At 70.7% G+C, this 56,134-nt stretch carries 57 protein-coding genes (2 of these 57 only partly in view); 36 read left to right on the top strand and 21 right to left on the bottom strand.

Annotation, left to right across the window (positions count from 1 at the left end):
* The 6 genes from ABD705_RS01830 to mmsB all read left to right on the top strand — a co-directional run.
* On the top strand, positions 1-264 hold the 3' end of the coding sequence (locus ABD705_RS01830; protein ID WP_344779907.1) for a carbohydrate ABC transporter permease. The gene continues 699 nt to the left of window position 1, outside the view; 264 of the gene's 963 nt are visible here — the last part of the coding sequence; its start codon lies beyond the left edge, outside the window; its stop codon occupies positions 262-264.
* The gene (locus tag ABD705_RS01825; protein WP_344779905.1) at positions 261-1,154 is read left to right on the top strand and encodes a carbohydrate ABC transporter permease; all 894 of its coding nucleotides are present in this window, start codon (positions 261-263) and stop codon (positions 1,152-1,154) included. The genes ABD705_RS01830 and ABD705_RS01825 overlap by 4 nt, the downstream gene beginning before the upstream one ends.
* Before the next feature lie 35 nt (positions 1,155-1,189).
* On the top strand, positions 1,190-2,218 hold the full coding sequence (locus ABD705_RS01820; RefSeq protein ID WP_344779903.1) for a LacI family DNA-binding transcriptional regulator: 1,029 nt from the start codon (positions 1,190-1,192) through the stop codon (positions 2,216-2,218).
* A 281-nt stretch (positions 2,219-2,499) separates the two neighbouring features.
* Positions 2,500-3,648, top strand: a complete 1,149-nt coding sequence (gene chvE, locus ABD705_RS01815) for a multiple monosaccharide ABC transporter substrate-binding protein (RefSeq protein WP_344779901.1) — start codon at positions 2,500-2,502, stop codon at positions 3,646-3,648.
* 66 nt (positions 3,649-3,714) lie between these two features.
* Positions 3,715-5,259, top strand: coding sequence for a multiple monosaccharide ABC transporter ATP-binding protein (mmsA, locus tag ABD705_RS01810; protein ID WP_344779899.1), 1,545 nt, complete (start codon positions 3,715-3,717; stop codon positions 5,257-5,259).
* Positions 5,256-6,476: a multiple monosaccharide ABC transporter permease gene (gene mmsB / locus ABD705_RS01805; protein ID WP_425562007.1), complete on the top strand. Its 1,221-nt coding sequence runs from the start codon at positions 5,256-5,258 to the stop codon at positions 6,474-6,476. Before mmsA ends, mmsB begins: the two co-directional genes overlap by 4 nt.
* A gap of 45 nt (positions 6,477-6,521) precedes the next feature.
* On the opposite strand, the gene ABD705_RS01800 is transcribed toward mmsB, so the two are convergent.
* Entirely contained in the window at positions 6,522-7,085 is a 564-nt protein-coding gene (locus ABD705_RS01800; protein ID WP_344779897.1) for an OsmC family protein, read from the bottom strand.
* A 372-nt stretch (positions 7,086-7,457) separates the two neighbouring features.
* Between ABD705_RS01800 and ABD705_RS01795 the strand changes: the two genes are divergently transcribed.
* The 6 genes from ABD705_RS01795 to ABD705_RS01770 are packed head-to-tail and all read left to right on the top strand — an operon-like array spanning position 7,458 to position 13,513.
* Positions 7,458-9,110, top strand: a complete 1,653-nt coding sequence (locus ABD705_RS01795) for a thiamine pyrophosphate-binding protein (protein ID WP_344779895.1) — start codon at positions 7,458-7,460, stop codon at positions 9,108-9,110.
* 26 nt (positions 9,111-9,136) lie between these two features.
* Positions 9,137-10,132 carry an ABC transporter substrate-binding protein gene (locus ABD705_RS01790; protein WP_344779893.1) on the top strand — a complete coding sequence of 332 codons (996 nt, stop codon included), beginning with the start codon at positions 9,137-9,139 and terminating at the stop codon, positions 10,130-10,132.
* Positions 10,133-10,142: 10 nt separating this feature from the next.
* Entirely contained in the window at positions 10,143-10,979 is an 837-nt protein-coding gene (locus tag ABD705_RS01785; protein ID WP_344779891.1) for an ABC transporter permease, read from the top strand.
* On the top strand, positions 10,976-11,749 hold the full coding sequence (locus ABD705_RS01780) for an ABC transporter permease (RefSeq protein WP_344779889.1): 774 nt from the start codon (positions 10,976-10,978) through the stop codon (positions 11,747-11,749). Before ABD705_RS01785 ends, ABD705_RS01780 begins: the two co-directional genes overlap by 4 nt.
* 28 nt (positions 11,750-11,777) lie before the next feature.
* Positions 11,778-12,557: an ABC transporter ATP-binding protein gene (locus tag ABD705_RS01775; protein ID WP_344779887.1), complete on the top strand. Its 780-nt coding sequence runs from the start codon at positions 11,778-11,780 to the stop codon at positions 12,555-12,557.
* A gap of 26 nt (positions 12,558-12,583) precedes the next feature.
* Positions 12,584-13,513 (top strand): LysR family transcriptional regulator, encoded by a 930-nt coding sequence (locus tag ABD705_RS01770; protein WP_344779885.1) that lies wholly within the window; start codon positions 12,584-12,586, stop codon positions 13,511-13,513.
* 95 nt (positions 13,514-13,608) lie between these two features.
* Here the strand turns inward: ABD705_RS01770 and ABD705_RS01765 are convergent, their stop codons facing one another.
* Positions 13,609-14,289 carry an SDR family NAD(P)-dependent oxidoreductase gene (locus ABD705_RS01765; RefSeq protein WP_344779883.1) on the bottom strand — a complete coding sequence of 227 codons (681 nt, stop codon included), beginning with the start codon at positions 14,287-14,289 and terminating at the stop codon, positions 13,609-13,611.
* A 100-nt stretch (positions 14,290-14,389) separates the two neighbouring features.
* On the opposite strand from ABD705_RS01765, the gene ABD705_RS01760 reads away from it, so the two are divergent.
* From ABD705_RS01760 to ABD705_RS01725, 8 genes are all read left to right on the top strand, one after another.
* The gene (locus tag ABD705_RS01760) at positions 14,390-15,052 is read left to right on the top strand and encodes a histidine phosphatase family protein (protein WP_344779881.1); all 663 of its coding nucleotides are present in this window, start codon (positions 14,390-14,392) and stop codon (positions 15,050-15,052) included.
* Between the two features lie 109 nt (positions 15,053-15,161).
* Positions 15,162-16,454 carry a M18 family aminopeptidase gene (locus ABD705_RS01755; protein WP_344779879.1) on the top strand — a complete coding sequence of 431 codons (1,293 nt, stop codon included), beginning with the start codon at positions 15,162-15,164 and terminating at the stop codon, positions 16,452-16,454.
* Positions 16,455-16,516: 62 nt separating this feature from the next.
* The gene (locus ABD705_RS01750) at positions 16,517-17,023 is read left to right on the top strand and encodes a bifunctional nuclease family protein (RefSeq protein ID WP_344779877.1); all 507 of its coding nucleotides are present in this window, start codon (positions 16,517-16,519) and stop codon (positions 17,021-17,023) included.
* A 141-nt stretch (positions 17,024-17,164) separates the two neighbouring features.
* Positions 17,165-18,538 carry an FAD-binding oxidoreductase gene (locus ABD705_RS01745; RefSeq protein ID WP_344779875.1) on the top strand — a complete coding sequence of 458 codons (1,374 nt, stop codon included), beginning with the start codon at positions 17,165-17,167 and terminating at the stop codon, positions 18,536-18,538.
* Positions 18,539-18,579: 41 nt separating this feature from the next.
* Positions 18,580-19,749 (top strand): ROK family transcriptional regulator, encoded by a 1,170-nt coding sequence (locus ABD705_RS01740; RefSeq protein WP_344779873.1) that lies wholly within the window; start codon positions 18,580-18,582, stop codon positions 19,747-19,749.
* A 106-nt stretch (positions 19,750-19,855) separates the two neighbouring features.
* Entirely contained in the window at positions 19,856-20,977 is a 1,122-nt protein-coding gene (locus tag ABD705_RS01735; protein ID WP_344779871.1) for an ABC transporter substrate-binding protein, read from the top strand.
* Positions 20,978-21,051: 74 nt separating this feature from the next.
* Positions 21,052-21,864 carry an ATP-binding cassette domain-containing protein gene (locus ABD705_RS01730; protein WP_344780426.1) on the top strand — a complete coding sequence of 271 codons (813 nt, stop codon included), beginning with the start codon at positions 21,052-21,054 and terminating at the stop codon, positions 21,862-21,864.
* Positions 21,861-23,123: a sugar ABC transporter permease gene (locus ABD705_RS01725; RefSeq protein WP_344779869.1), complete on the top strand. Its 1,263-nt coding sequence runs from the start codon at positions 21,861-21,863 to the stop codon at positions 23,121-23,123. The genes ABD705_RS01730 and ABD705_RS01725 overlap by 4 nt, the downstream gene beginning before the upstream one ends.
* Positions 23,124-23,452: 329 nt before the next feature.
* Here ABD705_RS01725 and ABD705_RS01720 read toward each other — a convergent pair whose 3' ends face one another.
* Positions 23,453-24,622, bottom strand: coding sequence for an ROK family protein (locus ABD705_RS01720; protein ID WP_344779867.1), 1,170 nt, complete (start codon positions 24,620-24,622; stop codon positions 23,453-23,455).
* 110 nt (positions 24,623-24,732) lie between these two features.
* On the opposite strand from ABD705_RS01720, the gene xylA reads away from it, so the two are divergent.
* Together xylA and ABD705_RS01710 are read left to right on the top strand one after the other, a co-directional pair.
* A complete protein-coding gene (gene xylA, locus ABD705_RS01715) occupies positions 24,733-25,920 on the top strand; it encodes a xylose isomerase (RefSeq protein ID WP_344779865.1) in 1,188 nt (395 codons plus the stop codon).
* Between the two features lie 136 nt (positions 25,921-26,056).
* Positions 26,057-27,457, top strand: a complete 1,401-nt coding sequence (locus ABD705_RS01710) for an FGGY family carbohydrate kinase (protein ID WP_344779863.1) — start codon at positions 26,057-26,059, stop codon at positions 27,455-27,457.
* Between the two features lie 274 nt (positions 27,458-27,731).
* On the opposite strand, the gene ABD705_RS01705 is transcribed toward ABD705_RS01710, so the two are convergent.
* A complete protein-coding gene (locus ABD705_RS01705; RefSeq protein ID WP_344779860.1) occupies positions 27,732-29,186 on the bottom strand; it encodes a hypothetical protein in 1,455 nt (484 codons plus the stop codon).
* A 31-nt stretch (positions 29,187-29,217) separates the two neighbouring features.
* On the bottom strand, positions 29,218-29,487 hold the full coding sequence (locus ABD705_RS01700) for a hypothetical protein (protein ID WP_344779858.1): 270 nt from the start codon (positions 29,485-29,487) through the stop codon (positions 29,218-29,220).
* A 114-nt stretch (positions 29,488-29,601) separates the two neighbouring features.
* Here ABD705_RS01700 and ABD705_RS01695 point away from each other — a divergent pair, with 114 nt between their 5' ends.
* Entirely contained in the window at positions 29,602-30,111 is a 510-nt protein-coding gene (locus ABD705_RS01695) for a low molecular weight protein-tyrosine-phosphatase (RefSeq protein WP_344779856.1), read from the top strand.
* Between the two features lie 36 nt (positions 30,112-30,147).
* Complete coding sequence (purB, locus tag ABD705_RS01690; protein WP_344780424.1) at positions 30,148-31,524, top strand: adenylosuccinate lyase; 1,377 nt, start codon at positions 30,148-30,150, stop codon at positions 31,522-31,524.
* A gap of 183 nt (positions 31,525-31,707) precedes the next feature.
* Here purB and ABD705_RS01685 read toward each other — a convergent pair whose 3' ends face one another.
* From ABD705_RS01685 to ABD705_RS01675, 3 genes are all read right to left on the bottom strand, one after another.
* Positions 31,708-32,268: a hypothetical protein gene (locus tag ABD705_RS01685; protein ID WP_344779854.1), complete on the bottom strand. Its 561-nt coding sequence runs from the start codon at positions 32,266-32,268 to the stop codon at positions 31,708-31,710.
* The gene (locus ABD705_RS01680) at positions 32,265-32,966 is read right to left on the bottom strand and encodes an acyl-CoA synthetase (RefSeq protein ID WP_344779852.1); all 702 of its coding nucleotides are present in this window, start codon (positions 32,964-32,966) and stop codon (positions 32,265-32,267) included. Before ABD705_RS01680 ends, ABD705_RS01685 begins: the two co-directional genes overlap by 4 nt.
* A gap of 100 nt (positions 32,967-33,066) precedes the next feature.
* Complete coding sequence (locus tag ABD705_RS01675) at positions 33,067-34,236, bottom strand: trans-sulfuration enzyme family protein (protein WP_344779850.1); 1,170 nt, start codon at positions 34,234-34,236, stop codon at positions 33,067-33,069.
* Between the two features lie 92 nt (positions 34,237-34,328).
* Between ABD705_RS01675 and ABD705_RS01670 the strand changes: the two genes are divergently transcribed.
* Positions 34,329-34,955 (top strand): NAD-dependent epimerase/dehydratase family protein, encoded by a 627-nt coding sequence (locus tag ABD705_RS01670; protein ID WP_344779848.1) that lies wholly within the window; start codon positions 34,329-34,331, stop codon positions 34,953-34,955.
* A gap of 2 nt (positions 34,956-34,957) precedes the next feature.
* Positions 34,958-35,980: a zinc-dependent alcohol dehydrogenase family protein gene (locus tag ABD705_RS01665; RefSeq protein ID WP_344779846.1), complete on the top strand. Its 1,023-nt coding sequence runs from the start codon at positions 34,958-34,960 to the stop codon at positions 35,978-35,980.
* Here the strand turns inward: ABD705_RS01665 and ABD705_RS01660 are convergent.
* Together ABD705_RS01660 and ABD705_RS01655 are read right to left on the bottom strand one after the other, a co-directional pair.
* Positions 35,958-36,923, bottom strand: a complete 966-nt coding sequence (locus ABD705_RS01660) for an SLAC1 family transporter (RefSeq protein ID WP_344779844.1) — start codon at positions 36,921-36,923, stop codon at positions 35,958-35,960. The genes ABD705_RS01665 and ABD705_RS01660 overlap by 23 nt on opposite strands.
* Before the next feature lie 61 nt (positions 36,924-36,984).
* Complete coding sequence (locus tag ABD705_RS01655; protein WP_344779842.1) at positions 36,985-38,235, bottom strand: alpha/beta fold hydrolase; 1,251 nt, start codon at positions 38,233-38,235, stop codon at positions 36,985-36,987.
* Positions 38,236-38,363: 128 nt separating this feature from the next.
* On the opposite strand from ABD705_RS01655, the gene ABD705_RS01650 reads away from it, so the two are divergent.
* The 4 genes from ABD705_RS01650 (at position 38,364) to ABD705_RS01635 (ending at position 42,953) form a co-directional block, all read left to right on the top strand.
* Entirely contained in the window at positions 38,364-39,893 is a 1,530-nt protein-coding gene (locus ABD705_RS01650; protein ID WP_344779841.1) for a class I adenylate-forming enzyme family protein, read from the top strand.
* Positions 39,890-41,164 carry a beta-ketoacyl-[acyl-carrier-protein] synthase family protein gene (locus ABD705_RS01645; RefSeq protein WP_344779840.1) on the top strand — a complete coding sequence of 425 codons (1,275 nt, stop codon included), beginning with the start codon at positions 39,890-39,892 and terminating at the stop codon, positions 41,162-41,164. The genes ABD705_RS01650 and ABD705_RS01645 overlap by 4 nt, the downstream gene beginning before the upstream one ends.
* Positions 41,165-41,192: 28 nt before the next feature.
* Positions 41,193-42,362: an acyl-CoA dehydrogenase family protein gene (locus ABD705_RS01640; protein ID WP_344779838.1), complete on the top strand. Its 1,170-nt coding sequence runs from the start codon at positions 41,193-41,195 to the stop codon at positions 42,360-42,362.
* A 177-nt stretch (positions 42,363-42,539) separates the two neighbouring features.
* Positions 42,540-42,953, top strand: coding sequence for a cupin domain-containing protein (locus tag ABD705_RS01635; protein WP_344779836.1), 414 nt, complete (start codon positions 42,540-42,542; stop codon positions 42,951-42,953).
* A 62-nt stretch (positions 42,954-43,015) separates the two neighbouring features.
* On the opposite strand, the gene ABD705_RS01630 is transcribed toward ABD705_RS01635, so the two are convergent.
* From ABD705_RS01630 to ABD705_RS01615, 4 genes are read right to left on the bottom strand one after another with little or no spacing between them, the layout of a single operon-like run.
* Complete coding sequence (locus ABD705_RS01630; protein ID WP_344779834.1) at positions 43,016-43,924, bottom strand: GNAT family N-acetyltransferase; 909 nt, start codon at positions 43,922-43,924, stop codon at positions 43,016-43,018.
* Entirely contained in the window at positions 43,911-45,299 is a 1,389-nt protein-coding gene (locus ABD705_RS01625) for a C1 family peptidase (RefSeq protein ID WP_344779832.1), read from the bottom strand. Before ABD705_RS01625 ends, ABD705_RS01630 begins: the two co-directional genes overlap by 14 nt.
* Positions 45,296-45,508, bottom strand: a complete 213-nt coding sequence (locus tag ABD705_RS01620) for a hypothetical protein (RefSeq protein ID WP_344779830.1) — start codon at positions 45,506-45,508, stop codon at positions 45,296-45,298. Before ABD705_RS01620 ends, ABD705_RS01625 begins: the two co-directional genes overlap by 4 nt.
* Positions 45,509-45,568: 60 nt before the next feature.
* Positions 45,569-46,024 (bottom strand): hypothetical protein, encoded by a 456-nt coding sequence (locus ABD705_RS01615; RefSeq protein WP_344779828.1) that lies wholly within the window; start codon positions 46,022-46,024, stop codon positions 45,569-45,571.
* A gap of 163 nt (positions 46,025-46,187) precedes the next feature.
* Here ABD705_RS01615 and ABD705_RS01610 point away from each other — a divergent pair, with 163 nt between their 5' ends.
* A complete protein-coding gene (locus ABD705_RS01610; RefSeq protein ID WP_344779826.1) occupies positions 46,188-46,700 on the top strand; it encodes a gluconokinase in 513 nt (170 codons plus the stop codon).
* Between the two features lie 125 nt (positions 46,701-46,825).
* The gene (locus tag ABD705_RS01605; RefSeq protein WP_344779824.1) at positions 46,826-47,263 is read left to right on the top strand and encodes a hypothetical protein; all 438 of its coding nucleotides are present in this window, start codon (positions 46,826-46,828) and stop codon (positions 47,261-47,263) included.
* Between the two features lie 156 nt (positions 47,264-47,419).
* On the opposite strand, the gene ABD705_RS01600 is transcribed toward ABD705_RS01605, so the two are convergent.
* A complete protein-coding gene (locus ABD705_RS01600; RefSeq protein WP_344779822.1) occupies positions 47,420-48,340 on the bottom strand; it encodes an NADP-dependent oxidoreductase in 921 nt (306 codons plus the stop codon).
* Between the two features lie 111 nt (positions 48,341-48,451).
* On the opposite strand from ABD705_RS01600, the gene ABD705_RS01595 reads away from it, so the two are divergent.
* Positions 48,452-49,024: a PadR family transcriptional regulator gene (locus ABD705_RS01595; RefSeq protein ID WP_344779820.1), complete on the top strand. Its 573-nt coding sequence runs from the start codon at positions 48,452-48,454 to the stop codon at positions 49,022-49,024.
* A 37-nt stretch (positions 49,025-49,061) separates the two neighbouring features.
* Positions 49,062-50,741 (top strand): ABC1 kinase family protein, encoded by a 1,680-nt coding sequence (locus ABD705_RS01590; protein WP_344779818.1) that lies wholly within the window; start codon positions 49,062-49,064, stop codon positions 50,739-50,741.
* A gap of 62 nt (positions 50,742-50,803) precedes the next feature.
* Here ABD705_RS01590 and ABD705_RS01585 read toward each other — a convergent pair whose 3' ends face one another.
* The 4 genes from ABD705_RS01585 to ABD705_RS01570 all read right to left on the bottom strand — a co-directional run bounded on the left by ABD705_RS01585 (position 50,804) and on the right by ABD705_RS01570 (position 53,111).
* Positions 50,804-51,565: an isocitrate lyase/PEP mutase family protein gene (locus ABD705_RS01585; RefSeq protein ID WP_344779816.1), complete on the bottom strand. Its 762-nt coding sequence runs from the start codon at positions 51,563-51,565 to the stop codon at positions 50,804-50,806.
* A 35-nt stretch (positions 51,566-51,600) separates the two neighbouring features.
* Positions 51,601-52,029, bottom strand: a complete 429-nt coding sequence (locus tag ABD705_RS01580; RefSeq protein WP_344779814.1) for a cupin domain-containing protein — start codon at positions 52,027-52,029, stop codon at positions 51,601-51,603.
* 297 nt (positions 52,030-52,326) lie between these two features.
* Positions 52,327-52,767 carry a MerR family transcriptional regulator gene (locus tag ABD705_RS01575; protein ID WP_344779812.1) on the bottom strand — a complete coding sequence of 147 codons (441 nt, stop codon included), beginning with the start codon at positions 52,765-52,767 and terminating at the stop codon, positions 52,327-52,329.
* Positions 52,764-53,111: a hypothetical protein gene (locus tag ABD705_RS01570; RefSeq protein WP_344779810.1), complete on the bottom strand. Its 348-nt coding sequence runs from the start codon at positions 53,109-53,111 to the stop codon at positions 52,764-52,766. The genes ABD705_RS01575 and ABD705_RS01570 overlap by 4 nt, the downstream gene beginning before the upstream one ends.
* A 131-nt stretch (positions 53,112-53,242) precedes the next feature.
* Here ABD705_RS01570 and ABD705_RS01565 point away from each other — a divergent pair, with 131 nt between their 5' ends.
* The gene (locus ABD705_RS01565; protein WP_344780422.1) at positions 53,243-53,671 is read left to right on the top strand and encodes an Hsp20/alpha crystallin family protein; all 429 of its coding nucleotides are present in this window, start codon (positions 53,243-53,245) and stop codon (positions 53,669-53,671) included.
* Positions 53,672-54,274: 603 nt separating this feature from the next.
* On the top strand, positions 54,275-54,601 hold the full coding sequence (locus ABD705_RS01560) for a J domain-containing protein (protein WP_344779807.1): 327 nt from the start codon (positions 54,275-54,277) through the stop codon (positions 54,599-54,601).
* A 95-nt stretch (positions 54,602-54,696) separates the two neighbouring features.
* Here the strand turns inward: ABD705_RS01560 and ABD705_RS01555 are convergent, their stop codons facing one another.
* Together ABD705_RS01555 and ABD705_RS01550 are read right to left on the bottom strand one after the other, a co-directional pair.
* Entirely contained in the window at positions 54,697-55,485 is a 789-nt protein-coding gene (locus tag ABD705_RS01555; RefSeq protein ID WP_344779805.1) for a thioesterase family protein, read from the bottom strand.
* Positions 55,486-55,547: 62 nt separating this feature from the next.
* Positions 55,548-56,134, bottom strand: partial view of a DUF1684 domain-containing protein gene (locus tag ABD705_RS01550; protein WP_344779803.1) — the 3' portion only. It continues 496 nt past the right edge of the window; the window shows 587 of its 1,083 coding nt (coding positions 497-1,083); the start codon falls outside the window, past its right edge; the stop codon is at positions 55,548-55,550.

Here is a 56,134-nt window from a genome sequence, read left to right as displayed (position 1 = left end):
CCGATGCTGCAGCCCGCGTTCGTGACCAGCATCGTGATCAACCTGATCGGCGGTCTGAAGCTGTTCGACGTGATCCGGGTGCTCACCGGGGGCGGACCGGGCTACGCCACGAACTCGGTGTCGACGCTGATCAGCAAGACCTACTTCGGCAACCAGAACGCCGGCTACGCGTCGGCGATGGGCGTGGCGCTGTTCCTGCTGATCGCCGCGTTCACACTGGTGGTCAACACGCTGCTGAACAAGCGCCGACTGGAGCTGTCATGAGCCGGCACGGCAGCAGAAGCAGGCATCCGATCACCGCGGACAGCCGCACCCCGCAAGAGCTGCGCGAGGCGGCCGAACAGCGCATCGCGCGGGTGCTCATCGGCCTGGGGCTGGGTGTGATGATCGTCATCCAGCTGGTCCCCTTCTACATCACACTCACGACGGCCCTCAAGCACAAGACCGACCTCAGTTCGCAATGGGTGCCACCGACGCAGGGCTTCGCCTGGGACAACTTCACCGCGGCCATCGCGCAGGGGCACATTCTGGTCGCGATCGGCAACAGTGCGATCGTGACCGTCGTGGGCACGGTGCTGGTCTGCGTGCTCAGCGCGCTGGCCGCCTACCCGCTGGCACGGCGGCTCTCGAAGGCCAATGCCGCGATCAGCTTCGGCTTCATCGGCCTCATGATGGTGCCGCCGCTGAGCATTCTGGTGCCGCTGTACTCGATGATGGCCTCATTCCATGGCCTGAACACATACTGGGGCATCATTCTGGTCATGGTCGCCGGAAACATTCCGATTTCGGTATTTCTCTACACGGCCTTCATCCGCAGCCTGCCGACCTCGATCGAAGAGGTCGCCACCGTGGACGGCGCGCGGATGTGGCAGGTGCTGCTGCACATCGTGGTGCCGATGCTCAAGCCGGTCACCGCGACCGTCGTGATCCTGACCAGCGTCAACATCTGGAACGAATTCGCGCTGAGCGGATTCTTCCTCACCTCGCCCGACCGCCGCACCATCGCGCCGGCGATCGCCAGCTTCTTCGGCGGCCAATCCGACCTGGGCGCCGCGGCCGCGGCATCCCTGCTCTCGGTGATCCCGGTGCTGCTGGTCTACCTCCTGCTGCAGAAGTACTTCATCAAGGGGATGGTCGCCGGGGCGGTGAAGTAGCCGCTGACCCGGCGCCGGTGCCACATAATCGGAGCATGGCCCCTGCCCGCAGCGCGCACCAACCGCCGAGCATCCGAGATGTCGCGGCGCGGGCCGGCGTCTCGCACATGACCGTCTCGCGGGTGCTGAACAAGCCCGCCGACGTCAGCGCGGCCACGCGCGACCGGGTGCTGAGGGCGATCGCCGAGATGGACTTCCGGCCCAGCCGCACCGCGCGCGCGCTCGCCCGCGGGCACGCCCAGCTGCTGGGCGTGCTCGATGCCGCGGGCGGACTGCTGTACGGGCCCAGCAGCACCATCAACGCGATCGAACTGGCCGGCCGCGCGGTGGGCTACTCCGTGACGATCGCCGGTGTCGACCCCGGCGATGCCGACAGCGTGCGCGAGGCGCTCAGTCACCTGCTGAGCCAGGATGCCGCAGGCCTGATCATCATCGGACCCAGCGCGCAGACCCACGCCGCCGTCGCCGCGGCGCGCCCCGGGATGCCGATCGTGACGATGCACGGGTCGGGTGAGGCCGCCGCGTTCACCGAGCAGTCCGCCGCCGCCGAGACGGCCGCGCAGCACCTGCTCGGCCTCGGCCACACCCGCATCGCCGTCATCGCCGGACCGACGAACTGGCCGGAGGCTGCCGCGCGGACAGCCGGGTTGCGGGCCGCCTTGAGCGCGGCAGGTCTGCACCCGGTCAGCGTGCTGCCCAGCGACTGGAGCGCGCAATCCGGCTATGCCGTGGGCCGGCAGCTGCTGGCACAATCCCAGTTCACCGCGGTGTTCTGCGCCAACGACCAGATCGCGCTGGGATTCATGCACGCCGCGCACGAGCACGGCGCCGACATCCCCCGCGACATCAGCGTCGTGGGCTTCGATGACACGCCCGAGAGCGCGCACTACCTGCCGCCGCTGACCACGCTCCGGCAGGATTTCGCCGAGGGCGGCCGCCGCGCGGTGGCACTCGCGCTGGCACAGATCTCGGGAACCGACATACCCGACGAGCCGCCGCCGCTGGTGCCGCAGCTCGTCGTCCGCGCGTCCACTGCCCCACCCGCCGCTGGCGCCGGCGCCTGACCCGGCCGCCGGCGCCCGGCCGCCGGCGCCCGATCCGCAATCTTCGCAATCGGGGTATTGACATCACCGCTCATGAGTCGTAACGTCGTCCGCGGCCTTTGTTACCGGTAACTTTTTCGCAGCACAACCGATGCTCGGCCCGTGAGTCAGGACGAAGCGGTTCTCGCGACCGGCACCCAGTGCCCGTCGGATGACCCGGCCGACAGGACGTTCCGCCCCTTCATCACGTGATCTGTCGAAGATTCCACCCCTGTCCGAAGTTCATCGAAGGAGGCAGAACCATGTTGTTCCGCACCAAGAAGCTGGCCGCCGTCATCGCCGTCGGCGCAGCCCTCGCCCTCAGCATCAGCGCGTGCAGCGCCGGCCGTGGCGGCACCGCAGACCCGGGCTCCAGCGCCGGCGCAGGTGTCAACAAGGGTGCCTTGGTGGGCATCGCGATGCCCACCAAGGTCGACCAGCGCTGGATCCAAGACGGCGACAACGTCAAGAAGTACCTGCAGGATGCCGGCTACAAGACCGACCTCGAGTACGCCAACAACGACATCCCCACCCAGGGTCAGCAGATCGAGGCGATGATCACCAAGGGCGCCAAGGTGCTCATCATCGCATCGATCGACGGCGGTTCGCTCAGCCAGCAGCTGGACGACGCGAAGGCCGCCGGAATCAAGGTCATCTCGTATGACCGCCTGCTCACCGGAGACGCCAACGTCGACTACTACGCGACGTTCGACAACTTCAAGGTCGGCGTGCTGCAGGCCAACTCGCTGCTGACCGGTCTCGGCTACCTCGACGACAGCGGCGCCAAGACAGGCAAGACCGGCCCGTGGCACATCGAGATCTTCGCCGGCAGCCCCACCGACAACAACGCGACGTTCTTCTACAACGGCGCGATGAGCATCCTGAAGCCGCTGATCGCCGACGGCACGCTCGTGGTCACCAGCGGCCAGACCGCGTTCAACCAGACCGCGATCCAGGGGTGGGACCCGGCGACGGCCAAGAAGCGCATGGACGACCTGCTCGCCAAGAGCTACTCGACCGGCAGCACCAAGCTGGACGGCATCCTCTCGCCGTACGACGGGCTCTCGGACGGCATCATCGCGGCGCTGGAGAGCGGCGGGTACAAGGTCGGCGCCAGCACCTGGCCGGTCATCACGGGTCAGGACGCCGAGGTCGCCAGCGTGAAGCAGATCATCGCGGGCTCGCAGTACTCCACGATCTTCAAGGACACCCGCAACCTCGCCAAGCAGGCGGTCGCCATGACCGAGGCACTGCTGCAGGACAAGAAGCCCGAGGTCAACGACACCAAGAGCTACGACAACGGCAAGAAGATCGTGCCGACCTACCTGCTGCCTCCGCTGGTGGTCACGGTCGCGAACTACCAGAAGGCGCTGATCGACAGCGGCTACTACACCGCAGCCGACCTCAAGTAACACCACCGTCGGGATGCCGCACACGCACCGCTGCGGCATCCCGGCTCTTCATCGCAAGGAGGCGACATGGATCAGGCACCGATCCTCGAGATGCGTTCCATCACCAAGGAATTCCCCGGGGTGAAGGCGCTGTCCGAGGTCACCCTCGCCGTGCAGCGCGGCGAGGTCCACGCGATCTGCGGCGAGAACGGTGCGGGCAAGTCCACCCTGATGAACATCCTCTCGGGTGTCTACCCGCACGGCACCTACTCGGGTGACATCGTCTACGACGGCCGGGTCTGCCAGTTCGGCAGCATCTCCGACTCGGAGAAGGCCGGAATCGTGATCATCCATCAGGAGCTCGCGCTGAGCCCCTACCTGAGCATCGCCGAGAACATCTTCATCGGCAACGAGCGGGCCACGGGCGGGTGGATCGACTGGGGCACCACCGAGAAGCTCGCCCGGGAGTACCTGCAGCGGGTCGGCATGCTCGACAACCCGGCGACGAAGGTCGCCGAACTCGGCGTGGGCAAGCAGCAGCTCGTCGAGATCGCCAAGGCGCTGTCGAAGAAGGTCGAACTGCTCATCCTCGATGAGCCGACCGCGGCCCTCAACGACGGCGACTCGGCCCGGCTGCTGGATCTCATCCTGGAGCTGAAGGCACAGGGGGTCACCAGCATCCTGATCTCGCACAAGCTCAACGAGATCAAGAAGGTCGCCGACACCGTCACGATCATCCGCGACGGGCACACCATCGAGACCCTCGACGCGTCCAGCGCCGAGGTGAACGAGGACCGCATCATCAAGGGGATGGTCGGCCGCGACCTCACGAACCGGTTCCCCGAGCACACCCCGACGATCGGCGAGGAGCTGCTGCGCATCGAGGACTGGACCGTGCACCACCCCTCCGACCGCGGCCGCAAGGTCGTCGACGGGGCGCGGCTGTCGGTGCGCGCCGGCGAGATCGTCGGCATCGCCGGGCTGATGGGCGCCGGCCGCACCGAGCTCGCGATGAGCGTGTTCGGGCACAGCTGGGGCGTGGACATCTCGGGGACGGTCTACAAGCGGGGCAAGCCCGTGAACACGCGCACGGTCCCGGCTGCCATCCGCGCGGGGCTGGCCTATGCCACCGAGGACCGCAAGACGTACGGGCTGAACCTGATCGAGGACATCGCGCGCAACGTGTCGGCGGCCGGGTTGGGCAAGCTGAGCCGGTTCGGCTGGGTCGACCGCAACCACGAGCATGTCGTCGCCGAGCAGTACCGGGACGACATGAACATCAAAGCGCCGTCGGTGGCCACGCTCACCGGCAAGCTGTCCGGCGGCAATCAGCAGAAGGTCGTGCTATCGAAGTGGATGTTCGCCGACCCCGACGTGCTGATCCTCGACGAACCCACCCGCGGCATCGACGTCGGCGCGAAGTACGAGATCTACACGATCATCAACCGCCTCGCCGATCAGAACAAGGGCATCATCGTCATCTCGTCCGAACTGCCCGAGCTGATCGGCCTGTGCGATCGCATCTACACCCTGTCGGAAGGGGTCATCACCGCCGAGATCCCCCGCGCCGACGCCACTCCGGAACGCCTCATGCGCAGCATGACCAAGATCAAAGAAGAGGACCACCTATGAGCATGACCCAGACGGCCGCCCGCCGCACGGGAGGTGGGCTGGTCAGCAGCACCGTCGCCTATATGAGCGGTCAGCTGCGCCAGATCGGACTGTTCATCGCGCTGATCGTGATCGTGCTGTTCTTCCAGATCGTCACGCAGGGCATCACGCTCAGCCCCCGCAACGTGTCGAACCTGATCGTGCAGAACAGCTACATCCTGATCCTGGCGATCGGCATGGTGATGGTCATCATCGCCGGCCACATCGACCTGTCGGTCGGATCGGTCGTGGCCGTCATCGGCGCGCTGGCCGGTGTGCTCAACAACAAGCTGGGCATGTCGTGGTGGATGACGGTGCTGCTGTGCCTGATCGCCGGAGCCGTCATCGGGGCCTGGCAGGGGTTCTGGATCGCGTACTTCCACATCGAATCGTTCATCGTCACGCTCGGCGGCATGCTGCTGTTCCGCGGACTCGCGCAGATCCTGCTGCAGAACACGCAGATCTCGCCCTTCGACGACGGCTTCCGTGCGATCGGCTCGGGGTTCCTGCCGGACCTCGGCGGCGGCACATCGTTCCTGGAACCCTTGACGATGATCATCGGCATCGGCTCGGTGATCGCACTGATCGGCATGAGCCTGCGGTCGCGGCGCGCGCGGGCCACAGAGGGCCTGACCCTCGAACCGCTGGGCTGGTTCGTCCTGAAGACGGCGTTCATGTCGGTGCTGATCCTGGGCATCGCGTGGCTGCTGGCCAGCTATCGCGGCACGCCGGTCGTGCTCATCATCCTCGGCGTGCTGGTGGTCGCCTACTCGGCCGCGATGGCCAACAGCGTATTCGGCCGCCACGTGTATGCGATCGGCGGCAACAAGCGGGCGGCCGGACTCAGCGGCGTGAACACCGACCGGGTCAGCTTCTTGCTGTTCGTGAACATCGGCGTGCTGTCGGCCCTGGCCGGGCTCGTCTTCACGGCCCAGCTGAACCTGGCGGGCCCCAGCGCCGGGAACGGATTCGAACTCGACGCGATCGCCGCCGTCTTCATCGGCGGCCCCGCCGTCAGCGGCGGCATCGGCACGATCGGCGGCGCCATCATCGGCGGCCTGATCATCGGCGTGCTCAACAACGGCATGACGATCATGGGCGTGGGCACCGAGTGGCAGGAGTTCATCAAGGGCCTCGTGCTGCTCGCCGCTGTCGCGTTCGACGTCATCAACAAGCGCCGCGGCTCCCGGGCGCAGTGACGAAGCGGGCGGGCGAGATCGTACTATCTCGCCCGCCCGCCCGGGTCATGCCTTGGTGACAGTCACCTCGACCGGGGTCTGGTTGGTGAACAGGTCGAGCACCGGGCAGTTCGCGTCCACGGCTGCCCGCAGCTGCTGGTAGCGTTCCTGCGTCTCGGGCCCGGTCAGCTCGATCTGCAGCCGGATGGCGCTGAACCCCGCGCGCACGTCGGGGTCGGCACCGAGCAGCCGGGCAGCATCCAGGTCGCCGTCGGCGCGCACGTGGATGTCGTCGACCTGGATGCCGAGCACCTGCCCGTACAGCCGGTAGACGACGACCTGACAGCCGATCAGCGCAGCGAGCGCGTACTCGACGGGGCTCGCGGCGGCGTCGTCGCCGGCGAGCGCGGCCGGCTCGTCGATCGTGAACTCGTGTCGCCCGGCCGTGATGCGCGTGGCGACCGAACCGACCGCGGCGCCCTCGACGCGATAGGTCAGGTGCGCGCTGGTGCGGTCGGCGGCGATGCGCCCGCTCCACGTCGCAGCGGCTGCGTTCAGCCGCTCGGCGCGCTCGTCGTCGGTGACCTCGGGGGCCTCGGGTGTTTCGGAAAAGGTGCTCAGAAGTGTCATGCCCCGAACTGTATGCGCGGCTCCGGGCGGCATGCGAGGCCGCCGACACACGCCGTCAGATTGCGACATCTGGCGTCATCTGCCGGCATCGGGCGTCATCTGCCGGCATCCCGCCGCGACTCGCGGCCGGCACCTAGCCGCCCTCCACGTGCATCAGATCGGGGATCGCCGGCGGCACGCCGACGCCGGATGGCGGGGGACGGCCGGGCGGCCAGGATCCCCGATTCCGCGCGCGGCATCCACCTTCGCTCGGCACACGCGAGGCGAATGTTCATTAGCCCTACTGATGGACGACCTAAGTAATCGTCATTCGACTTATGCGACACGGGTTGCCAAGCTCGACAACAGCGCAACGAAGCGGAGGGCAACAGCATGGTTCGTCAGGTCACGGTCGCCGAAGCGGTGGGCCGCACACTCGCCCACCTCGGTGTGAGCCGCGTTTTCGGAGTCGTCGGCAGCGGCAACTTCCATATGACAAACGCTCTGCTCACCGGGGGGATGCCGTTCGTGGCCGCCCGGCATGAGATGGGCGCGACCTGCATGGCCGATGCCTACACCCGCACCACAGGCGAGGTCGCCGTGGTCAGCCTGCACCAGGGCTGCGGCCTGACCAACGCCATGACCGGCATCACCGAGGCCGCCAAGGCGCGCACGCCCATCATCATCCTGACCGGCGACACCCCCGGCTTCGCGAAGACATCCAACTTCTACATCGACCAAGACGACGCGGTCGCCGCCCTGGGCGCCGCTGCGATGCGCGTGCACCGACCCGAGACCGCCGTGGCCGACACGTACCGCGCTTACTTGCACGCCGTGAAGGACCGCCGCACGGTCGTGCTCTCAGTGCCCATCGACCTGCAGACGGCGATGGTCGACTGGGATGAGGGTGCCGTCCCCACCGTGCCGCCCGTGCAGCGCGCCGGTGCCGGCGGTGCGACGATCGAAGCCCTTGCCGACCTGCTCGCCGGTGCTGAGCGCCCGGTGCTGGTGGCCGGCCGCGGCGGCTGGCACGCCAAAGAGCAGATCGTACGCATCGGCAGCCGGATCGGCGCACTGCTGACCACCTCGGCGGCGGCGCGCGGGCTGTTCCACGACGACCCGTGGCACATCGACGTGATGGGCGGCTTCGCCACCGACGGCGGCGCTGAGCTCATCGCCGCAGCCGACGTCCTGGTGGCGTTCGGCGCCGGCCTGAACCGCTGGACCAGCCGAAACGGCTCGCTCCTGAAGAACAAGACGATCGTCCAGGTCGACGACACTCCCGATGCCCTGGGCAGCCACCACCGCATCGACCTCGGGGTGCTCGGTGACACCGCTGCGGTCGCCGAGGCCGTCGCCGATCTGCTGGCCGCACGCGCGGTCGCGCGCAATGGATACCGCACCGACGATGTGCAGCGCAAGCTCGCCGAGACTCTGCTCTGGCGAGAGCAGCCGTTCGACGATCGCAGCGACGCGGAGCGGATCGATCCGCGCGCGTTCACCAATGCGGTCGACGCGATGATCCCCCTCGCGCGTGTCGTCGTTCCCGACGGCGGCAACTTCAACGGCTACCCCGGCGCATACCTGCAGGTGCCCGACGTGCACGGCTACAGCGTTCCGCTCGCGTTCCAGTCGATCGGACTCGGGCTGGCCAGTGCCATCGGGGCGGGACTCGCCCACCCCGACCGCATGCCGGTCGCCGGCGTCGGCGACGGCGGCTTCATGATGAGCCACGTCGAGCTTGACACCGCCGTCCGGCTGCGGCTGGGCCTGCTCGTGCTCGTCTACAACGACAGCGCCTACGGCGCCGAGGTTCAGCACTTCAAGCACGTCACCGACCAACTCGACACGGTGAGCTTCCCCGAGACCGATATCGCCGCCATCGCCCGAGGGTACGGGTGCGAGGCGATCACGGTGCGCTCGGCGGACGACATCACGCCGCTGCAGGACTGGCTGAACGGCCCGCGCGACCGGCCGTTCGTGATCGACGCCAAAACGGTCGCATTTCCCTCGTGGCTGCTCGGCCACTCCATGGATGAGAACTGATTCCCCCACCCCCTAGGAGAACGACGATGTCCTCACGCACTACCCGCTTGACCACCGCAGCCGCGCTGCTGGCGGCATCCCTGCTCGCCGTCACGGCATGCTCGTCCGGCTCTCCCGGCGGCGGCGGCGACAACCAGACACCCGGCGAGCCGGTGGCCATCACGGTCGCCTCGCTCCCCACAGCCAACCTCGCCTCGGTGCAGCTGGGCGCGCAGCAGGGCTTCTTCACCGACGAGGGGCTGAAGGTCACGATTCAGAACGTGCAGTCCGGCAGCGCGATGATCACCGGGCTGCTCGGCGGCTCGTTCGACTTCATCGCCTCGGGCTACGTGCCCGCCTTCACCGCCCAATCGCAGGGCCTGCCTCTGAAGTTCCTCGCCGGCAACGACACCGGTGCTGACACCCCCGACAAGGACTGGCAGATCGTCGTGGCCGGCAAGGGCAGTTCGGTGAAGACCCCGCAGGACCTGGCCACCGCCACCGTCGCAGTGAACGCGCTGAAGGGCGTCGCCGAGGTGCAGGTACGGGCATCCCTGGAGAAGCAGGGCATCGACGACTCGAAGATGAAGCTCACCGAGATCCCGTTCCCCGAGATGCCGGTGGCCCTGGCCCAGGGACGAGTGGATGCCGCGCTGGTGCCGGAGCCGTTCGTCACGGCCGTACTGCAGGCCGGCGGGCACGTCGTCGACACGCCGTACGTCGTGATGGGCAAGCATTTCCCCAACGGCGCGTGGGAGACATCGCAGCAGATGATCGACCAGCATCCCGCCACCGTGGCCGCCTTCACACGCGCGATCACGAAGGCCGTGGAATACGCACGCGACAACCCGGACGCGGTCCGCGCGATCATTCCCAAGTACACGTCCGTGGCTGCCGAGATGGCCAACGCAATCCGGCTGCCGGTGTTCAGCCCAGACCTGAACGTCGACCTGATGCAGGAGCTGATCGGCTTCACGAAGAAGTACGGCACGCTGGAGAAGGACCTGAACGCGGCGGACCTCGTCTACACGCCGAAGTCGTAGGCCGCACCCGATGATGACGGTCATCGCCAAGCCCGCCTCCCGCGAGTCGATCCGCCCACTGCACCGCGCACCTGACCGTGCGCGCCGGTGGATCGGCTCGCTGGGCGGCGTCGCGCTCGTGCTGGTACTGCTCGAGGTGATCATCCGGCTCGAGGTCCTGCCCAGCCGGTTTCTGCCGCCCCCGACCGTGGTCGTGGCGACCCTGTTCACCGAACTCGGCACCGCGAATGCGTGGTGGGCGATGTTGGACACCTTGCGCGGCTGGGCGATCGGGCTCGGGCTGGCCGCACTGATCGCGGTGCCGCTCGGTCTGCTGCTGGGCTCGAGCGAATTCGCCTACCGGGCGACCCGCCCGATCGTCGAGTTCCTTCGCCCGGTGCCCTCGGTCGCGCTCATCCCGCTGGTGTTCCTGCTGTTCGGGCGCAACCTCGGCGACGGCAAGATCTTCCTGGCCGTGTTCGCCGCGGTCTGGCCGCTGCTTATCCAGACCATCTACGGCGTACGCAACGTGCTGCCCACTCAGCTGGACACGGCCCGATCCTTCCAGATCCGGCGCCGCGACGTCGCGCTGCGCGTCGTGCTGCCCAGCGCCCTGCCGTACCTGGCCACCGGAGTCCGGATCGCGTCGACCGTGTCATTGATCCTCGTGCTCACCGGCGAGATCGTGATCAACGCAGGTGGCATCGGCGAGCAGATCAACCTGGCGCGCGAAGGCGGTGCGGTGGCGGTGATGTATGCGTTCGTCGTGCTCTCGGGCATCCTCGGCCTGCTGCTGAACACGATCTTCGCGCGGCTGGAGCGCCGCGTGCTGCGCTGGCACCCGTCGCAGCGGAAGGCCCAGCCATGAGGCGCCGCGAGGGACTGTACATCACCGCCGAGGTGCTGGTCCCCGTGCTGGTCATCCTCGGCGTGCTGATCTTCACCAACACGGCCGGCGGCTTCTACTTCCCCCCGCTGCAAGAGGTGCTGGTCGCCTTCCAGAAGAACTGGCTGTTCACGCGGATTCCGCTGGACCTGGTGCCGTCACTGGTGCGGCTGCTCAGCGGTTTTCTCATCGCGGTGCTGATCGGAGTGCTGCTGGGCGTGCTGCTGGGCCGGGTCGCCTGGCTGCGCCGGCAGACGTCGCCGATCATCGAGTTCCTGCGCGCCATCCCGCCGCCGGCTCTGCTGCCGTTCACGATCCTGGCGATCGGGGTCGACTCGTCGGCGAAAGTGGCGCTGATCGCGTTCGTGTGCGTCTGGCCCATCCTGCTGAACACGATGGACGGCGTGGCCGGCATCGAGCCGACGATGGCCGAGACGGCGCAGGTCTACCACATCCCCACCGTCGATGCGCTGCTGCACGTGCAGTTGCGGGCTGCATCGCCGCAGATCTTCGCCGGCATGCGCACGGCGCTGCCGCTGGCGATCATCATGATGGTCATCAGCGAGATGGTCGCCTCGACCGACGGGCTCGGCTATTTCGTGCTGCAGGCCCAGCGCACCTTCGCGCTGGCCGACATGTGGTCGGGCATCCTGCTGCTGGGCATTCTCGGCTACCTGCTGAACCTGGTCTTCACCCTCATCGAACGCGGTGTGCTCGCCTGGCACCGCGGTGCCCGCGCTACGGCGCAGTGAAAGGAATCATATGCTGACACTCAACGGCGTGAGCAAACGCTACGGCGATGCCAGCACCGGCACGCCGGCCGTCAAAGACCTCTCATTCACGATCGGCGGCGGTCAGATCGTCACGATCGTGGGCCCGTCCGGGTGCGGCAAGACCACCGTGCTCAAGCTGATGGCGGGGCTGCTGACACCCACCTCCGGAACCGTTGAGGTCGACGGGCGCGCCATCTCGGGGCCCCCCGAGCAGATCGCACTGGTCTTCCAGGACTACGCTAACTCGCTGTATCCGTGGATGACGGTGGCCGACAACGTCGCCTTCCCGCTGCGCCGACTGAAACTGTCGCGCTCGGCCCGACGGGACCGGGTGGCGCGCGCACTGCAATCAGTGGGCTTGGCCGGATTCACCGACAAGTACCCGTGGCAGCTGTCCGGTGGCATGCAGCAGCGCGTCGCGATCGCGCGCGGATTGGCATACCAGCCCGAGATCCTGCTGATGGACGAGCCGTTCGGGGCGCTGGATGCCCAGACCCGTGCCGACCTGGAAGACCTCGTGATGAAGATCCGGGACGACTTCGACGTGACGATCGTATTCGTCACGCACGACATCGACGAGTCGATCTACCTCGCCGACCGAGTTCTGGTGATGGGGCCGCGCCCGACGTTCATCGACGAGGACCTCCCGGTGACGCTGCCCAAGCCGCGTGATCAGCTGCTGACCAAGCAGCATGCCGAATTCGGCGAGCTGCGCGCGCACCTGTACCGCAACATCAAGGCATCCAGCCAGCTGATGGCGCAGACCGGGACAGTTCCCACGACGTGAGGGTGCGGGACGGCCAGTATGGGGTGATGGACCTCAATCTGCTGCGGACCTTCATGGCGGTGTACGAGGCGCGCAGCCTGACCGGAGCCGCATCAGCACTACACGTGACGCAGTCCGCAGTCAGTCAGGCGATGAACCGGCTGCGGCGGGATGTCGCCGATGAGCTGTTCTACCGGTCGGGGCGGGTGATGCTGCCGACCCCGTATGCGCGGGAGCTGTTCCCGGTGGTCCGCGATGCGCTCGGCCGCATCGAGAACGCCGTTTCGGCGCAGACGTTCGATCCAGCCGCCTCGGGCCGCCGGTTTCGGATCGCACTATCGGAGCTCGGCGAGATGCACTGGCTGGCCGGCATCGTTGAGCGGGTCAGTGCGGCGGGCCCCGGACTGAGCGTGGATGTCCTGCAGCTCGATCCGACCAGCATGGCCGACACGCTCGCGCGCGGGGTCGTAGACGTCGCGATCAACTCGGCGAACGTGCCCGGCGGATTCCAGACCTGGACGCTCAAACACGAGCGATATGTCGTCTTGATGGCGGCCGACAACCCCCTGGCGACGGGCGACCTCGACATGGATACGTATCGAGCGGCACCGCACGCGGTCGTGACCGGCGAGTCTGGACACGTGAACATCGAACGCGCGGTAGAGGCGTACGGCGGTGCCGGCGATCCGGTCGCGGTGCTCAACCACTTCGCCGCGCTGCCGGCGATGCTGTCGGCGACGAACCTGATCGCGACGATGCCGCAGAGCCTGTCCGCGCGATGGGTCCGGGAGTGGCCGCTCGTGATGCGCGATCTGCCGTTCGCGCTGGACCCGGTGCAGGTGCGACTGTACATGCGCTCGGCGCATCAAGAGGCCAGTTCGCTGCTCTGGTTCCGCGACATCGTGCTGGCCGCGACCGAGGCCGAGTCGGGCTTCACTCCGGTGCGGTCGGAGCCCGCCGCGCCGGGCCAGCCGTAGCCGGCCCTGCCCCCGAATGCGCCGAGGCGAGATCGTACGATGTCGCTCTGGCATCCACCCGATGCACCGCGCCACCCGCCGCACGGTGCGGCGGACTACAGCCCGCTGAACCCGCGCATCCGGTGGCCGACGGCGATCGCCTCGCCCGAGACGCCCGAGCTGCGCGGCGACGCGAGGAAGGTGATCACATCGGCCACCTCGAACGGCGTGGACTGCCCGCTCTTGCCGATCGCGACCTGCGGGTCGGGCGCAGGGGTGACGATCCCCGGGTTGACGGTGTTGACGGTCACGCCGGAGCCGGCGACCTCGTCGGCGAGGTTCTTCGCGATGATCACGAGCGCCGCGTTGCGCACCGACCCGGTGATGTTGCCGGTCGAGAACGCGTTCTGGCCGCTCACCCCGACGATCCGCCCGAACCCCGCCGCGCGCATGCCCGGCAGCACGGCGCCCGCCACCCGCAGGAACGCGAGCGCCTTGGCGTCGAAGGCATCCCGCACCTGCGCGGGATCCGAATTGCGCTCCGGATCCAGGGTGCGCGCACTCGGCGCTGCGGCGACCACGACCGCGTCCAGCCGGCCGTGCTCGGCGAGCACGCGCGCGACGCCGCCGTGCACCGACGCGTCGTCACGGGCATCCATCACGATCCCCTCACTCACGTGGCGGGATGCCGGCACCACCGTCGCTCCCTCCGCGCGCAGCCGCTCGACCGTCGCCGAGCCGATCAAACCGGTGCCGCCGACGACCAGCACCACGCGTCCATCCAATCCAAGGTCCATGGTCCGAGCGTATCCGCGGTCGCACCGGGTGCCCAGTGATCGCACCGGAGACCGCTTGTAGGGTGAGATGGCGCGTTCCGCATCGAACTCAAGGAGCACAGTGCGTCTCGTCCTCATCAGACACGGCCAGACCCCGTCCAACGTCCGAGGGCTGCTCGACACCCGACTGCCCGGCCCGGGGCTGACCCGGCTCGGCCTGCAGCAAGCCGCTGCCCTGCCGGATGCGCTGGCCGGTGAGGACATCTCGGCGATCTACGTCTCGAACATGGTGCGCACCCAGCTGACCGCCGCATACCTCGCCGCCGACCTGGACCTGGAGACCGTCGAACGCGCCGGCGTGCGCGAGATCACCTCGGGCGACCTCGAGATGCGCAGCGACCGCGCCTCGGTCGAGCGCTACCTGGCCACGGTCTATGACTGGACCCTCGGCGACCTCGACCGCCGGATGCCGGGCGGCGAGAGCGGCGCCGAGTTCTTCGACCGCTATGACGAGGTCATCGCCGAAGCCGCGCAGAGCGGTCACTCCACGGTCGCGATCGTCAGCCACGGCGCCGCGATCCGCGCGTGGTCGTCGCTGCGCGGCAGCAACCTGCCGAGCGACTTCATCATGCACAACCCGCTGCACAACACCGGCATCGTCATCGCCGAGGGCGAGCCCGGCGGCAGCTGGGACATCCTGAGCTTCATGGGCGACGCGATCGGCGGCGAACGCGTCGACTCGGCCGTCGCCGGCCCGGCCGGGCAAGGCATGCCGGGCGCGTGATGCGGGCCGTGTAGACCTGCCCTGGGCCGGCACGGCGCCGTCCGCACCTGAGCGGAGGGCGCCCGCGGCATACGATCGGAGGACCCGCTCTCCACCGGAAGGCCGCACCGTGACCACCCTCACCGCACCGGGCCGCGCCGCCGCCCGCGCCCACGCCGACGACCTGGCCGACTTCGTCGCCGCGTCGCCGTCGAGCTTCCACGCGGCGGCCGAGGTCGCGCGGCGGCTGGCCGGCGCCGGATTCACGGCGCTGGACGAGGCGGCCGGATGGCCCGCCCAGCCGGGCGGTCGCTTCTTCGTCGTCCGCGACGGTGCCGTCATCGCGTGGGTCGTGCCCGAGGCGGCGGGCGCGCAGACCGGGGTGCACGTGTTCGGCGCGCACAGCGACTCCCCCGCGCTGGCGCTCAAACCGCAGCCGACCACCGGGCGGGCCGGCTGGCTGCAGGTCGGCGTGGAGATCTACGGCGGCCCGCTGCTGAACTCGTGGCTGGACCGCGAGCTGCGCCTGGCCGGCCGGCTGGTGCTCGACGACGGCACGACGGTGCTCGCCGACACCGGCCCGCTGCTGCGGCTGCCGCAGCTGGCCATCCACCTCGACCGCGAGGCGAACGACCACCTCGCCCTGCACAAGCAGACCCAGACCCAGCCGGTGTGGGGACTCGGCCGACCCGAGTCCGCCGACATCCTGGCCGAACTGGCGGCATCGGCCGGCACGGCGGCATCCCGCATCCGCGGGTACGACATCGTCACCGCCGACAGCGCGCGCGGGGCGGTGTTCGGCAAGGACGACGCGTTCTTCGCGGCGGGCCGGCTCGATGACCTCGCCTCGGTGCACGCCGGCGTCGTCGCCCTCGCCGCGGTGGAGCCCACCGAGCACATCGCGATGCTGGCGGTGTTCGACCACGAAGAGGTCGGCTCGGCCACCCGCTCCGGCGCCGCCGGGCCGTTCCTGCAGGACGTGCTCGAGCGCATCCGGCTCGCCCTCGGCGCCGACCGCGAGCAGCAGCTGCGCGCACTGAGCTCGTCCTGGTGCATCTCGAGCGACGTCGGCCACTCGGTGCACCCGAACTACACCGACAAGCACGACCCCCTCGTGCAGCCGCTGCTGGGTTCGGGCCCGATCCTGAAGATCAACGCCAATCAGCGCTATGCCACGGATGCCCCGGGGACCGCCGCCTGGAACGCGCTGTGCGCGGCGGCCGGCGTGCACAGCCAGGAGTTCGTCTCGAACAACGCCGTCCCGTGCGGCTCGACGATCGGGCCGATCACCGCCACCCGGCTGGGCATCCGCACGACCGATGTCGGCATCCCGATCCTGTCGATGCATTCCGCCCGCGAACTGGCCGGCGTCAGCGACCTGCACGACCTGAGCCGGGCGGCCGCGACGTTCTTCGGCGGCTGACCGATCACCGGCCCACACACAGCGCATCGTGCGTACCATGGCGAGACGGGCAAGGAGGAATCATGGTCGAGGTTCGGGTGACCGGCATCGCGCTGGATCCCTCCGGCGCCCACGTGATCCTGCTGGAGCCGGTCGAGCCACAGCCGGGCGGCCGCCGCATGCTGCCGATCTGGATCGGGCAGCTCGAGGCGACCTCGATCATGACCGCTATCGAGGGCGCCGAGATGCCGCGCCCGCTCACGCACGACCTGCTGGCCACGATCGTGCACATCCTCGGGGCGAGCGTAGAGATGGTCGAGATCACGCGCATCGACGACGGCACCTTCTATGCCGAGATCACCCTGAACGCGGCCGGCGGCATCCAGCGCATCGATTCCAGACCCTCGGATGCCGTGGCCATCGCCACGCGCTGCTCGGCCCCGATCTTCGTGGCCGACGAGGTGCTCGCCGCGGCCGGCGTCGACAACATCATCACGGCGGGTGAAGGAGGCGAGGCGGATGCCGACGCCGACGTCGAGGAGTTCTCGAAGTTCCTCGACCAGGTCGACCCCGACGACTTCAAAGAGTGACGTAGGTCTATTCCGCAGCCACCGCCCGGCACGGGATAATTCCCACGTCGCACTTTCTGGGGGTGCGATGCCGATCGCCGGTCGGCTCGCCGGCGAGCGCTCGGAGTGTCGGGAAATTTCTGGGGAAATGAGGATTCGACGATGACCACTGTGGTGCCGCTCGCGGAGGCAGCCGCTCGGCTGCGCACCGACCTGGGAGACCACGTGCTGCTGGCCGGCGAGCCCGGCTACGACGATGCCAGCAGACCGTGGAACGTCCTGCACGAGCAGCGCCCGCTGGCCGTCGCCGTCCCCTCATCCGACGACGAGGTGGCGGCCCTCGTGCGCGCGGCGTCTGCCGCCGGCATCCGGGTCGCCGCCCAGTCCACCGGACACGGATCGGGCGCGCTGAGCGGCACCGACCTGTCGGACGTGCTGCTGGTCTCGCTGCGCAACATGCGCGGCGTCACCGTCGACCCCGATGCCCGTGTGGCCACGGTGCGCGGCGGCAGCCTCTGGCACGATGTGCTCGAGGCCGCGGCCCCGCACGGGCTGACCGGACTGCATGGCAGTGCCGGCGGCATCTCGGTGGCCGGCTATGCGCTCTCGGGCGGCATCTCGTTCTACGGCCGCCGCCACGGCATGGGCGTCAACGCCGTGCGCGGTGTGCGCATGGTCACCGCCGACGGCGAGCTGGTCACCGCCACTGCCGACGAGAACCCCGACCTGTTCTGGGCCGTGCGCGGCGGATCGGGCGCCTTCGGCGTCGTCGTCTCGCTCGACATCGACCTGCTGCCCTACCCCGACGTGTTCGCCGGCATGATGCTGTGGGATGCCGCCCGAGCCGCCGAGGTCGGCACCGCCTGGCTGGAGTGGACGGCCACAGTGCCCGAGAGCGTGACCACCGCGCTGCGGGTGATGCACTTCCCACCGATGCCCGAGCTGCCGCCGTTCCTGCGCGGTCGTTCCGTCGTGCTCGTCGACGGCGCGCTGCTGGAGGCGGATGCTGACGCCGACGCGCTGCTGGCTCGGCTGCGCGCGCTGCAGCCCGAGATGGACACCTTCGCGCGCATCCCGGCCGCGCGCATGGTCGACGTGCACATGGACCCGCCCGAACCGTCGCCGGCCGTCTCGGCCACGGCCATGCTGCAGAGCCTGGATGCCGAGGCGATCGCCGCGTTCGTGGCGGCGGCGCAGCGGGCCCGGCCCATGATGAGCGAGATCCGGCATGTCGGTGGCGCGATCGCGCGGCGCCCCGAGCACGCCGGGGCGGTCGGCGCCGTCGCCGGCCGGTACCTGCTCGACAGCATCGCGATCGTGCCGGCGCCGGGGCTTCGGGCGCCGGCGACGGAGGCGGTGCGGGCCGTCGTGGCCGCACTGGCGCCGTGGCACGGCGACGAGATCGCGCTGACGTTCATCGACGACGGCGTGCAGGACCGGCGGCCCGGATTCCGGGCTTCGGCGCGGCGTCTGGCACAGCTGAAGGAGCGCTTCGACCCCGAGAACATGTTCGCCGCGGGGCATCCCGTCGCATAGTCGCAGGTGCAGCACGAAACACACCCATGTAATGTGTGCTCGTGGCAACCCAACGGCGGACTCCGGGCTCGCAGGCTTCACTTCGTGAAGCCAACCGAGCCCGAATCGTCGCCGCCATCAAGAAGCACGGCGGCCTGACGCAGGTCGAGCTCGCCGGTGTGACCGGGCTCTCGCCCGCCTCGGTCTCGAACATCGTGCGCGAGCTGGTCGCGGCCGGCGTGCTGCGCACCACGCCCAGCACCCGCAGCGGCCGGCGCGCCACCCTGGTCAGCTTCGCCCGAACAGTCGGGCTGGTGGCCGGCATCCATGTCTCGACCCGGCATCTGCGGGTCATCGTGGCCGACGTCAACGGCACCGTGGTCACCGACCGGCACATGCCGCTGGCCCGCGATCACCGCGCCGACAACGAGCTCGACCGGGCCAGCCTGCTGCTGGCCGACATGCTCGGCGGGCTCGAGTCCGGCATCGATGAGCTGCTCGGCGTGGGGCTGGCGATCCAGGCGCCGCTGGACCGCAGGACCGGGCGCGTGGCCGCACGCGGCATCCTGCGCGGCTGGACCGGCGTGGACATCGCCGGCGTCATGGCGCGGCGACTGCGGCGCCCCGTGTTCGTCGACAACGGCTCGAACCTGGGCGCCCTCGCCGAATCTCGGCTGGGCGCCGCGCGCGGCAAGCAGAACGTCATCTACATCGACCTCGGCGACGGCATCGGCTCGGGCCTGCTGCTGGGCGGCGAGGTGCTGCGCGGGCACAACGGGACCGCCGGCGAGCTCGGCCACACCATCATCATGGAGGGTGGGCCGCTGTGCCGCTGCGGCAACCGCGGCTGCCTCGAAGCCATCGCCGGCGGGCCCGCCATCCTGGAGCGGCTCGAGCCGGGCGGCACCATGAAGCTGTCCGACATCGTCGTGCGCGCGATGGCGAACGACTCGGCGAGCATGCGCGCGCTGTCCGAGGCCGGCACGCACATCGGGCTGGCCGCCGGCAACCTGTGCAACCTGCTCGACCCCGAGCGGATCGTCGTCGGCGGGGAGCTGGCCCGCGCCGGCGAGCTGCTGCTGGGGCCGATCCGGATGGCGATGGAGAACACCATCCTGGTCGATCGCGCCGACGCCCCGGACCTGGTGCAGGGGCAGCTCGGACTGACCGCCGCCGCAATGGGCGCGGTCGTGCTGGCCATCGACCAGACCAATGTGCGGGCGGCGGTCTGACCAACCGTTGCAGAACTGTTGCGTTCAAGTCTTGACGCCAACCTCCCGCACCTGCGAAACTCAACACGTCGCCATCGTGGACGGCACAGCAACGGAGGTTTTTTCGATGAAGATCACCACTAAGAGGGCGCTCGTCGCGACGACGACGTTGCTCTTGTCGATGGGCATGCTCTCGGCATGTTCGAACGCGGCGCAGAATCCGGGGGCCGCATCCAACGGCCCCGCGAACTCGGCGGCCGCGGCCAACGCCAAGATCGGTCTGCTTCTGCCCGACAACGTGACCGAGCGCTATGCCAGCGCCGACAAGCCCTACTTCGAAGAGAAGGTCAAGGACCTGTGCGCCGACTGCGAGGTGCTGTACGCGAACGCCGACGGCGACGCCGCCAAGCAGCAGCAGCAGGCCGAGTCGATGCTGACCCAGGGGGTGAGCGTGCTGGTGCTCGACCCGTTCGACGGCAAGGCCGCCGCCGCCATCGTCAACCAGGCCAAGGCCAAGAACATCCCGGTCGTCTCCTACGACCGCCTCATCGACAGCGGCGACGTCTCGTACTACGTGTCGTTCGACAACGAGAAGGTCGGCCAGCTGCAGGCACAGGCGCTCGTGGACCGGATGAAGGAGCTCGGCCTGCCCGCTGACGCCGGCATCCTGATGGTCAACGGCTCGCCCACCGACCCGAACGCCGCACAGTTCAAGAAGGGCGCGCACAGCGTGATCGACGGCTCCGGCCTGAAGATCCTCGCCGAGTACGACACACCCGGATGGGAGCCGCCGAAGGCTCAGGACTGGGTCTCCGGCCAGGTGACCAAGTTCGGCAACCAGATCAAGGGCGTGTACGACGCGAACGACGACACCGCCGGTGGCGCGATCGCAGCCCTCAAGGCCGGCGGCATCAAGCCGCTGCCGCCGGTGACCGGCCAGGACGCCGCACTGTCGGGCATCCAGCGCATCCTCACGGGTGACCAGTACATGACCGTCTACAAGGCGTTCAAGCCCGAGGCCTACCAGGCCGCCGAGCTGGCCGTCGCGCTGACCAAGGGCGAGGGCCCGAAGGCGCCCACGACCGCCGACACCGCCAGCGGCGTCGCGATCCCGTCGTTCCTGCTGACGCCGGTGGCCGTCACGGTCAAGAACATCAAGGACACGGTGATCAAGGACGGGCTCTACACGGTGGACCAGATCTGCACGAGCGCTTACAAGGAAGCGTGCGTCAAGAACGGTCTCGAGTAAGATTCCGATCCCGCATGCCGGCCGAGGCGACCCGGCCGGCATGCGCACACCCCAATGAAGGAGACGCCGTGACCATGGCATCCGAACTCGACGAAAGCCCCGCCACCGCCCGCGAACCCGTCCTGTCGATCCGCAACATCTCGAAGGGGTTCGGCGCCGTGCGCGCCCTCACCGACGTCGAGATGGATGTCTATGCGGGTGAGGTCGTCGCCCTCGTCGGCGACAACGGCGCCGGCAAGTCCACCCTCGTCAAGATCCTGGCCGGCGTGCATCCGGCCGATCAGGGCACGATCACGTTCAACGGCGTGCCGGTGTCGATCCCGTCGCCCACCGCGTCGCGCGAACTGGGCATCGCCACCGTCTTCCAGGACCTCGCCCTGTGCGACAACCTCGACGTCGTCGCGAACCTGTTCCTGGGCCGCGAGCGCGGCGGCTTCACCCTCAACGAAGAGGACATGGAGCATCAGGCGTGGGATCTGCTGCGCCAGCTCTCGGCGAAGATCCCCTCGGTGCGCATCGCCGTCGCGTCGCTCTCGGGCGGCCAGCGGCAGACCGTCGCCATCGCCCGCTCGCTGATCGGCGAGCCGCAGGTCGTGATCCTCGACGAGCCGACCGCGGCACTGGGCGTCGCCCAGACCGCCGAGGTGCTCAACCTGATCGAGCGCCTGCGCGAGCGCGGGCACGGCGTCATCCTGATCAGCCACAACATGGCCGATGTGCAGGCCGTGGCCGACCGGGTCGTGGTGCTGCGCCTGGGCCGCAACAACGGCGTCTTCCGCGTCGCCGATGTCAGCTACGAAGACATCGTCGCCGCCATCACCGGGGCCACCGACAACCCCGTCAGCAACCGCAGCGCCGCACACTCGAGTAAGAAGGACGCAGAATGAGCCAGCAGACGAAGGACAATTCCGCGCCCACGACCGTCGCCGCCGACCTGCAGGACGAGCGCGTCATGCGCGGCGAGGGGCTGCGGGGCGTGTTCAGCGCGTTCGGCACCCGGGTGCGCACCGGTGACCTCGGGTCGCTGCCGGTGTTCCTGGGGCTGATCGTGATCTGGATCGTGTTCCAGATCCTCAACCCGCGCTTCCTGTCGGCGACCAACCTCGTGGACCTGACGCTGCAGTGCGCGGCGCTGGGCGTGATCGCGTTGGGCGTCGTGGTGGTGCTGCTGGTCGCCCAGATCGACCTGTCGATCGGTTCGCTCGCCGGCCTGGCCTCGGCGATCCTCGGGGTCACCTTCATCAGCTGGCAGTGGCCGATCTGGCTGTCGATCGTCGCGGCGCTGGTGGTGGGAGCGGCGATCGGGTACCTGTACGGGTTCCTGTTCACGCGGTTCGGGGTGCCCACGTTCGTGGTGACCCTGGCTGGCCTGATGGGTTTCCTGGGCCTGCAGCTGTGGGTGCTCGGCCCGACCGGAACCATCAACCTGCCGTACAACTCCTGGATCGTGCAGTTCGCGACCACGTGGTTCCTGCCGCCGTGGCTGGCCTACACCGTCGCCGGGCTGGTCGTGCTCGGGATCGTCGTGAACGACGTGACCAGGGCCCGCCGGCGCACGAAGGCAGGCCTGTCGATTGGACCGAGCTCGCTCATCGTGATCAAGGCCGTCGTCATCGCCGTGGTCGCGGGCGCAGCGATCACGTGGCTTGCCACCAACCGCGGCGTGGCCGTATCGTTCCTACTGTTCATCGTGCTCGTGGCCGTCATGGCGACGCTGCTGACGCGCACCCGCTGGGGGCGCTGGATCTACGCGGTCGGCGGCAACGAAGAGGCCGCGCGCCGCGCCGGCATCAACGTGAAGGCGATCTATGTCTCGGCGCTGATGGTCGGCACGGTGCTGGCCACGCTCGGCGGCCTGATGCTGGCGGCGCGCCTGACCGCGGCGAGCATCTCGACCGGCGGGGGCACGACGAACCTGGTCGCGATCGCGGCGGCGGTCATCGGCGGCACGAGCCTGTTCGGCGGGCGCGGCTCGGCGTGGTCGGCGCTGCTGGGCATCTTCGTGATCCAGTCGATCTTCAACGGGCTGACGCTGCTGAGCCTGGACTCGGACGTGCAGTTCATGGTCACCGGCGCGGTGCTGCTGCTGGCGGTGATCATCGACTCGCTGTCGCGGCGCTCGCGCGCCAGTCACGGTCAAGCCTGAGGAAGCGTGGATGCCGCGGCCTTCGGGTCGCGGCATCCGGGTCGCGGCATTCGGGTCGCGGCATCCTCGCCCCGGCCGAGGAGGTTGGACGACGCGAGGACGATCCCGACCGAATCGCTCCTCGCTTCGTCCTATCTCCTCGCTTCGTCCTATCTCCTCGCTTCGGCCACGACTCCCCGAAGCCTGGTCACCCCGAGGAAGAATCAGCCCGCGGCCAGCGCCCGGCCAGCGGATCAGGCGGAATCTCAGCGTGAGGCCAGCGGCGGGGCCACAGCGCGAGGCCAGCGGCGGGGCCACAGCGCGGAGCCGGCGCGGGTCTCGGCGCGGTCTCAGCGCGGGATGACGGCGAGCGGGTCGCGCAGCAGCGCGCCGAAGGCGGCCTCGGCGGCGCCTATCAGCAGCCGGTCATCGGCCAGGGTGGCGGGGCGGATCTCCAGCCCCTCCCACGCGCTGGGCACCGACTGGGCGCGTACGTCGGCGACCAGCTCGGGCAGGTTCTGCGCGGCAAGGGTCGCCAGAAAGCCGCCCAGCACGACCACGGTCGGGTTCAGCGCGTTCACCACGTTGGCCAGAGCGGTGGCGAGGATGCGGCGCTGCCGCGCGATCTCCTCAGCCAGGGCGGGCGCGTCGGATGCGGCCATCGCGCTCGCGAGCCCGGCCTCGTCGCCGGAGTGCAGGCCGACCGCTGCCAGCAGCCGGCGGCGGCTGACCTCGTCTTCGAGCGTGGCGCCGGTGCTGAGCCGATCCGCCGGATCCGACACGGCGGGGCGGCTCTGGCCGAATTCGCCCGCGTAGCCGCCGGCGCCGGAGACCAGCATCCCGTCGATGATGATGCCGCCGCCGATGCCGCTCGCGCCGCCGTTGAGATAGATGACGTCGTCGGCGCCGCGCGCCGCGCCGAAGAGGTGCTCGGCGACCGCGCCCATGTTCGCGTCGTTGCCGACGATGGTCGGCAGGCCGGTGGCCTGTTCCACCAGGCGCCCGACGGCCGCGTCCTTCCACTGCAGGTGCGGCGCGATGCGCACCAGCCCGTCGGCGGCGCGCACCGTGCCGGGCACGGCGAGCCCGGCGGCGATGATGCGGATGCCGGTCAGCTCGCCCTCGCGCCACTGCGCGACCTGTGCGGCGACCAGGTCGGCGGTCTCGTCGGGGCTGAGCAGCTCGTCGCGGTCGATCCGCACTCGGGCGCGGATGCGCCGGTCGAAACCGACGGCGGCGACCGTGAGCGCATCGACCTCGGGGTTGGCGGCGACGACGGCCACCGCGGGGTCGGCGGCGACCAGCGGCGAGGGCCGACCGACGCTGCCGCTGGGGTCCGGGTCCTGCTCGAGCACGAGGCCCGCCCCGGCGAGCTCCGCGACCAGGTCGCCGATCGTCGACCGGTTCAGGCCGGTGCGCGCAGTGAGCACGGCCCGCGAGAGCGGCCCCTCCAGATGCACCAGGCGCAGCAGCCGGGCAAGGTTGGCCACCCGGACTCCTGGTTGCTTGGCACGGCTCACGCATCCACTGTACGAGATTTGTTGGAGATCACCACTAAACCCTGGACACGGCATCCGTTTCGAGATACGTTGTCAATAGCAACATTTACGTTTCGCAGAGGAGCGACCCCATGACATCCCCCACCCCGGCCGACAAGTTCACATTCGGGCTGTGGACCATCGGCTACAACGGCACCGACCCCTTCGGCGGACCGACCCGCCCGCCGATGGACATCGTGCACGTGGTCACCAAGCTCGCCGAGCTCGGTGCGTACGGCTTGACCTTCCACGACGACGACCTGTTCGCGTTCGGCTCGACCGCCGCACAGCGGCAGAGCCAGATCGACCGGCTCAAGGGCGCCCTGGGCGACACCGGACTGAAGGTGCCGATGGTCACGACCAACCTGTTCAGCGCGCCGGTGTTCAAGGACGGCGGCTTCACGTCGAACGACCGCGACGTGCGCCGCTACGCGCTGCGCAAGGTGCTGCGCCAGATCGATCTGGGCGCCGAGTTGGGCGCCCACACCCTGGTGATGTGGGGCGGGCGCGAGGGCGCCGAGTACGACGCCGCCAAGGACATCCGCGCCGCGCTGTCCCGCTACCGCGAAGGCGTGAACATGCTGTCGCAGTACGTGATCGACAAGGGCTACGACATCCGGTTCGCGATCGAGCCGAAGCCGAACGAGCCGCGCGGCGACATCCTGCTGCCGACGCTCGGGCACGCCCTCGCGTTCATCGAGACCCTCGAGCACCCCGAGATGGTGGGCCTGAACCCCGAGGTCGGCCACGAGCAGATGGCCGGCCTGAACTTCGCCGCCGGCATCGCCCAGGCGCTGTATCACGGCAAGCTGTTCCACATCGACCTGAACGGCCAGCGCGGCATCAAGTACGACCAGGACCTGGTGTTCGGCCACGGCGACCTGCACAATGCGTTCGCCCTCGTCGATCTGCTCGAGAACGGCGGCCCGGACGGCACGCCGGCCTACGACGGACCCCGGCACTTCGACTACAAGCCCTCGCGCACCGAGGACGAGAGCGGCGTCTGGGACTCCGCTGCGGCGAACATGCGCACCTACCTGCTGCTCAAGGAGCGCGCGGCCGCCTTCCGTGCCGACCCCGAGGTGCAGGAGGCTCTGAAGAACGCGCGCGTCGCCGAGCTGTCGCAGCCCACCCTCGCCGACGGCGAGGGCTACGCCGAGCTGCTGGCCGACCGGTCGGCGTTCGAGGACTTCGACCCGGAGCCCTACTTCGGCGGCCGCGGCTTCGGCTTCGTGCGGCTGCAGCAGCTCGCCCTCGAGCACCTGCTGGGCGCACGCTGACACCCGGGCCGCGCGGCCTGCACGGCCGGCCCGGCCCGCCCGGCCGAACCCACCCGCTGTCCGCCGCTTCGGCGCGGACGACGGGTGGGTTCGCCGCAGGACGGGCGCAACTATCCAATGATTCGCGAGGAGTGACATGGCGCTGGTGATGGGAGTCGACTCGTCGACGCAGTCCTGCAAGGTCGTCGTGATGGATGCCGGCACCGGCGCCATCGTGCGGGAAGGACGCGCATCGCACCCGGCGGGCACCGAGGTCGATCCGCAGGCGTGGTGGCAGGCGCTGCAGGACGCGATCGCCGACGCCGGCGGGATGGCCGATGTCGAGGCGTGGGCGATCGGCGGGCAGCAGCACGGCATGGTGGCGATGGATGCCGCTGGGGAAGTCATCCGGCCCGCCCTGCTGTGGAACGACACCCGCTCGGGCGGGGCGGCGGCCGACCTGATCGCCGAGTTCGGCGCCGCACAGCTGGCCGAGCGCACCGGCCTGGTGCCGGTGGCGTCGTTCACGATCACCAAGCTGCGCTGGCTGCGCGACGCCGAGCCCGACAACGCCGCGCGGGTGGCGGCGGTCGCGCTGCCGCACGACTGGCTGACCTGGCGGCTGCGGGGGTTCGGTCCCGACAACGTCGACTTCGACGAGCTGATCACGGACCGGTCGGATGCCTCGGGCACGGGGTACTGGGGGGCCGGGCCGTCTGGAGCCGGCGCTGCGGGCGCTGCCGCCTCGGGCGACGGCACGGGCACCGGGGGTGTGGCTGCTGCCGCGGGCGGTGCGGCATCCGGCACCGACGCCGACGCCGACGCCGCAGGCTACGACCGCGCGCTGCTGATCGCCGCGCTCGGGCACGACGCCGCGCTGCCGCGCGTGCTCGGGCCGGCCGAATACGTGACGGATGCCGCCGGTCGGCGCGTCGGGCCGGGCGCCGGCGACAACGCGGCGGCAGCACTGGGCCTGCGCGCCGGCGCCGGTGACGCCGTCGTCTCGATCGGCACCAGCGGCACCGTCTTCGCCGTCAGCGCGGAACGGGTCACCGACACCAGCGGCACCGTCGCCGGCTTCGCCGCCGCGGACGGCAACTGGCTGCCCCTCGTGGCGACGATCAACGCGGCCCGTGTGCTCGAGACGTTCGGCCGCGTGCTCGACGTCGACCATGCCGCATTCAGCGCCCTGGCCCTGGCCGCGCCCGCGGGTGCCGGCGGGCTGCGGCTGGAGCCGTACCTGGAGGGCGAGCGCACCCCCAACCTGCCCGACGCCACCGGAACCCTCACCGGCATGACGCCGGCCTCGATGACCCGGCAGAACCTCGCGCGGGTCGCCGTCGAGGGGATGCTGGGCGGCCTGCAGTTCGGGCTGCACACGCTGCAGTCGCTGGGCGTGCCGGTGCAGCGGGTGCTGCTGATCGGCGGCGGCGCGCAGTCCGAAGCCGTGCGGCAGATCGCTCCGGACGTCTTCGGCCTGCCGGTCGAGGTTCCCGAGCCGGCCGAGTATGTCGCCCTCGGTGTCGCCCGTCAGGCCGCGGCGGTGCTCGCCGCCTGAGCCGCCGAGCTCGCCTCGCCGAGCCCACCGTTGAATGCCGTGCCCACGTTGGTGAGCCCACGTTGGTGAGCCCACCCTTGAATGCCCCACCCGCACGCTACCGCGCGTGGGGTCGGTGATGGCGGGTGGGTTCGGCAAGGAACTCCACTGTGGGTCGGCCGGCTCGGATGCCGGTGGGGTCGGGGATCGAGGGGTCGGGCTCGCGGGTCGGGTGCCGGTGTGGTCCGGGCGTCATGACGCTCACCGACACGGCGGTACGGAGCTACGGGCATGGCTATCGCGCCGATGGCCGTCTCGGGAGCGCCCGATAGGGGCTGGCATCCGGATGCGATACCTCCGACCTCGGTGATGGAGCAGGTCCCGGGCTGGGCGACGGCGCAAGCCCGGTCGGCGTAGCGGACGACGGCCCCGGCCCCAGCACCGGGGCAGATCCTGGACTCGGCACCGAGGCAGATCCTGGACTCGGCACCGGGGCCGGTCTCGGCGCCGCGGCGGGTCCCGGGCTGGGCGCCGGAGTCGGCGGCCTCGGGCCCGAGGGGGCGACCCGCGTGCCGTCGTACTGCACCGCAGTGACCGCGGTGGCGGCGGCCAGCTCGCCGAGCACGTCGTGCAGTCTTCCGGCGCGTGGGTCGGCCGAGGCATCCACCTGGCGCGCCGTCTCGACGTAGTCGCTGATCCAGTGGGCTTCGAGGGCGATGTCGCGCAGCCACGGCACCGGATCGGCGGTGCGCTGCACGACCATGCTGCCGGGCGCGCCGACCGGGCCGGCCGACCCGCCGCCGGTCAGGCTCTGCACCAGGTCGTCGGTGTGCCGCAGCTGCACGCTGAGGGTGCCCTCCCCTACGGCCGCCTCGGTCGGCGACCCGGCCGTGACGAGCAGCCTGGTGTCGTAGCCGCCGTCGATCGCGATCCGGCCGGCGATCATGCCGCCTTGGGAGTGGCCGAACAGATACAGCTGGGCGCCGGACGGCACGCCAGCGGCGGCGAGCGCGCGGCGCACCACCTCGTCGGCGGCGGCATGCTCGCCCAGGTACAGCTCGAGGTCGGACTGCATGTCAGCCGGGTCGGGGCCGTCGCCCCGCCAGTGCGTGAAGGCGCGGGTGCCGGCGATGTAGACCGCGTAGCGGTGCGCGCCATCCGGCATCGTGTAAGTCTCGATGCGCACCCGGGCATCATCGTCGGGGACACGGCCCAACCCGTCGGCGAGATCGGACGGCGGTACGGTGCACATCGGTTGGCCCACGCGCAGGTGCACCGGCGGCCGCGGCCCGGTCAGCACCTCGCCCGGCTCGATCACGCCCGTGCCGAGCCGGTGCACACCGACCTGCATCGCGTTCGCGCCCAGGCCCATCGCCACGACCCACGGTGCGGGCAGCAGCCCGGTGTTGGCGAACCCGGCGACCCCTTGGGCGACCCGCCAGCCCTGCACCGCGCGCCACTCGACGTCCTCGTACTCACCCGCGAGCGCGTCCAGGTCGGCCTGGATCGCCCGCGCGTCATCCGCGCACCGCGACACCGCGTGCGCCGTCTGGGTCAGCTCCCACCCCAGCGTGCTCACGTACCCGACCACCGACCCGGACTGCCGCAGACGCTGCGCCTGCGCGAACAGGTCGGCCACGGCATCCCGAATCGCGTTGTGCTGCACGCCGTACCGATCGGCGGCCGCGCGCAGGCTGGCGGTGTCGACGGCCACGACGCCGCCGGCGCGGATGTCGAGATCGTCACTCATCCCCGGCGCTCCCACCCACCCATCGCCCGCCTCATCCGGTGCCCGCCTGGGCGAGCAGGCTCGCCCGCAGCGTGCGCAGCCGCTGCTGGTCGCGCCCGACCTGTGCCGCCGCCTGCCGCAGCCGGGCCTGCCAGTCGGCGACCATGCGGTGGTAGGCGGCGACGGCGGCGGACTGCCACGCCGTGTCGGCGACGATTCGGTCGGCGGCCGCCTGCACGCCCTGAAGTGCGGCCTCGGCATCGGCCAGACGCCGGATGGCGGCATCCAGCACGTCGAGAACCTGGAGCGCATCAGGCGTCATCCCTCCACGGTGCCAGGCCGCGCGACGCCGGATCGGCCGGGTCTCCCGATCCGTGGACAACGAACCCGGCCACCCGCACTGTGCAGAAGTCGCCGTTACCAGCAAAATAGAGCCATGAGCCCTCCCGCCGACGCGCCGTTCCGCGTCGTGTTCGTCTGCACCGGCAACATCTGCCGTTCGCCGATGGCCGAGGTCGTCTTCCGCTGGTTCGCCGAGTCGGTCGGGATGGGCGGCCGGGTGGTCTCCACCAGCGCAGGCACCGGCGACTGGCACGTCGGCGAGCGCGCCGACCGGCGCACGATCGCGGCCCTTCAGCGCCACGACTACGACGGCGGCGCGCACCGCGCCCGCCAGTTCAGCTACCGCGACTTCGACGAGAATGACCTGGTGATCGCGCTGGACACCGGGCATGAGCGGGTGCTGCACGAATGGGCGCGCAACGAGGACGACGAGGGCAAGGTCGCGCTGCTGCTCTCGTTCGACGCCAACGCGAACGGCGCGCGGGATGTCCCGGACCCCTACTACGCTGACCCGGAGATGTTCGATGAAGTGCTCGGTATGATCGAGAGCGCGTGCCGGGCGCTCTTCCGGCAGCTCGAACCCGCGATCCGCGCCGCCGGCTGACCGGCCGCGCGCGGGTCTGTCATGAACGGGAGCCCCGTGACCGCCCTGCCGCCCCAGCCCCTCAGCCCCCTCGACGGGCGCTACCGTGATGCCGTCGCGCCGTTGGGCGAGTTCCTCTCCGAGGCCGGCCTGAACCGTGCCCGCGTCGAGGTCGAGGTGGAGTGGCTGATCGCCCTCACCGACCGTTCGCTGTTCGGCTCATCGCCGCTGCCGGATGCCGACAGGCAGCGTCTGCGCGCACTGTATGCCTACTTCGGCCCGGCCGAGATCGCCTGGCTCGCCGCGAAGGAGGCGGTCACCCGCCACGACGTCAAGGCCGTCGAGTACCTGGTGCGCGACCGGCTGGCCGCGCTCGGCCTGGACCGCATCGCCGAGCTCACCCATTTCGCCTGCACCAGCGAAGACATCAACTCGGCCGCTTACGCCCTGACCGTCCAGCGCGCCGTGCGCGGCGTGTGGCTGCCGAAGCTGCGCGAGGTGATCGCGGTGCTCGAGGGCCTCGCGAACGAGCACGCCGACGCGGCGATGCTCGCACGCACGCATGGGCAGCCGGCGACGCCGACCACGATGGGCAAGGAGCTCGCCGTGTTCGCGTGGCGCCTGTCGCGGGTGGCCCACCAGATCGAGGCATCCGAGTTCCTGGCGAAGTTCTCGGGCGCGACCGGCACGTTCTCGGCGCACATCGCCGCCGACCCCGACGTGGACTGGCCGCAGCTGTCGCGCGAGTTCATCGCGGGCCTGGGCATCGGCCTCAACCCGCTGACCACCCAGATCGAGTCGCACGACTGGCAGGTCGAGCTCTACGATCGCGCGCGGCATGCCGGCGGCATCCTGCACAATCTGGCGACGGATGCCTGGACCTACATCTCGCTCGGCTACTTCGCGCAGATCCCCGTGGCCGGGGCCACCGGCTCGTCGACGATGCCGCACAAGATCAACCCGATCCGGTTCGAGAACGCCGAGGCCAACCTCGAGATCGCCGGTGGCCTGTTCGCGACCCTCGCGTCGACGCTGGTCACCTCGCGGATGCAGCGCGACCTGACCGATTCGACCACGCAGCGCAACATCGGCGTCGCGTTCGGTCACTCGCTGCTCGCGCTGGACAATCTGCTGCGCGGGCTGGACTCGATCTCGCTGTCCCGCGACGTGCTGCTGGCCGACCTCGACGCGAACTGGGAGGTGCTGGCCGAGGCGATCCAGACCGTCGTGCGCGCCGAGATCGCCGCCGGGCGCTCGTCGATCAGCGACCCCTACGCGCTGCTGAAGGACCTCACCCGCGGGCACCGCGTGGGCCGCGCCGACCTGGCCGCGTTCGTGCAGGGCCTGGACATCTCGGATGCCGCCAAGGCGCGCCTGCTCGCCCTGACCCCGGCGACCTATGTCGGGGTGGCCGAACGGCTCGCCCGGCGCTGAGCGCTCGGGGCCCGGGCGGTTCAACCGGCGCCGACGGCTCGCCGGCAGGGCCGGCGGCGCGGTCGGCGCGGCTCGCGCTATAGAAATCCGCATCCGCGCCCGTTGTTTTCGTGCGCGGATGTCAGAAAGGGCAGCGCGAGCCGGTCCAGGGCGGTCTGGCTATGCCTCGTCGGGACGGGCTGCCTACGCCTTGTCGGGCGCCGTTCCGTCTGTCGCGGCGCCGGAGGCGGAGTCCGCCGCGCCGGGCGCTGTCACTGCGCCCGGCGCAGTCTCGCCGGTGGCAGGCGCCTCGGCCGCGCCGGCACCGGGGTCGGTCGAAGCCGCGCCGACACCCGCGGCGCCGTCAGCACCGGCGGCACGAGCCGCGGCGGCACCGGTCGCAGCACCGGCAGCGCCAGCCCCGGCAGCCCCCGCCTTCGCGGCGGCGTCCTTCGCGGCCATCTCGAGGGCGTAGCGCTGGTCGCGGCCGATGAGCACCGGGCCGTCGACGCGGTGCGTGATCTCGCCCGGCTGCACGGCCAGCAGCAGCAGCGCGATGACCACCGCGGTCACGATGAAGGTGACGCCGGCGACGATCGCGGCGACGGACAACGCGTGCAGGCCCTCGCCCGGGAACGTGCGCTGGAAGAAGCCCATCGACACCAGCGTGACGATCCCCGCGAACAGGGCGCCGATCAGTGCCAGGGTGAGCAGCTGCGCCGGCTTCATCAGGTCTTTGCGGGTCGTGGGGCGCTTGTCGCTCATGCGGCACCTCCGGAGTGCTCGTCGGATGCGGCCGAGTCGGCCGCCGGGTCGGGACTCGGCTCGGCGTCCTTGCGCGGCGAGAACGCGGCGATGGCCAGATAGACCGCGACGATCGCGGCGTAGGCGCCGAAGATGCCGACGCCGATCGTGATGCCGGTCAGGGTGAAGGTCTGGTGAGCTTCGGCGACCGTGTACCGCAGCACATACTGCACGGGGACGACGGCCAGCCCGATCGCCAGCAGCACGCCCAGGATGCCGATGGTCAGCGCATCGCGCGCGTCGGAGCGCTGCCGGACCGAGGCGGCATCCGCGCCCACGTGGGCATCGCGCAGGGCGCGCCGCGCGCGCAGGCCGAGGATCGCCTCGACGACGCCGGTGGACAGAGCCCAGACCAGCACCACCGCGAAGAAGGTGAACTCGCTGCGCAGCGGCTGGGCGCTGGCGACCATGCCGGCGAGGATGCTCAGCGCACCCAGCACGATCGCGCCGCCGCGAGCGCCGGCCGGGTATACCAGCGCGGCCGCGATGAAGAAGACTAGGGCGACCGCGATCGCGAACCCGCTGAACACGGACAGGCCCAGCGGCGCCGAGTGGTCCGGCGAGAACGTGATCATCGCCGCGGCGATCGCCGCGAGGACGGCACGCGCAAGCTGAAGGTGCCGCACCTCTAGGCGGTGCGCAGCGGGGGCAGACGACAAGGCAGAATCCTCGGCAGTAGGAGACTCGCAGACGGCGAGAAATGTGCCTCCAGTCTAAGTCGTGCCGCGGGACGTCGCTCGCCCCCTTGCACAGACGCGCTCAGCCCAGCGCCTGCGCCAAGTCGGCGACCAGATCGTCGACGTTCTCGATGCCGATCGACAGCCGTACGACCTCCGCCGACGGCCGGACCTCGGGCGGCACCGGACGGTGTGTGAGGGCGGCAGGATGCTGGATCAGCGAGTCCACTCCGCCCAGCGACACGGCGTGCTCGAACAGGCGCACCTTCGAGGTCAGCTCGCTGGCCGCGGCGTAGCCGCCGTGCAGGCCGATCGCCAGCATCGCCCCGGTGCCACGCATCTGCCGGCCGATGATGCCGCGCGGGTCGCCGTCCACGCCCGGGTAGTAGACCTGCCGCACGGCCGACTGGGTGCCCAGCCACTCGGCGATCCGGCGGGCATTCTCCTGCTGCGCCCGGATCCGCAGCGGCAGCGTGGCCAGCCCGCGGTGCAGCAGGTAGGCGCCCAGCGGGTGCAGGATCGCCCCGGTGATCGCCCGCACGCTGCGCAGCCGGGTCGCGGTGGCCTCGTCGCACGCGATCACGCCGGCGATGACATCCCCGTGCCCGCCGATGTACTTCGTGGCACTGTGCAGCGACATCGTCGCGCCCAGCGCGATCGGGTTCTGCAGCACCGGCGTCGCGAAGGTGTTGTCGACGACGACCGGCACGTCGCCTGCCTGTGCGACGACGGCGGCGATGTCGACCAGGTCGAGGGTGGGGTTCGCCGGCGTCTCGATGACCACCAGTGCGGTGTCGTCGCGGATGCTCGCACCGACCTCGTCCTGCTCGCAGTAGGTGGTCGCAGTGCCCAGCAGGTTCGACTCGAGCAGGTGGTCGGTGCCACCGTACAGCGGCCGCACCGCGACGATGTGCCGCGTGCCGGTGGTGCCGGTGTGCGCGAGGATCATCGCGGTCGTGGCGGCCATGCCCGACGCGAAGGCGACGGCCGTCTCGGCGCCCTCGAGCTCGGCGAGCGCCTTCTCGAACCGGGCGACGGTCGGGTTCCACAGCCGCGCATAGACCATGCCGCCGTCCGGCAGCGGCCGCCCGCCAGTGGCCATCGACTCGTACGAGTCGCCGCCGTGCTCGATGTCGGGCAGTGGATTGGTCGTGGACAGATCGATCGGCAGGGCATGCACGCCCAGGGCGGCAAGATCGTCGCGGCCGGTGTGCACGGCGATCGTGTCGATGTGCAGATCATCAGGTCTCATACCGACAACATTAGGACGGGTGGATGCCGCCGCCGCGCCGTGCGAGACCACGGTCCCTCCCGCCCGGGCGTGCGCCCGCATACGATCGGAGCATGCGCGTGTTCCTGGCCGGGGCGTCCGGCGTCATCGGCACCCACCTTCTTCCGCTGCTGAAATTCGCCGGCCACGACGTGGCCGGGATGACCCGCACCGAGGCCCACGCGGCCCGGCTCGAAGAGCTCGGCGCCGTGCCGGTGGTGTGCGACGTCTACGACCTGGCCGCCGTGACCGACGCCATGGTCTCTTTCGAGCCCGACCTGGTGCTGCACGAGCTGACCGATCTGCCCGACGATCCGGCGCAGCTGGACGAGTTCCGGCAGCGGCATGCGCGCATCCGGATCGAAGGCACCCGCAACCTGATCAGAGCGGCGCGCGCAGCCGGTGCGCGCAGATTCCTCGCGCAGAGCGTCGCCTGGCCGATGGCGCCGGGCCTCGGCCGCGACGCCGTGGATTCCCTGGAACGATCAGTGCTCGAGATCGGCGGCGTGGTGCTGCGGTACGGGCAGTTCTACGGCCCGGACACCTTCCACACCCAGGCACAGCCGACGCCGCCGCGGGTGCGCGTGGACCGGGCGGCGGAGGCCACCGTGGCCGCGCTGCGCGAGCCGACCGGCATCCTGGTGATCACCGACGACGGCACCACCCGGCTGGACGCCCCCGCCGGCGGGAAGGAGGACTGAGCATGTACGGAGCCGTGATCCACGCGCCGGGTGACGTGCGCTTCGAGCAGCGCCCCGATCCGCAGATCGAGCAGCCGACGGATGCCGTCATCCGCATGCTCGCGACCTGCGTGTGCGGGTCGGACCTGTGGTCGTATCGCGGGGCGAACCCGATCCGGCGCCCGACGCCGATGGGGCACGAGTATCTCGGCGTCGTCGAAGAGGTCGGCGCCGACGTGCGCGCCGTGCGCCCCGGCGATGTCGTGATCGGATCGTTCTTCGCCTCGGACGGCACCTGCGAGATCTGCCGCTCCGGCTATCCGTCGCGGTGCGTGCAGGCGATCGGCATGGGCTCGCTCGGCGCGCAGGCCGAGCGGCTGCGCGTGCCGCTGGCCGACGGCACGCTGGTGGCGACGCCGGGGACGCCCGACGCCGACCTGATCCCATCGCTGCTGGCGGCATCCGACGTGCTCGGCACCGGGTGGTTCGGCGCCGAGGCCGCCGCGGTCCGGCCGGGCAAGACCGTCGTCGTCGTCGGCGACGGGGCGGTCGGACTGCTGGGCGTGCTGGCGGCGCGCGTGCAGGGTGCCGAGCGCATCATCGCGATGAGCCGGCACGCCGACCGGCAGCGACTCGCGCGCACCTTCGGGGCGACCGACATCGTCGAGGAGCGCGGCGACGAGGGCGTCGCGCGCGTCAAGGACCTCACCGACGGGCTCGGCGCGCACTCGACGATCGAGGCGGTGGGCACGCAGGAGTCGATGCTGCAGGCGATCCGGTCCACCCGCGCGGGCGGACACGTCGGATTCGTCGGCGTCTCGCACGGCGTCGAGCTGTCCGGGCAGCTGCTGTTCTACAGCGAGGTGCATCTGTTCGGCGGCCCGGCGCCGGTGCGCCGATTCCTGCCCGACCTCATCGGCCGGATCTGGCGCCGCGAGATCGACCCCGGCCTGGTGTTCGACCTGACCCTGCCGCTGTCCGAGGTGGCCGAGGGCTATCGCGCGATGGACGAGCGCCGCGCCATCAAGGTGCTGCTGCAGCCGTAGCCGGCTCGACCAGGCGCCGCCCGCGGATGAGGCTGCGCACCGCGATGCCACCGATCCACACCGTCACTGCGGCCAGGATCAGCCACGACCAGACCGCCCAGCCGGCCGGCTGGGCCAGCCCCAGCCAGTGCATGCCGTAGCTGGCCGGCGCCGCCGCAGTGAACGTGAACGACCAGGTGCCGATGCCGAACGGCAGCCGCGCATAGCGCGGCACCAGCACCGCCTGGCTGGCCAGCAGCAGCAGCATCAGCCCCAGCAGCACCTGGTGCACGATGTCGAGGTGCTCGCCCGCGATGCCGAACCAGGCCAGCCCGGCGACGCTGGGCGGCACCGAGAAGATCGCCAGCGTGGGCAGCACCCCCGCCGGCAGGGCCGGCAGTGCGGACAGCCGCGCGATCACGACGGCCGACAGCACGATCCAGAAGAACACGCCCACGCCGAACGCGATCAGGGCCACCTCGTGCGCGCCCACCTCGGCGAGCCCGATCGCGCCGATCAGGCCGCCGGCAAGGGTGTAGAGGAAGTAGCCGGGGTGGAAGATGCGGGCGTCCACGGCGCCGGTCAGCACGGCCGCCAGCGACCACGCGCTGAGGATGCCGATGACCACGACGCCGACCGTGACCAGCACGACCGCCCCCGGCATCCACCACTGCGCGAGCGCGCCGCCGAGCAGGATCGCCACGACGGGAACCAGCGCGCCGAACGGGCCGCGCATCGGATCGCGCAGGTCCCGCATGACGGTGGACGCCACCGGTGCGGCCCGGCGCAGGTAGGCGACCAGCAGCACGACCCACGCACCGGCCGCGATCGCCCACAGCACCGCGCCGACCACCGGGGGCACGCCCAGGACCGGAGTCGCGACGGTCCAGGCGCCGGCCAGCCCGCTCAGGCCGAACGGGATGGCGAACACGGTCAGCGGCAGCCTGGCTCGCGGATCGGTCATGCCGGCCTTCGCTGCAGGTGCATGACTCGATTATCCCGCCCGGCGGTGCGCGCTCGTGCGGTCAGCGCACCCGGCGCCCGTGTGCGAGGTCGAACAGGTGCGGCAGCACGTCGCCTTCGCGCAGTCCGCTGTGCTCGTGCTCACTGGTGATCCACGGGGTCACCCCGGGCAGCAGCGCGGCCGTGTCCAGCGAGAACTCCAGCGGCACATAGAGGTCGTTGACATAGACGGCGGCGGCGCCGCGCACATCGGATGCCTGCAGCGCGGCCGCGTCGTAGAGCTTCGGCCACTCGAACCCGGCGAGCGCGAGCACGACGTCGCGCCAGGGCCGCAGGCCGGGCACGGTGTCGATCCACTCGCGCCGCACGTGCTCACCGGTCAGCAACGTGACGTCGGCGGCGAAGTCATCCGGCAGCATCCGGTCGGCCGACCAGTTGGTGGCGACACCGTCGGCGTAGCTGGACTCGTGGAACGCGTAGTACAGCGGATTGCGCGCCGAGAACGGCAGTGCCTCGGCGAGGTCGTGGCGGAACGCGTTGGTGGCGGGCTCCTGTTCGAGCAAGGCGTACAAGTGCTGCCAGCCGTCGCCAGAGCCCAGCAGCATGCCGAGCGAGCGCAGCCGCGACACCGAGAGCACTTCGCCGCCGGGCAGCACGATGGCCCCGTCCGCGGCGAGGTCGGCCAGCCGGGCCACCGCGTCGCGGTGGTGCGGGAAGCGCCGGTAGTACCGCTCCGAGCCGCTGCGCAGCTTGTCGTAGGTGAGCGCATAGACCTCGTCGGGGTGGCGCCCGACGGCCGAGAGCCCGCCGGTGAAGTAGGCCTCGCGGAGGGACGCGGCATCCGTGGACAGGTACGCCAGCGTCGTGAATCCCCCGAACGACTGGCCCAGCGTGCTCCAGGTCTGCGCCCCCAGGTGCTCGCGCAGGGCCTCGCAGTCGCGCACGATCGAATCGGCGCGCAGGTGCGTGATGTATTCGGCGAGGTCGGCGGCCCCGTGCGCCGCGAGATCCTCGTCCCCGACCGGGGTGGACCGCCCGGTGCCGCGCTGGTCGAGCATCACGACGCGGTAGTGCTCGAGGGCGGCATCCAGCCACGAGGGCGCACTGGGCGAATGGAACGGCCGAGGCGCCTCGTGCCCGGGCCCACCCTGCAGGAACAGCAGATACGGCAGGTCCTCCCCGCCGGAGCGGGCGACCACGGCGGCATAGACCTCGATCGTGCGGGTGTCGGAGGCCGCACCCCAGACCAGCGGCACGGTGATGGTGTGATCTTCGACGGTCAGATCCTGCACGCGACGAGTGGTGACGGTCATGGGGCGATTCTAGGCGGGCCGTTCCCGCCCCGACGGACGGCACCGCGCCGGGCCACGGCGGCGCAACATGGACGCCGTCCAGGAATGCCGAACTAGACTTGTCGAGTCGATGCGCAGGGGGGTGGCGGGTGCCGATCACGGGGATGATCCTGGATGTCGCGGCGCAGCATCCCGATCGACCCGCGATCGTCTCCGCCGACACCCGGCTGAGCTATCGGCAGCTGGTCGAGGACTCCCGCCGCGTGTTCGCCGCCGCCGACAGCCTGCACCGGGCCCAGCCTGCGCCGCCGGCACCGGCCGCCGAGACCGGCGGCATCCCGATCACGGCGATCAGCGTCACCTCGGCCTTCGACACCGCGCGGATCCTGGCGGGACTGGCCGGCTATCGCGCCGTGTCGGCGACGATCGACCCGCGCTGGCCGCTCGAGCACCGGGCCCGCATCGTGCAGGCCTGCGGCATCGGCGTGGTGATCAGCGACTCCCCCGACCTGGCCGCCGCGCTCGCGCAGCGCGGCTGGACCGGCACGCTCGTCTCGCCCGACGAGTTCCGCCACCGTGAAGCAGCGGCCGAACCGGCCGCGATGCCCACGGTCCGCCCCGGCTCCGAGCCGTTCCTGCTGCTGTTCTCGTCGGGCACCACGAGCGACCCGAAGGCGTTCTTGAAGACCCGGCAGCAGTATCGGACCAACTTCGCGGTCTCGAGCGCGCACCTCGAGCCGCTGCCCGGCGTCGCGACCCTCGCACCCGGCCCGGTCTCGTACAGCCTCACCCTCTATGCCCTGATCGAGTGCCTGGCCTCGGGGGGCAGTGCGCACCTGGCCGACGCGTTCGATCCGATCCGGATGGGCCGGCGCATCCACGACGAGCGGATCACCCGCGTCGTCGCCGTGCCGGCGGTCGTGGCCGCGCTGACCGATGCCGCGCGCCGCGACCCGAGCCGGTTCGCGGGCCTAGACCTGGTCGTCACCGGCGGCGCGAACCTGCCCGCCGTGCTGCGCACCGGCCTTGCCGAAGCGCTGCCCGACGTGCGGCTGATCAGCTACTACGGCGCCGCCGAGATCGGGTTCATCGGCGACAGCCGCGGCGGCGACGGCACCCGCATCGCGGTGTACGACGGCATCGGCGCGAGCATCCGGGACGATGACGGCGCGCCGCTGCCGAGCGGCGAGCTCGGCACGCTGTGGATCCGCGCGGACGCATGCTCCGACGGGTATGTCTCCGCGACGACGGATGCCGTGCTGCGCGGTCCGGACGGCTGGGCGACCGTGCACGACCAAGGCCGGATCGCAGACGGCGCGCTCGTGCTGGCGGGACGGGCCGGTGACATCGCGATCACCGGCGGACACAAGGTGTCGCTGGCCGACGTCGAGCGCGCGTTCGGCGGCATGCCCGGGCTCGGCGCCGTCTGCGCCGTCGCGCTGCCGCACGACCGGCTCGGCAGCGTGGTCGCCCTCGTGATCGAGGACGGCGCCGTCGAGGACGGGCACCCGGCGCCGACCAAGGCCGACCTGCGCGAGTGGGCCGCGGCCCGCCTGGCACCGCAGTTCGTGCCGCGCCGCTGGTATCGCGTCGCGGCGCTGCCGCGCACGGTCGGCGGCAAGATCCGTCGCCCGGCCACCGCCGACCTCGTCGCGCACCGACAGGCGGTGCGGCTGTGAGTGGGCAGCACCGCGTCGTCATCACCGGGATGGGCGCCATCACGCCGAGCGGGCTGGATGTCGCTTCGATGTGGGATGCCGTGGTGCACGGCCGCAGTGCCGTCACGACGCTCGACGATCCGGAGTTCGCCGGCCTCGCGGTGCGCATCGGCGGGCAGGTGCGCGGGTTCGACGCAGCCACCGTGCTGGCGCCGCAGCTGGCGCGGCGCCTGAGCCGCAGCCAGCACTGGGCCGTCGCCGCCGGTGACCAGGCGCTGGCGCAGGCGGTGGCGGGTTGGGCGCCCGGCACCGGCGACCTGCCGTGGGACCCGCACCGGTTCGAGATCATCGCGGCCTCCGGCTCAGGCCCGGTCGACGCGATGCAGCACGCGACGCGCGATCTCGACCAGCGCGGCGCGCGGGCGGTGCCCCTGACGCTGTCGATCTATGGCGCCACCGACGCGGCGGCGGCCGTGCTGAGCCAGCGCTACCAGGTGTTCGGGCCCTCGCAGGGCATGTCGGCGACCTGCGCCAGCGGAGCGGTCGGGCTCGGCGCGGCGCTGCGCAGCATCCGCCACGGCTACGCCGACGCCGTGCTGGTGGTCGGCGTCGAGGACTGCCTGAACCCGGTGAACCTGGCGTCGAACGCGAATATGCGCGCGCTGGCATATGGTCGCGAGGGCGACCCCGCCGCCGCATCGCGACCGTTCGATCGGGCTCGCAACGGATTCGTGATGTCGGCCGGTGCGGCGGCCATCCTGCTCGAGTCCGAAGACGCCGCCCGCGCGCGCGGCGGCGCGGCACTGGCCGAGTTGGCCGGCTTCGGCGCGTCCTCCGACGCGTACCATCCGACCGCACCGCACCCGCAGGGGCGGGGCGCCGCGCAGGCCGTGCGCGACTGCCTGGTCGACGCGCAGGCGTCGCCCGATGACGTCGATCACATCAACGCGCACGGCACCGGCACTCCGGCCGGCGACGCGGCCGAGCTGAACGGCCTGCACGCCGCGCTCGGCGACCGCGCCCACGGCATCCCGATCAGCGCGACGAAGTCGAGCATGGGGCACCTGCTGGGCGCCTCCGGCGTCGCCGAGGCGATCGTCGTCGTGCAGTCGCTGCGCGAGGGGCTGCTGCCGCCGACGATCAACCTCGACGACCCCGAGTTCACACAGTGGGACTTCGTGACCGCAGCGCCCCGCCGGCTGCCGGTGGCCACGGTGCTGTCGAACTCGTTCGGGTTCGGCGGGCACAACGCCGCCGTGCTGATCCGCGCCGCAGCGCAGCCGGACCGATGACACCGACCGGATCGATGAAGGAGCACTGATGACCGACCGCGAGATCCGCCATGCCGAACTGGCCGCACGGTATCTGCCCGACGAGCTGCTGGAGCGCTTCCGAGAGCGCGCGGCCGGCTACGACCGTGCGAACGGCTTCTTCGACGAAGACCTCGCCGAGCTGGTCGCGCAGGGGTACCTGACGCTCTTCGTGCCGACCGAGTTCGGCGGGCCGGGCCTGAGCCTGAACGAGGTGTCGCGGCTGCAGCAGCGGCTGGCCGGCGCGGCGCCGGCCACGGCGCTGGCGGTCAACATGCATCTGATGTGCACCGGCGTCGTCACGGCCATGGTCGACCGCGGCGACCGGTCGCTGACCTGGTTGTTCGGCGAGGTGATGGCCGGCGAGATCTTCGCGTTCGGCATCAGCGAGCCGGCCAACGACTGGGTGCTGCAGGGCTCGAACACGGTCGCCGAACCGCAGGCCGACGGCGGCTACCTGCTCACCGGTGTGAAGATCTTCACGTCGCTGTCGCCGGTGTGGACCCGGCTGATCGTGCACGGGCTTGACTCCAGCGGCACCGAGCCCGAGCTCGTCTACGGGTTCGTCGAGCGGGATGCCCCCGGCATCACGGTCTCGGACGACTGGGACGTGCTGGGGATGCGTGCCTCGCAGAGCCGCGCGACGATCCTGCGGCAGGTGCCGATGCGCGCGGAGCGGGTCGCCCGTACGATGCCGCCGGGACGGCATCCCGACCTGCTCACGTTCGCGATCACGAGCAACTTCCAGCTGTTGGTGGGAGCGGTCTACGCCGGCGTCGCCCGCCGTGCGCTCGAACTGGGCGCGGCGGGGCTCAAGCACCGCATGTCGGCCAAGAGCGGCACCACCTACGCCGAGATCCCCGAGTACCGCACCCGCATCGCCGACGCCTACCGGGACTATCTGGCCGTGCCGGCGCAGCTGGACGCGTACAGTCGCGACTTCGACGACCTCGTCGATCACGGTTCGCGCTGGCCGCAGCTGCTGGTCTCGGCCCGCATCAACGCATCCGCAGCCGCCCGCCGCGCGACTGAGACGGCGCTGCTGTGCGCCGGCGGCGGCGGCTTCGCCAACGGCAGCGAGCTGAGCCGGCTGTTCCGGGATGCCGCGGCCGGCCTGTTCCATCCGCCGAGTGCGGATGCAGCCCGGCCGATGTTCGCCGCCGCGCTGCTGGATGACTGAGTGGGGCCGGCGGGTCGACGATGCGTGCGCTCTCGACCCTGTCCAAGCGCTCTCGACCCTGTCGAAGCGCGCCGACCCTGTCGAAGCGCGCCGACCCTGTCGAAGCGCGCCGACCTTGTCGAAGCGCGCGCCGAACCGGGCGCGCGGGCGCTGATCGGCCGCGGTTAGAGTGGCGCTATGAGCGGATACGACGTCACACAACTGGGCGCACTGAACACCTGGCAGGACTTCGCCGGCGAGCGGTCGACGGGCAAGCACTTCGTCGACAAGGAGCTGTCGACGCAGTACCTCGGCATGTCGGCCAACGGCATCCAGCCTGGTGAGCAGGCCTTCGGGTGGCACACCCATTCCCAGCACGAAGAGGTCTATGTGTTCCTGACCGGTCGCGGCCAGATGGGCCTGGACGACGACGTCATCGACGTGCAGCCGGGCACCGTGGTGCGCGTCGGTCAGGACGTCTGGCGCATCTGGCGCGCGCTGCCGGACAGCCCCGAGCCGCTGCGCTGGCTGTGCATCCGCTCGGGCGGCGACACCCTGGCCGGCATCGGCCACGACGGCGGCCGCGACAGCGAGCGCCCGCTGCCCTGGTGACCGGCGACAGCGCCCGCGACAGGCACTGACCTGCGTCGCGCGGCGTCAGCTCGGCGGTACGCTCACCGCGCCGGCGGCACCTCGACGAGCAGGAACCAGCGGCCGGACGGGGCGAGCTTGGCCCAGTTGGGCAGCAGGTGCGGGTCGGTCACGTGGCCGTCGAACTCGACCTCGGCCAGCCCGCGCTCGGCGAGGGCATCCAGCGCCGCCCGCAGGCACCCTTCGACCAGGCGCTCGCCGTCCGGCTCGTCCGGGCGCACCGTCTCGGCGCACACGACCGGCGGGTCGGTGTCGCCGTAGACCAGGGCGACCGCCCGTGGCCGGCCCTGCCCGTCGACGGCGACGGCAGTGGATGCCAGGTCCAGATCGTCCTTCAGCCCCGCGTTCACGGCCGCCACGAACTCGGGGCTGACCGGGCTCCACGACGCGTGGATCCACTGGTAGAACGAGGCGTTCGCGTCCTCGATCGCCGACATCGGCACCTCGGTGCCCGGGGCGATCCCGGGCAGCGGCCGCAGCGCCGTGCGGCGCACCAGCTCGATCCGCGCCGGCGGCACGACCTGGATCGTGCGCGCGCCGAGCGCGAAGGCGAACGCGAGCCGCGGGTCGTCGACGTACCCGCGGGTCATGAACGGCAGATCGCGCGCGCGCAGGCCCGACAGGTGCCGGAACATCGCGGTTCCGATCCGCGCACGTCGACGCGCCGGGTCCACCACGACATCGGCCCAGTACCGGTCGTCGTGCGCATGCGAGGTCCACACGATGCCGGCGGCCAGGATCGCCCCGTCCTCGCCTTGGGCGACCACTGAGCGGGTGCTCTCGTCACGCCAACGGTCCGCGCGCAGGTCGATCTCGCCCAGCCAGCCGGGGGCGTCCGCCAGATCGCGCTCGGTCAGCGGGCGGAAGCGCAGGGCGATGTCGTCCCGCTCCGCGCGCCACCGGCCCGGCCCCGGCATGTCAGGCCAGCGCACCCATCGGATCCCACGCGTCCAGCACGAGGGGCTCTGCCTCCAGCGCCGTCCGCAGCTCGGCGGGCAGCCGGTCCTTGCGCACCACGACCTCGAACATGTACTCGTCGAACCACGAGTCATCCATCGTGTAGAAGCCCTTGTCGGCCTTGTCGGTGCCCCAGCTGTTCTCCACCCGCCAGCGGCGCGGCGCCCCGTCGGCGTCGAGGTCGACGCCGGTGAACAGCATCGCGTGGGTCATCGCCGATTCGCCGTAGCGCACGCGCTGCTCCTTGGTGGTGGCCAGGTCCACCCCGTACACGCCGGCGTAGTCGAACAGGTCGGCCGACCACAGGCCGTCGGCGCGCGCCATCTGCGGCCCGACGTCGCAGCCGAACCAGACCGGCTCGCCGGCGACGATCGTCTGCGCGGCGATCTGCTTCATCAGGTCGATGTCGACGTTCAGGTACCGCACCGGGTCGCCGCCGACGACGTTGCCCAGGTGCGCGACCGTCAGGGTCGCGCCCTTCGGGTGCTCGGGGCGCGGGTCATCGACCAGGCACACGTAGTCGGCCAAGTCGATCTCGGTGTACTCGGCGAGGAAGGACTGCGGCGTGAAGGTGCCGGCACGGTGGAAGGCGTTGTCGTCGTCGTTCCACTGCCACTCGAACTCGGTCGGCGGCACGCCCAGGTGGATCGTGAGGATGCGGTGCGTGTCGGCGAGGATCCGATCCTTCAGCTGGGCCAGTTCGGCCGCGTCGTGCCCATCGGCGACGGCGTCGCGCAGCGTCCGGCCGCCGCGGCGCAGCAGCGTGCGCAATGCCGCGTTCATCCGTGCCGTGTTCGAGGAGGACTCGGTCTCGGGCATCAGCTCCTTGGGCACGGCGCCGTGCCGCGCGAAGATCGAGACCTCCATGTTCCACTGGCCGCCGTCGCCCATCAGCTGATCGAGCAGGAATGCGACGAGCCGGTCGTCGGGGGCCAGGCCGGCGAGGTCGATCATGTCGCCCAGAAAGTAGTTGGCCCGCTCGATCTTGTCCCAGTACATCGCGTGGTTCTGGCTGAACTCGAAGTTCTTCACGTGCAGGATGCGGCGGGCATCGCTGCGCAGCAGGTTCAGCGCCGCGAACAGCCAGCACCGGCCCGACTTCTGCTGATTCGTGGCCTCCCAGTCGTCGAGCCGGTGCGACATGCTGCGACGCACCTCGACCACGCGCTGCCGGTTCAGGGCGACCTCGTCGATCGTGGTGCGGGTGACGGCGTTCATGGCGCGCACGGCGGCCGGGTCGGCCAGGAACTGCGCGCGCCACCGGGCCACCTGCTCCGCATCGAGCTGAGTGCGTTCGGGCGTGGCGGGGTCGGTTGCCGGGGCGTGCGGGATGTCGGTCACAACTGTCATGACTCAAGCCTGCCACTGCCCGCGGGCAGTCTCGCCAGGTAGTGCATCGTGCCGTTCACGCGCTCGGCGGCCCGGGGATCGGTCTTCTGCAGACCCCACCAGGCCTGCGCGGCGAGCATGCTGGCCTCTTCGACCTCACCGGCTTCGCCGAGCTTGCGCAGGGCCTTGGTGAACAGCGTCACCAGATCGCGGTCGGGTGCCTGCGCCATGTCTGCCGCCTCTCGTTGAGTCACCCTCGACGCTACCGCGGCCGGCGGCACCGGGACCGATCAGGGTGCGGTCGGCACGAACCGGGCCACGACGTGCGCCTGCACCGCGATGCCCAGCAGATAGATCGCGGTGCCGACGAACCCGACCAGCAGCCAGGCCAGGTGCACCGCCGGGATGAGCGCCGTGGCGGCGCACGCCAGCGTCGCGACGGCGAGCGTCGTGATGTTGCCGCAGGCGACCAGATAGGGGTGCGCGATGGCCCGTCGCCGCACCGCCGCCGAGGCGCCGTGCCGCCGATGCGCGATGCGGCCGATCCCGATGTAGCCCGCACACGCCCCGAAGAGCATGCAGAACACGGCCAGCAGGTCGGGCAGGCCGTGCCGTTCGATCGTGACCATCGTGGTCGCCCAGATCAGCAGCGTGTAGGTGTGCGGCAGGGCGACCGTTTCGGCCACTTCGTGCACGAGCCGCCGATAGGGGGTGCGCGGGCGCTCGGCCGGTTCCGCACCGGTCATGCGGTGGTCTCATCGGTCATAGGCCATCCTTCGTAGAGATCTGCTGATCCCACGCTAGCCCCGGTGCCGCTGCAGCTTCGCGAATGCGCGCGGGCAGGTGCGCGCAGTATCGTCGAGGCACATGCGGCCGCCGGCTGCGCCGGATGCGAGATGAGGATGCCTGATGAGTCCGATGCCCCTGGTGATCGTCATGGGCGTCTCGGGGTCGGGCAAGACCACGGTCGGGTCGGGTCTTGCAGTCCGCCTGGGCGTGCCGTTCATCGATGGCGACGACCTGCACCCGCAGTCGAACATCGACAAGATGGCGGCCGGGCACGCCCTGACCGACGACGACCGCTGGCCCTGGCTGGCCCGGATCGGGCAGGCGCTGACGGATGCCGAGGCGACCGGGATGGTGATCGCCTGCTCGGCGCTGAAGAGGGCGTACCGTGACGCCATCGGGGCGCAGGAGCCCCGAGCGGTGTTCATCCATCTGAGCGCATCGCGTGATCTGATCGCGCAGCGGCTGGCCGAGCGCAGCGGCCACTTCATGCCGGCATCCCTGCTCGACTCGCAATTCGCGGCACTCGAGCCGCTGGCGCGGGAAGAGCCTGGGGCGGTCGTGGATGTCAGCGGCGACATCGATGACGCCCTCGGCGTCGCGGTCGCCGACGTCCGCCGGCTCGCGGCATCCTGACCTCGCAGCCGCAGCAGCCTGATCGGCAGAATCAGGTTGCCTCTTGCCGTGCGGCCGAATCGGTGATATTTCTATGAGTAGTAATCACGTTTTTAGAACGGGATGCTGCGAACAGGAGAATCATCATGGCTACCGCAACCCTTCCATCCGCCGACGCTGAGACGTTCTGGGGGCGGGTCAAAGCGGATCCGGCCTTCGGGGCGTTCTGGATCCTGCGCGTCGGGTTCATCATCCTGCCGCTGCTGATGGGGCTGGACAAGTTCTTCAACGTCATGGTGGATTGGACCAGCTACCTGGCGCCGTGGATCGCGAACCTGTCGCCGCTGGGCGCCCAGAACACGATGTACGTGGTCGGCGTGATCGAGATCATCGCCGCGATCGGCATCGCCGTCAAGCCGCGCTGGGCCAGCTGGGTCGTGGCCGCCTGGCTCGTCGGTATCATCATCAACCTGGTCACCGGCGGCACCGGCACCCTCGACATCGCCCTGCGCGACCTGGGCCTGGTCGTGGCGGCATTGGCTCTTGCCGCACTCGCGGCCAAGTACAACCGCGGCCGCGCCTGACGCCCCGGCCCGGGCGGATGCCGCGCTCGCCGAGCTCGTCGACGACCCGGATCTCACCGGTGGTGCCACGCTCATCGAGGCGGTCGGCGACACGGCCCATCGGCTTGTGCAGGTGCAGGTGGCGATGCGACTGCGCTGACCGCCGACGCGGCCAGCTCAGGGGATCAGCACGATCTTGCCGCGGGTGCGGCGCCGCTCCAGCTCGGTGTAGGCGGCGCGCACCTCGGCGAGCGGGTAGCGCGCCGCGATCGGCACCTGCAGCCGCCCCGCGACGATGTCGTCGGCCAGCTCGCGCAGCACCTCCGGCTTCGCCGCCACGGCGTGCCCGACGGCCGTCGCGCCCTTCTCGCCGGCCCGGAAGTCGGCGAGGGAGGCCACCCGGCGCGGCTCGATACCCAGGTCCAGTCCGAGCTGCACGTAGCCGCCGCCGTGCGTGTCCAGCATCGCCGCGATCGGCGCCCCGCCCGCGGCGGCGCGGATGCGGTCGGCGAGCCCGTCGCCGTGGTAGTCGACCGGGATCGCCCCGACCTCGCGCAGCCACTCGTGGTTGTCCGGGCCCGCCAGACCGATCACGCGGGCGCCGGCGCCTCGCGCCAGCTGGGTCGTGAACGCGCCGGTGCCGCCGGCGGCCGAGACGACCACCACGGTCTCGCCGGGCACGATGTGCACGGCGTCGACGATGGCCCGGCCCGACGTGCCCGCGACGAACAGGGCGCCCGCGACATCCCACGCGAGGGATTCGGGCTTGTGCGTCAGCTCGTCGTCGCCTACTGCGACGAGCTCGGCGTGGCTGGCCCGGTTGTTGGTGAAGCCGATGACCTCGTCGCCGACGGCGAAGCCGGCGACATCCGCCCCGACCGCGGTGACCACCCCGGCCAGGTCGCTGCCCTCGCCCTCGGGGAAGTGCGCGGGCCAGCGCGCGTCGAGGTCGCCGCGGCGGATCGACGCCTCGCCGGGATTGATGCCCGCCGCCCGCACCCGCACGATCACCTGATGCGCGCCGGGGGGCGGATCGTCGACCTCGCGCACCTGGAGAACATCGACATCGCCGTACTGATCGAATCGCACTGCCTGCATATCGCTGGCAACCCGGATGCGGGTGCGACAATTCCCAGCCGATCCTCAGCGATATATCGTTCACTATCGGTAAGGGGGCCGCCAGGCGCCCATCACCGGTCGGAGGATCACATGAACGATTCATTCACCAGCGGTCGGCAGGACGACCACGCGAGCCACCGCGGATCGGGTCCGGACCGGTTCGGTTTCGGGCTCTGGGATGCCGTCGGCAACCTGCGCGAGGCGTTCGAGCAGCGCGTCGGCCCGCGGATGGGGCGCGGCGATGTGCGGGCGGCCATCCTCGCGCTGCTGCGGGAGAAGCCGATGCACGGCTACCAGCTCATCCACGAGATCGAAGAGCGCTCCTCCGGGGCGTGGAAGCCGAGCCCGGGCTCGGTGTATCCGACGCTGCAGCTGCTGGCCGACGAAGACCTCGTCAGCGTCACCGAGGCCGACGGCAAGAAGACCTATGCGCTGACCGACGCCGGCCGCGAGCAGGCCGAGTCCGCCGGCGACACGGCGCCCTGGGAATCGCCCACGGCACGCACCGCCCAGCGCGCGACGGCGCTGCCCAAGGCGGGCGCGAAGCTCGCGCAGGTCGCCATGGCCGTCACCCGCGACGGCAGCGCGGCGCAGATCGATCAGGCCGTCGCCGTGATCGACGACGCCCGGCGTAAGCTCTATTCGATCCTCGCGCAGGATTGATCGGGTGCCGCCGGCACGCCGGCAGCAGGGAGCGCCGATGACCGATGTCCGGGGCCGTGGCGCCCGCTACCGCCGGATCATGTTCTTTGCCGCGCGCAACATCGCCCAGGAGTGGTGGTTCGGCCTGATCCTGCCGCGGATGGGGCTGGGCGCATTCGCACGCCGCGGGCAGGCCGCCCGCTTCGCGCGCATCGCACAGCGCTTCCACGTGCTGGCCGTCGAGCTGGGCGGGCTGATGATCAAGGTCGGCCAGTTCCTCTCCTCACGGCTGGACGTGCTGCCGCCGGAGATCACCGGCGAGCTCGAGTCGCTGCAGGACGAGGTGCCGCCGGTGCCGATCGAGCCGATCACCCGGCTGGCCGAGGCCGAGCTGGGTGTGCCGCTGGAGCGCGCCTACGCGTTCTTCGACCCGGAGCCGGTGGCCGCGGCATCCCTCGGTCAGGTGCATCGGGCGCGCCTGGTGCCGGCCGACGCCGCACAGGTGGGGTTCACCGACGTCGTCGTGAAGATCCAGCGGCCCGGCATCGACGAGATCATCGAGACCGACCTGTCGGCGCTGCGGCGCATCGCCCGATGGCTGAACCGCGTGAAGTTCATCGCGGCGCGGGTGGACCTGCCCGAACTGGTCGAGGAGTTCGCCACGACCAGCCGGCAGGAGGTCGACTATCTCAACGAGGCCCGCAACGCCGAGCGGTTCCGGCAGAACTTCGCCGACGACTCGCGGGTGGACGCCCCCGAGGCGGTGTGGGAGCGCACCACCCGGCGGGTGCTGACCCTGTCGGATGTCACCGCGATCAAGATCAACGACACGACGGCGCTGGAGGCCGCCGGCGTCAGCCCCGCCGATGTCGCCGACGCGTTCGCGGCGGTCATGTTCGAGCAGCTGTTCATCGACGGGTTCTTCCACGCCGACCCGCACCCGGGCAACATCTTCGTGACACCACGGCCGGCCACCGCGCGCGGGTGGACGCTCACGTTCGTCGACTTCGGCATGATGGGCGAGATCCCCGACACGCTGCGCCGCGGCCTGCAGCGGGTGCTGCTGGCGGTGGCCGCACGCAACGGCAAGAGCATGGTCACGGCGATCCGCCAGATGGGCGTACTGCTGCCCTCGGCCGATTCGGTGCAGCTCGAGAAGGCGATGAGCGAGCTGTTCTCCCGGTTCGGCGGCATGGGCGTCGCCGACCTGCAGAAGGTCGACCCGCGCGAGTTCGAGGACTTCGCGCACCGGTTCGGCGAGGTCATGCGCACGATGCCGTTCCAGCTGCCGGAGAACTTCCTGCTCATCATCCGCGCCGTCTCGGTGATGAGCGGCGTGTGCAGCGGGCTGAACCCGCGCTTCAACATCTGGCATGCCGTCGAGCCCTATGCGCAGCGGCTGCTGCGCGATCAGGGCGGCAGCGCCGTGCGCACGTTCGCGCAGCAGGCCCTGACGGCACTGACCGTGACGGCGCGGCTGCCGGAGCGGCTGGACGGGCTCGTCTCGCTGCTGGACGAGGGCCGCCTGAACGCGCAGGTGCCGAGCATGGACCGGCGGCTGCGCCGCCTCGAGCGGTCGGCGCGCCGGGTCGTCTCGGCGGTGCTGTTCGCGGGCCTGCTCATCGGCGGCATCGTGCTGCGTCCCGCCGACCCCGTCTTCGGCACGGTCCTGATGACCGTCTCGGCGCTGCCGCTGCTGCACGCGCTGCTGGCCGGGTTCGCCGACCGGTCCGGCTGATCGGGCCCGGGGCGCCACCGGCCGTGCAGCGGACACCACCGCCGGCGCGGGGTGAGGCCCGCTCAGTCGGCCTGCGGGCGGCCGGCTTCCAGGAACGCGCGCGCGGCGGCATCGCCGGCGGCGAACGCGGTGAACGCGATGCGGCCGCCGACCGAGATCCGGGCCACGCCGAGTGCGGCCAGCTCCGCCACACTCGGGCCCGTGGGCCGCAGCAGCACGTTGACCGGCCGATCCACCGAGGTCACGACGGCGCGGATGTCGGCCGGCCGCGTCAGGGCGGGGGCGTACAGCACGTCGGCGCCGGCCTCCTGATACGCCTGCAGCCGCGCGATCGTGTCGGCCAGGTCGGTGCGACCGTGGAAGAAGTTGTCGGCGCGGCCGGTGACCACGAATCCCGGGTCCACCGCGTGGGCGGCGGCGACGGCGGCACGGACCCGGTCGGCGGCGGCATCCCGATCGCGGATCGGCTCGGCCTCATCCCCCGTGGTGTCTTCGATGGATGCCCCGGCCAGCCCGGCTCGGGCGGCCCGCGCGTAGGTGTCGGCCACCTCCTCGAGGGTCTCGCCGAACCCGCTCTCGAGGTCGGCACTGACCGGGATCTCGACGGCGCCCACCAGGGCGGCGCAGTGCGCCAGCACGACCTCACGGGACGGCTCGCCGTCGTGCAGTCCGAGGGTCGCCGCGAACCCGCTGCTGGTGGTGGCCAGCGCCGTGAATCCCAGCGCGGCGAAGCGCCGCGCTGAGCCGACGTCCCACGGGTTGGGGATCAGCAGCGGCGCACCGGGTCGATGCAGGGCGCGGAACCGGTCGGTCACAGCAGACATAGTGCTCTCCTCGTGCAGTGGATCAGCCGGCCGCGCTACCAGGGCATCGGCGAGGTCGCGTCGACGGCGCCGTCATTCGGGACGTGCGGCAGCGGGTCGGCCCCGCCGCGGATGCAGATCCAGCGCAGCTGACCTTCGCTGTCGGGGCGGGCCCGCCAGGTGCGCGCCACGCCCTGGCCGACGCGCACGACCGTGCCGGGGCCGACGTCGATCACGTCGTCGCCCAGCCCCATCTGGCCGTGGCCCTCGAGGAAGATGTAGAGCTCTTCGATGCGGTTGTGCGTGTGCCAGTAGCCGGCCTCTTCGCCGGGTTCGAGGGCGTTGGCCGACATGCCGATGTGCTGCATCGGCAGCTCGTGGTCGACCATGCGCCGGCCGTTGCGGGAACTGGCCTCACTGAATCCGCCGAAGTGGTCGCGCCACTGGTCCAGGGCGCCGATCTGTGTCACCTGATACTCACTCATGGTGCCAGGGTAGAGCCGTTCGCACACGCCGCGGGCCGTTCGCGGCCCGCCCGGGCGCTGATACCGCCGGCGGCCTCGACGAGGGGATCCGGTATTGGTGCCCCGCACGTCGAGGGTGCGGGGCACCGTCCGCGACGACAGTCATCCTGCTCCTTCCCGGCGGCGGCGATCCGGCGTGGCCGGTGGTGAAGAACCTCGGTCTCCCGCGCGCGGGCGTTCCCGCCGTCTTCCTCGACAGGTACCGGCACCGCGGACGCGATACCGGTACGACAAACACGATGGCTACGCCTCGGGGGCTTACCCCGGCGCCTGGGGCGGGTCGGGGTCGCCGAGCGGGTAGTCGTCGTCTTCGTCGCCGGGTAGGTCGGCCGCCTGGTCGAGCAGGTCCGCCTCGCCGGCCGCGTCGGCATGGTTGGTCGTGTCGGACTCGTCTGGGGTCATGGCAGCTCCTCTCATCGCGCGCAGTCGGGTGTTCTGTTCGGTCAGGTCGTGGTTTTGCCGTTCGAGGTCGAAGACCATGCCGATCCCGGCCAGGTTCACACCCGCGTCCAGCAGGCCGGCGATACGGCGTAGCCGGTCGAGGTCGTTCGGACTGTAGCGGCGGGTGCCGCCGGCGGTGCGGTCGGGTTCAAGCAGGCCCCGTGCCTCGTACTGGCGCAGTGTCTGCGCACCCATCTCGACCAGTTCGGCGGCAACGGAGATGCCATACACGCCCTGGTCCGGGTCGACCTGCGTCACGTCACCGCACCGGCGCCGGCCAAGACGCGTTCTTGCTCGGGGGTGGTCACGGCCGTCACCTGCACCCGGTGGCGACCGCACGTGGGACACAGCACAGCGTCGGGTGCGGTCGGGTCCGGGCATGACCAGCCGTGTGTGAAGTAATAGTCGCGGGTGTGGCCGTAGCCGTCCTCGACGTGGGCGACGTCGTAGCCGGCCTCCCATGCCGCGCCGCATCTCGTGCAGGCGAAGCGGAACCGCTCTGCGAGGGTCTGCCTGGATACCAGGGCGATCACACTCCTTCGTTCGCTCGCGTTCGTTCGCTCGCGGGTCTCCTCCGTCTCGCTCCGACGGGGAGTGCTCATACCCGCTTGCACTGACCTGAATGGTATGTTACAACAGAATCTAAATCGGGTGCCATAGATCCGAGGGGATTTTCTGGCACCGTATGACGCAGCATCATCACGAGAACAATGTGGAGGTGGTAGCGATGGCGATGCTGATGCGCACTGACCCGTTCCGCGAACTGGACCGGCTGACCCAACAGTTCTTCGGCAGCGACGGGACGGCTGCCCGCCCGTCGGCCATGCCGATGGACGCCTGGCGTGAGGGTGACACGTTCGTCGTCGAGTTCGACCTGCCCGGTATCGCCCCGGACTCGATCGAACTGGACGTGGAACGCAACGTGGTCACCGTCAAGGCCGAACGGCCCGCCCGTGACGAGCAGGCCGAGATGATCGCCGCAGAAAGGCCCCGCGGGATCTTCAGCCGGCAGCTCGTCCTGGGCGACAACCTCGACACTGACAACATCACTGCCGGCTACGAGAACGGTGTCCTCCGGCTGAGGATCCCCGTGGCCGAACAGGCCAAGCCACGCAAGATCAGCATCAACGCGGGGTCGGACCGGCAGGCCATCAACGTCTGAACATCCGCACAGGGTGACCGGGCATGAGCACTTCAACAGCCCCGCGCACAGACCACGGTCGGGTGGACGACGCCTTCGCCGATCTTATCTACGCCGACCCGGATCTGCTGCGCGCGGAGTTCGATGAGCTGGTGGCAGCAGTCGGCCTCCTTGGCCCGCCCCGGCCGGCCGGCCCTACGGGCAGCGCGGTGGCGCCGTGGTGTCCGTGGTGGTGCAGGGATGGGCGGCACGGCTCAGGCCGTGCCGCGCCCGCTACGGCCAGCGTCACACATGCCGTCGTATGGCGCTGGCCCCGCTCACCGCCGGCGACACGCACGCACACAGGCGAACCCGCGTCCAGAACAGCGGAGACGAAAGGAGCGTGACCCCCGAACACGACCGACGCGAAGAGCAGTCGTCGCCCCGCCCGAGTCCTCAACACTCGACCGCGCGCCGCCCCGCCTCGCCGGTGGGCCGCGCACCCGCCCTGTGGCGGAACCACACCAATCGGGCCGGATGGCGACACACTCCGGGCGGCCCCGGGACGCACCGTCCCGGGGCCGCCCGCACGCACCCGCACCCGCACCCGCACCCGCACCCGCACCCGCACACTGGACCGGCATCATGAGCACGACCGAACATCCCGACCCCTACATGGTCCTCGGCGTCCCCCGCACCGCGACCAGCGCCGACATCACCCGCGCCTACCGCGCGCTCCTACGCGCCACCCACCCCGACACGCGCGACCCTACAGCCAGCGCAGACCCCGGCCCGGCCCTGGCACAAGCACTCGACGCATACGCGCTCCTACACGACCCCGACCGCCGCACCGCCTACGACCACCAACACCCCACACGACCACCAGCCACCACCGGGGCCACGTTCCGGCCGAGACGACAACCTCCGATCCAGGCCGGACCCGTGCACTGGACCCCCAACCCCCGCCCGTAACCACGCCGCATCCAGTCCGTCAACGACCTCCACGACCTCACGCTCGAAACCGTCGGCGATACGCCCATCAGCAGACTCAACAACCTCCCCGGACATCACGGCTCGCCGCGGCCCGTCGGCCGGATGGTGAGGGCCTGCGCGACGCTGCCGATCGGCCCGATCTCGTCGTGCAGGATGGTGTGGGTCAGCCCCACTCCGTGCGGGCCGAACGTCACCGACGTGTCGAATCCGATCCACTCGGTCGCCGGCGGCCGCGTCAGATGCGCGGTCAGGTCGACGTTGGGGAAGACCGCGACGTCGGGCATCACGCGCGTGGTCATCCCGTTGGCGATGTCGGCCAGCCCCAGCATCCGCGCGGTCGAACTGATCGGCTCGCCCTCCAGCAGCGGCAGCCGCGGGCGCAACCAGACCCGGGCACGCCCGGGCTCCTGCTCGTCGCGGCGGATCTCGACGGTGTGCACGAAGCCGCCCGGCCAGAGCGCACCGGCATCGAACGGCTCGAGCTCGGCGGGGCCGGGCATCGTCGTGAACCCGCTGCCGGCGATGGCCGCGGTGTCGGCGGGCTGCAGCATCCAGGCCCGGGTGATCACCGCGGGCCGGCCGGCATGCGCGAGAGTGGCCTCGACGAGCTCGATCGTGCGGCCCGGGCGCACCACCCGCACCGTGATCTCGACGGTGTCGATGGGCATCGTGCCGAGGATGTCGAACGAGATCCGCGCCAGCTGCAATCCGTCGTCGCGGCGCGCGGCGTGCGCGCGCTCGATGACGTGGGTGATCAGGCCCAGGGCCGGCGCGATGTGCTGCTCCTGCGTGTTCCACACCCCCGCGACGGCGGGCGTCGGCCGGAAGGCGGCCTCGTCGATGCGCTCAAAGTATGCCGACACCCTCGTAAGCGTACCGATGCCGGCGGGTCGCGCCGGCCGTGGCGGGCCGCCTTGGCCAGCCGTTACGGCAGCTGCTCGCCCGCCTCGATCGCGACGTCGAGCCGGTTCTCGGTCGGCGGCAGCGGGCACATCGCGGCCGTCGTGTAGGCGCAGGGCAGGTTGACGGCGCGGGTGAAGTCGACCTGCACCCGGCCGGCGGCGTCGGGAGCGCCGATGTGCAGGTCGCGGCTGGCCGGGTACGTCGTCACGCCGCTGGTGCGGTCGGTGAACAGCAGCCGCAGACCTGCACCGTCACGGAACGCGGTCAGCTGCTGCGGCCCGTCCAGCTCGAACCGCACCACTCCGGGCGCCTCGAAGACCGTCTCGAGGCCGTCGACGACGGTGTCGACGGTGACCGTGCGCGGGGCCGGGAACGGCACGAACGTCCCTTCGACCACGAACTGTTCATCCGGCGCATACGCGGGCGTGCCGGCATAGTCCACCAGAGTGGGGTGATCGGGATGCCGCGGCCGGAGCACCGCCGCTCCGCCGAAGTTCGCGACCTCGGCGACGGCGGTTCCGGCATCCGTCTGCCAAGACACCCATTGCGGCCGCCCCGACTCGATCGCACCGAAATCGTGCCTGCCGGTGACTTCGCGTCCGTCGATGT

Source organism: Microbacterium kribbense, from assembly GCF_039537285.1.
Lineage (GTDB): Bacteria > Actinomycetota > Actinomycetes > Actinomycetales > Microbacteriaceae > Microbacterium > Microbacterium kribbense.
The sequence above is the reverse complement of the archived record's forward strand: the minus strand, read 5'-3'. Positions and strand labels throughout refer to the sequence as shown.

Bases quoted from the DNA above. Each gene is read 5' to 3' on its own strand.
- ABD705_RS01825 (WP_344779905.1), top strand. From the start codon at position 261: ATGAGCCGGCACGGCAGCAGAAGCAGGCATCCGATCACCGCGGACAGC.
- ABD705_RS01820 (WP_344779903.1), top strand. From the start codon at position 1,190: ATGGCCCCTGCCCGCAGCGCGCACCAACCGCCGAGCATCCGAGATGTC.
- chvE (WP_344779901.1), top strand. From the start codon at position 2,500: ATGTTGTTCCGCACCAAGAAGCTGGCCGCCGTCATCGCCGTCGGCGCA.
- mmsA (WP_344779899.1), top strand. From the start codon at position 3,715: ATGGATCAGGCACCGATCCTCGAGATGCGTTCCATCACCAAGGAATTC.
- mmsB (WP_425562007.1), top strand. From the start codon at position 5,256: ATGAGCATGACCCAGACGGCCGCCCGCCGCACGGGAGGTGGGCTGGTC.
- ABD705_RS01800 (WP_344779897.1), bottom strand. From the start codon at position 7,085: ATGACACTTCTGAGCACCTTTTCCGAAACACCCGAGGCCCCCGAGGTC.
- ABD705_RS01795 (WP_344779895.1), top strand. From the start codon at position 7,458: ATGGTTCGTCAGGTCACGGTCGCCGAAGCGGTGGGCCGCACACTCGCC.
- ABD705_RS01790 (WP_344779893.1), top strand. From the start codon at position 9,137: ATGTCCTCACGCACTACCCGCTTGACCACCGCAGCCGCGCTGCTGGCG.
- ABD705_RS01785 (WP_344779891.1), top strand. From the start codon at position 10,143: ATGATGACGGTCATCGCCAAGCCCGCCTCCCGCGAGTCGATCCGCCCA.
- ABD705_RS01780 (WP_344779889.1), top strand. From the start codon at position 10,976: ATGAGGCGCCGCGAGGGACTGTACATCACCGCCGAGGTGCTGGTCCCC.
- ABD705_RS01770 (WP_344779885.1), top strand. From the start codon at position 12,584: ATGGACCTCAATCTGCTGCGGACCTTCATGGCGGTGTACGAGGCGCGC.
- ABD705_RS01765 (WP_344779883.1), bottom strand. From the start codon at position 14,289: ATGGACCTTGGATTGGATGGACGCGTGGTGCTGGTCGTCGGCGGCACC.
- ABD705_RS01750 (WP_344779877.1), top strand. From the start codon at position 16,517: ATGGTCGAGGTTCGGGTGACCGGCATCGCGCTGGATCCCTCCGGCGCC.
- ABD705_RS01745 (WP_344779875.1), top strand. From the start codon at position 17,165: ATGACCACTGTGGTGCCGCTCGCGGAGGCAGCCGCTCGGCTGCGCACC.
- ABD705_RS01735 (WP_344779871.1), top strand. From the start codon at position 19,856: ATGAAGATCACCACTAAGAGGGCGCTCGTCGCGACGACGACGTTGCTC.
- ABD705_RS01730 (WP_344780426.1), top strand. From the start codon at position 21,052: ATGGCATCCGAACTCGACGAAAGCCCCGCCACCGCCCGCGAACCCGTC.
- ABD705_RS01725 (WP_344779869.1), top strand. From the start codon at position 21,861: ATGAGCCAGCAGACGAAGGACAATTCCGCGCCCACGACCGTCGCCGCC.
- xylA (WP_344779865.1), top strand. From the start codon at position 24,733: ATGACATCCCCCACCCCGGCCGACAAGTTCACATTCGGGCTGTGGACC.
- ABD705_RS01710 (WP_344779863.1), top strand. From the start codon at position 26,057: ATGGCGCTGGTGATGGGAGTCGACTCGTCGACGCAGTCCTGCAAGGTC.
- ABD705_RS01705 (WP_344779860.1), bottom strand. From the start codon at position 29,186: ATGAGTGACGATCTCGACATCCGCGCCGGCGGCGTCGTGGCCGTCGAC.
- ABD705_RS01700 (WP_344779858.1), bottom strand. From the start codon at position 29,487: ATGACGCCTGATGCGCTCCAGGTTCTCGACGTGCTGGATGCCGCCATC.
- ABD705_RS01695 (WP_344779856.1), top strand. From the start codon at position 29,602: ATGAGCCCTCCCGCCGACGCGCCGTTCCGCGTCGTGTTCGTCTGCACC.
- ABD705_RS01685 (WP_344779854.1), bottom strand. From the start codon at position 32,268: ATGAGCGACAAGCGCCCCACGACCCGCAAAGACCTGATGAAGCCGGCG.
- ABD705_RS01675 (WP_344779850.1), bottom strand. From the start codon at position 34,236: ATGAGACCTGATGATCTGCACATCGACACGATCGCCGTGCACACCGGC.
- ABD705_RS01670 (WP_344779848.1), top strand. From the start codon at position 34,329: ATGCGCGTGTTCCTGGCCGGGGCGTCCGGCGTCATCGGCACCCACCTT.
- ABD705_RS01665 (WP_344779846.1), top strand. From the start codon at position 34,958: ATGTACGGAGCCGTGATCCACGCGCCGGGTGACGTGCGCTTCGAGCAG.
- ABD705_RS01660 (WP_344779844.1), bottom strand. From the start codon at position 36,923: ATGACCGATCCGCGAGCCAGGCTGCCGCTGACCGTGTTCGCCATCCCG.
- ABD705_RS01655 (WP_344779842.1), bottom strand. From the start codon at position 38,235: ATGACCGTCACCACTCGTCGCGTGCAGGATCTGACCGTCGAAGATCAC.
- ABD705_RS01640 (WP_344779838.1), top strand. From the start codon at position 41,193: ATGACCGACCGCGAGATCCGCCATGCCGAACTGGCCGCACGGTATCTG.
- ABD705_RS01635 (WP_344779836.1), top strand. From the start codon at position 42,540: ATGAGCGGATACGACGTCACACAACTGGGCGCACTGAACACCTGGCAG.
- ABD705_RS01625 (WP_344779832.1), bottom strand. From the start codon at position 45,299: ATGACAGTTGTGACCGACATCCCGCACGCCCCGGCAACCGACCCCGCC.
- ABD705_RS01620 (WP_344779830.1), bottom strand. From the start codon at position 45,508: ATGGCGCAGGCACCCGACCGCGATCTGGTGACGCTGTTCACCAAGGCC.
- ABD705_RS01615 (WP_344779828.1), bottom strand. From the start codon at position 46,024: ATGACCGGTGCGGAACCGGCCGAGCGCCCGCGCACCCCCTATCGGCGG.
- ABD705_RS01610 (WP_344779826.1), top strand. From the start codon at position 46,188: ATGAGTCCGATGCCCCTGGTGATCGTCATGGGCGTCTCGGGGTCGGGC.
- ABD705_RS01605 (WP_344779824.1), top strand. From the start codon at position 46,826: ATGGCTACCGCAACCCTTCCATCCGCCGACGCTGAGACGTTCTGGGGG.
- ABD705_RS01600 (WP_344779822.1), bottom strand. From the start codon at position 48,340: ATGCAGGCAGTGCGATTCGATCAGTACGGCGATGTCGATGTTCTCCAG.
- ABD705_RS01595 (WP_344779820.1), top strand. From the start codon at position 48,452: ATGAACGATTCATTCACCAGCGGTCGGCAGGACGACCACGCGAGCCAC.
- ABD705_RS01590 (WP_344779818.1), top strand. From the start codon at position 49,062: ATGACCGATGTCCGGGGCCGTGGCGCCCGCTACCGCCGGATCATGTTC.
- ABD705_RS01585 (WP_344779816.1), bottom strand. From the start codon at position 51,565: ATGTCTGCTGTGACCGACCGGTTCCGCGCCCTGCATCGACCCGGTGCG.
- ABD705_RS01580 (WP_344779814.1), bottom strand. From the start codon at position 52,029: ATGAGTGAGTATCAGGTGACACAGATCGGCGCCCTGGACCAGTGGCGC.
- ABD705_RS01570 (WP_344779810.1), bottom strand. From the start codon at position 53,111: ATGAGCACTCCCCGTCGGAGCGAGACGGAGGAGACCCGCGAGCGAACG.
- ABD705_RS01565 (WP_344780422.1), top strand. From the start codon at position 53,243: ATGCTGATGCGCACTGACCCGTTCCGCGAACTGGACCGGCTGACCCAA.
- ABD705_RS01560 (WP_344779807.1), top strand. From the start codon at position 54,275: ATGAGCACGACCGAACATCCCGACCCCTACATGGTCCTCGGCGTCCCC.